Below are 56,504 nucleotides of genomic sequence, written 5' to 3'. Positions count from 1 at the left end.
GGAGTGGGATCGTGGAACTTTAACAATCATTCCGCAATGTCAAAATGGTGATGATATTGGCGGCGGCAGTTGTGAGCCAATGACGATTAAGTCTGAGTTTGTGTCGGATGAGGTCGAAGATTTAGTGCCAAGAGGTGAGTTATTTAATACTTATAAAGAAACCATCAATGATAATGAGCATCCGCTGATTTATTTAGACAACGGTGTACAAAGAGTTGGCGGCAATAGCCTTAATGCTCGTTGGACAGAAGTAGTACCTGCGGGGAAATACTTTGTTATGGGTGATAATCGTGATGGTAGTGCCGATTCTCGTGAGTGGGGCTTTGTGCATGAAGAAGGCATTATAGGTAAAGCGGCTTATAAGTGGATTTTCTTAACTTTTACTGATGAGCCAGTTTTATTTGGCAAACATCTGCCAAAAGGTATATCCTTTAGTAGAGCGGGAGCAATAAAATAATCCTAAGTTCTTGATTAAGAACACAAGTTTACGTTTAAGGAGAGCGGGGTCTATGACTACTCACAATAAATTAGGTCAAATGAGAATGAGCCGAACATATCTCAACAAACAGTATCAAGGCGGTATGACTGCTGCGGGCTGGTTGATTATTATGGCAATAGTTTTGTTTTTTATGTACTTAGCTATTAAATTAGTCCCTGCCTACATGGAATACTTTAGTATCAAGAGCTCGTTAAAGTCAGTCGCAGAAGAAAGCACTTCAAGCACTAGCAAATCTGATCTAAAGCGTTATATCTCAGGCCGCTTTAGCGTTAACAGCATTGATGTTGTAGAGACTGATGATGTTGAAATCAAAGATGTCGATGGCGGCAAGGCGCTATACATAGAGTATGAAAACCGCATAGCATTATTCGGCAACATCAGCGCACTATTAGAATTTAAGCACGAAGAACCTCTTAACTAAACGACCCACATTTAAAGGCCAAGATGAGTCACCAGCAACAGCAAATCGAACGTTTTTGTCGCCATCTTGGCTATGAATTTTCTGACCAAAAGCTTATACAAAGGGCCCTTACTCACCGTAGCGCTTCTAACCGCCATAACGAAAGGCTAGAGTTCTTAGGAGATGCGGTGCTAGGTATGGTTATCGCTAAAGCACTTTTTGAGCAGTTTCCAAAGGTAAATGAGGGGCAACTGACCCGAATGCGCTCCAGTCTAGTAAAAGGCAAAACACTAGCTGTTATCGCTAAAGAAATTGACCTGGGTGATTATATTCGATTGGGTGAAGGCGAATTAAAAAGCGGTGGCTTTAGAAGAGCATCGATTCTCGCTGATGGCTTTGAAGCTGTAATAGGCGCAGTTTATTTAGATTCGGGCTTTGAAACTACAAGCCAGTTAATCCTGAAACTTTATGGCGAGCGCTTAACCCAGCTTAACCCTGATGAGGTCACCAAAGACGCCAAAACCCGTCTCCAAGAATTACTACAGTCACGCGGTTACCCATTGCCTGAGTACGATCTACTGACAGTAACGGGCGAGGCTCATAAGCAAACTTTTGAAGTGGTTTGTGTTATCTCTGAGCAAAAAATTAAAACCCAAGGCACTGGCAGTAGCCGCCGTAACGCGGAGCAATTAGCCGCCGAAAAAGCATTCACTGAATTACAAAAGGCGCTAGCGTCTTAAGTTGATAAACATGACAGAACACTCTAAACAGCCGGACTCCTTTCGTTGTGGTTACGTTGCGGTACTAGGCCGTCCAAACGTGGGTAAATCTACCCTGATGAACCACATTCTAGGGCAAAAAGTCAGTATCACATCGCGTAAACCTCAAACCACGCGGCATCGTGTTTTAGGGATATATACCGACGATGAAGCGCAGATCTTGTTTGTCGATACTCCAGGTATTCACCGCAAAGAAGCGCGAAGCATCAATCGCTACATGAACCGTGCCGCATCAAGTTCAATGGTTGATGTGGACGTGTTGGTATTTGTGATTGATAGTCTGCAATGGACCGATGATGATGAGCTGGTTTTAGAAAAATTGAAACAAGCGAGAGGGAAGAAAGTTTTATTCGTCAACAAAGTAGATAAAGTTGAAGATAAAGAAGAGCTACTCCCTCACATTGCTAAAATTACTGAAGATTGTCATTTTGATGCAGTCTTCCCGGGCTCCGCATTAAAAGGACAGAACCTTGATGAGCTCACTAAAACATTAAAGCAGTGGCTCCCGGAAGGCGACTTATTTTACCCAGAAGATTACATCACCGACCGTAGTGAGCGTTTCATGGCGGCAGAGCTTATTCGTGAAAAATTAATGCGTTCACTTGGCGAAGAAATTCCTTACTCTTCGACGGTTGAAATCGAACAATTCAAGTTTAAAGATAATGGCGTGTTACACATTAATGGCTTGATCTTGGTCGAGCGCTCTGGGCAAAAAGCAATCATTATTGGCAAACAGGGGCAGCGATTAAAGCAAATTGGACGTGACGCTCGTATTGAGATGGAAGAGTTGTTCGATGCTAAAGTCTTTTTAGAGCTTTGGGTAAAAGTTAAAGATGGCTGGGCGGACGATGAGCGCGCCTTGAAATCTTTAGGCTATGACGATCATCGATGAACAATGTTGAGCTAACACAGTCATTTGTATTACATGCGCGTCCTTTCAAAGAAACTAGCCTCATTCTAGAGTTATTCACCCTAGACCACGGGCGATGCAATGTACTAGCCCGTGGTGTTCGTGGTAACAAGAAAAACCATAAAAGAGCTTTATTACAGCCGTTTCAGCCCCTTGTCGTAAGTTGGGTTGGGCGCAGCGACTTAAAAACCTTAAAAGATTTTGAAGCGAGCTCACAAAGTTATCCCTTATCAGGGATTCCAAGTCTTTCCGGCTTATATATGAATGAGCTGATGCTAAAGCTATTGATTCAATGGGATCCACACCCAGATATTTACCTCAGTTACCAATCCGCCTTATTGCGCCTCAGCCAACAAGAAACCCCATCGATTGTTTTACGTGAGTTTGAACTCGCTTTAATTGAGGAGCTGGGTTACGGCATAGATTGGCATTGCGACATACAAGGGGAAACGATAGAGCCTGAACTTGATTACGGTTTTATACCTCAGCAGGGTTTTGTTCTGCTGCCTCAAGCGCCAAAGGGCTCTCTCAAAGCACAAGGCAAGCACATTATTGCTATTGCTGAGCATGATTGGCAGCAAACCGGTAGCTTGGCCTTAGCTCGCAAGGTGTGTCGAACTTTGATCGATCCTTTGGTAGGCTATAAGGAGCTGAATAGCCGTAAGCTTTTGCAACAAACACTTGCTATTCAATCATAGGTTGCATAACCTTTCATTAATTGATTCTGTACGGAAATTTTTATGAAAAACCCCATACTTTTAGGTGTAAACATCGATCATGTTGCTACAGTGAGGAATGCTCGCGGTACCGACTATCCTGATCCAGTACAAGCGGCATTTATCGCCGAGCAAAATGGTGCTGATGGGATTACGGTTCACCTAAGAGAAGATCGTCGCCACATTACTGATCGTGATGTTGAAATTCTCGCTAGAACGATCCAGACACGCATGAACTTAGAGATGGCTGTAACCGATGAAATGTTATCGATTGCCGAAAAGACCAAGCCAGCCTATGTCTGTTTAGTCCCTGAGAAGCGTGAAGAGTTAACCACTGAAGGTGGGCTAGACGTTAAAGGTCAAGAAAGTAAAATTAAAGAAGCCTGCGAGCGCATGGCAGAAGCAGGAATTCAAGTCTCGCTTTTTATCGACACTGATGAAGAGCAGATTGATGCGGCTGCTCGAACGGGTGCTCCATTAATTGAATTGCATACAGGCCACTATGCCGATGCCACAACGGAGCACGAGCGTGAAGTTGAATTGGTGAAAATTCAACGCGCAGTGTCCCATGCTGTGGGACAAGGCATTCAAGTCAATGCCGGACATGGTTTGCAATACCACAACGTACAACCTATCGCTGCAATCAAAGAAATTGTCGAGCTTAATATTGGGCACGCGATTATAGGTCGAGCGGTATTTAGTGGCCTTGATCAAGCAGTCTCTGAAATGAAGAAATTAATGGTTGAAGCACGTCAATGGCCATATTTGGTGTAGGCACCGATATCGTAAAGCTGGAGCGCGTGGAGCGCTCCTATCAACGTCATGGCGATAAATTTGCTGAGCGAATTTTGTCGTCTGATGAGTTAGAGGCCTACGTATCTAAAAAGAACAAAGTCACCTATCTAGCCAAACGGTTTGCTGCCAAAGAAGCCATCAGTAAGGCGCTAGGAACAGGAATGCGCGAAGGCATTGATTTCAAGCAACTTTCCATTGTCAGTAACCAGCTTGGTAAGCCAGAAGTCTTTTTGCAGGGCAAAGCTCAAGACTGGGCACAAAATAATAAAATAGCTAGAGTCCACTTAAGCATTAGTGATGAACGCGATGCTGCCGTGGCTTTTGCCATAGCCGAAACAGAATAAGCTGGAATATTAATACAACGTCAACACAAGGATTCGATACAGTTTTTATGTCACACGATCATTTATCACAGGATTATTTATCAATAATAGGCCGTTCGGCCGACAGCCCAGAAGTACAACAGTTTTTTCAAAGATTTAACGCGAGTTGGAACGATGTTATTTCCTATGAAGGACAAGGCGTTACCGAAGCAAGCTTAGAGATCTTTGACTCAGTGATTGAGCTAGAGTTTATTAAGAAGCTATCACCAAAATCATCGGTAACCAACCAAGCTGATGATTTTATTGTACGTAATCTCACATTAGTTAATCATACTGCTGAAGTTAATGAAAAAATTGGGGACGTTGAAGACACTCTTCGGCTAAGTGACACTATTTATAAAGCTATTGAGGTTTTTGGTAAGGACTATCAATATTTACAACAAAAAGAGAGCTACTGTTGGCGTAAAGATGATGTTTTGATAGAAGTTGGTCAAGATCGCACTAGTGATAAAATTAGTCATATCACCTTTACCGCAGACTCGCTCGACGTGCGGGCTATACAAGACGTCGCTGAAAGTTTATCAAATAGCCCTTTATCTGAGCAGACAGCCGAAAACCTAGGTGTAGAGCCGCCCGACTTACCCTATGAAGATGAGCCAGTTAGCTTAGATTATAAGGACGAAGAAGTTGTGGAGAGAGCTTCAGGTGGTCGCTTTAGCATTTTCGTTGTAATAGCCGCAGTCATAGCTGCATTACTTTTTTACGATGAAATCGCTCAGTATTTCATGCAGCTATTTAAGTGATGTTTAGATAATTTACGAGTGCTGAATTAATCTAAAAAGAGGTCTTTCTTAATCTTATCTTCGTAGTCAGGGTTATAGGCGTATTGCGAAAAGTCTGTCACCTTGGCGGCTTTTAAGACCTCTTCATCAATTAACCACAAGCCGGTGTAATTATTACTCGGGTGGGTCAGAATAACTTTAGCTGCATCCGCCATAATCTCAGGTTTGCGCGCGTAGTTAAGGGTTTCTTTATTACCTACCGCAAACTCGATGGCCGCTGTCGCTATATAAGTTTTTGGCCATAGAGTGTTTACTGCAACACCGTATTGTTTAAATTCCGCCGCCATACCTTTACTCAATATACTCATGCCGTATTTAGACAAAGTATAAGGACTATAGTCTTTTAACCATTCTTCTTTCAGGTTCACAGGAGGAGATAGGTTTAGAATGTGTGGGTTTTCCGACTTCTTTAGATAGGGCAGGGCATAGTGCCCGAAACAGTAAACTGCGCGTGAGTTGACCTGCTGCATAAGATCATAACGTTTTGGCGATGTATCTTCGACAGTGGTTAGGCTAATGGCGCCAGCGTTGTTTACAACAGCATCAATGCGGCCAAACTTTTCACCAATTTGGTCACACAGTTTTTTAATTTGTAACTCTTTGCGCACGTCTAGTGCCACAGCGATCGCTTTACCGCCAGCCTGCTCGACCTCTTCAGCCACCGTATGAATTGTGCCAGGTAACTTAGGATGAGGCTTATCGGATTTAGCGGCGATGACGATGGTGGCACCTTCTTCGGCAAATCTCAGCGCCATAGCACGACCAATGCCACGACTGGCGCCAGTAATGATAATAACTTTATCTTTTAAACTAGGCATTAAAGCAGTTTCCTTATGTCGTCTTTGATGTTTTCTGGTTTTGTTATTGAGCCATAGCGCTCGATGACTTTGCCGTCTTTATCGACTAAGAATTTTGTGAAATTCCACTTAATTTTCTGTGAACCTAATAGGCCGGTCGCTTCTTTTTTCAAATGTTGGTAGAGAGGATGAGCATTATCACCATTAACGTCAACTTTTTGGAACAGTGGAAAAGAAATATTGAAATTCAAGTCACAGAAATTCTTGATCTCGTCATCTGAGCCGGACTCCTGCTTGCCAAACTGGTTACAGGGGAAGGCTAGGACTTCTAATCCTTGACCAGAAAATTCTTGATACAGCTTTTCAAGCCCTTCGTATTGTGGGGTAAAACCACAAGCACTGGCTGTATTAACAATCAGTAACACTTTTCCTTGATACTCTTTGAGCGAAACTTCTTGGCCGTTATTTAAAACGGCCGAATAATCGTATATGGTAGGCATGATTTTTCCTCGGCAAAACCTTTTAGCTACTCTAGCCCCTTGGTATGGAGACTGTCAATCTTGAGTCGATGACAAGTTAAGAGGGTATAAACAAGCAGAATTAAATTTTCGAAGAGTATCTTATGAAACTGAAATATGTATCGACACTAGTTGTATCATGCTTTATTGCTTTTAGCGCAGTGGCGAATAATGCCCCTAACTTTGATGATGAAGACTTAAAAGTCGCAGCACAACTAAGAGACAAGGCTCTGGATAGCTCGCTGGATTACGACATTGTTGAATCGCTCACCACTGAAGTAGGACCTCGAATGGCGGGAACGCCAGGCGACGCGGCTGCGGTGAAGTGGGGCGTGGCTAAATTAGAAGAGCTAGGTTTCGATAAAGTGTGGACTGAGCCTGTCACTTTTCCAACCTGGAAGCGTGGCGTCGAGAGCGCAGAGGTTTTATCCCCCTACCCACAACCACTAGTTATCACTGCCTTGGGTTTTAGTGTGGCGACCCCTGAAGGTGGCTTGTCGGCAGAAATCATTGAGTTTGAGGATCTAGAGGCTTTAAAAGCTGCTCCAGCTGATGCTGCTAAGGGAAAAATAGTTTTTATTAAGAATCGTATGGAGCGTGCTAGAGACGGCTCAGGTTATGGACCTGCTGTGGCCGCAAGAGGTCAAGGCGCATCTGAAGCAGCTAAAAAAGGTGCAGTGGGCATTTTAATCCGTTCAATCGGAACCGATTCGCACCGTATGGCACATACAGGCGTTATGCGTTATGAAGAGGGAATCACAAAAATCCCTGCGGCTGCCTTATCGGCTCCTGATGCGGACTTGCTAGAGAACATGATTCGCCGTGGTAAGCCTGTCACTGTGAAAATGACGATAGGTGCTAAAAATGGTGAAGAATACACCAGCCATAATGTTATTGGTGAGATCACGGGTAGCGAAAAACCTGAAGAATACGTAATTATCGGTGCACACTTAGATTCATGGGACTTAGGCACTGGTGCTTTAGATGATGGTGCTGGGATTGGTATTACAGTTGCTGCGGCAAAGTTAATATTAGATTTACCAGAGCGTCCAAAGCGTTCTATCCGCGTTATTATGTTTGCAAACGAAGAACAGGGCTTAATAGGCGGAAAGGCATACGCCGAAGCACATAAAGATGATATTAAAAATATCATCACTGCCGCTGAGTCAGATTTTGGCGCTGGTAAAATTTGGCGAATCGATTCTAAGGTTAAGCCTGAAGCGATACCTGCAGTGAAGCAGATGGCAGACGTCATGGCACCTTTAGGTATTAGCTACGGTAACAACAATGCTGGTGGTGGCCCAGATCTTATTCCTCTGCGCGGGAAGGGGATTTCGGTCTTTTCTCTACGCCAAGATGGAACCGACTATTTCGACTACCATCACACACCAAACGATACTTTGGATAAAGTCGATCCTGAGTCTTTGAAGCAAAATACGGCGGCTTATGTAATCTTTGCTTATCTTTCAGCTCAGATGAACGGTGATTTCGGTACAGGTTTCAACCAAAAGTAACCGAACCTATCCCTATCTGCTCGGATGTGTTATCTTTTTGGAACTAAAATCTACCTAGTTCAAGAGGCCATAACATGTCCGAGTTAGTGACTTCTCAATTAATCAATAAAGTCCTTCATATCAGCTTCCATCGTGAAGATAAGAAAAATGCATTAACCTCAGAAATGTACGATGCGTTGTCGGCGACTCTAAAGTCGGCTAAAGCTAATGATGAAGTGAATGTGGTTCTTTTTAAAGGCAGCGAAGGGTGCTTTTCAGCAGGTAACGACATTGCCGATTTTTTAAAGCAACCTGTATTGGAAGAGGGAAGTCCGGTCTTAAAGTTTTTGCATGAGTTGACCAATTTCGACAAGCCGATGGTGGCCGCCGTTTCAGGGCCTGCCGTTGGAATAGGAACCACCTTGTTGCTTCACTGCGACCTTGTCTACGCTACAGACCAAACCTATTTCAGTTTACCATTCGTTGACTTAGGGCTTTGTCCTGAGGCTGGTTCTAGTTACTTACTAACGCGCCAGATTGGTTATGTTAGAGCCGCAGAGCTGTTACTGTTAGCGGAGCCGTTCGATGCTGCGAAAGCAAAAGAACTTGGCATTATTAATGATGTTGTTGCGGTCGATAAATATTATGAGGTTGCACAAAACAAAGCCGAGAAACTCGCGAGCAAACCTGCTCATGCCTTAAGAGTGAGCCGTCAATTATTGCGTTCGAATTCTGGGTTAGTCAGTAAAGCAATAGAGCGTGAAGCACGAAGCTTCTCATCGCTGTTAACCAGCGACGAAGCTAAGGCTATCTTTAAGAAGTTTTTAGAGAAGTAATCTTTATCGAGGATGATTGCCGATATACCTATCAGTAATCATCCTCATCATCCTTGTAAGGCTGTGGCTTTACACCTTTAGGAACTTTGAATTTGTTGTTTCGTTTTAGCACAAACAAAGTTGCGCCAATAATGGCGAAAATTAATAACGTAATCAAAATCGCTTTCAACATAATCGCTCCTTGTTTCGCTATAGAATGATAGAGTAATGAATCACTATAGAATTACTCTGTACAAATATTATACACGTATTTCCTAGCAAGGCTTTCCAGCCTTGAATTGATATTGTCTTTACCGCCTATATCTTTTTCTCTTAACGTTTCTTTCAAAAAGTCTAACGGAAACTCCTTTAATGCTTTTTCTGCAATCGGTCTGTAGCTGATGTGCCATGGCTCGCAAGCGACGCCACCTTTGTCCTCGCGATAAGGTTTAAAGAAACCAAAAGACTCAAGGTTGTAATCTAACCATTCATCTAAACGCGAACAAGGGCCTTTATCTTCGAACTCTTCTTCAGTGAGCTTAACTTCGTAGCCTTGATCGATTGCTGCCGCATCGAATACATCAAAGTCCGTTCCCCAGTGGTGCCTGCTGGTGCCTGGAATGGCACTGTAGTGTAGGATTGCATCGACACGCTCTTTAGGCGATAACTCAAAAGAGTTGACGGTGGTGCCATCGCGTAAGTTTAATTCAACATCATTGTTATATTTGTAATTCCAGATTTCAGCTTGTCGCTCGAAGCTACGATAGCTACTGATAACCCGAAGCGGGACTCCGTCGAGCTCAGACTGACGAATTAATTTTGCAATTGGAATTAGCACCTCATGGTGGCATTCGAATTTTTGCCCTAATAACTCGCTGTTATCAACAACATTAATTAGGTGGTTCTGATCCAACCCAATGAGTTGCTCGGGTGTCATCATGGAATTATCTATACTCTTCATATCACTCTTTAGCTAAAAGGTGTTTTAAAACACTGTAATAAACATCCACTAAGGTTTTGAGTTCGTCGATTTTGACGCATTCGTTAATCTTATGAATCGTTTTGTTCACAGGACCAATCTCAACCACTTCGGCGCCAGTTTTTGCGATGAAACGTCCATCGGAAGTTCCGCCACTGGTTAGTGCTTCAGCTTCAATATTACAGTTTTCACGTACCGCATTCTTTGCGGCAGTAAGCAATTCGCCTTCAGGCGTCAGAAATGGCTCGCCGTTTAACTTCCAGTCCAACTGATAGTCTAAGTCGAAGCTGTCCAGGATATCAGTGACTCGCTTTTTTAAGCCATCCGCAGTGGACTCTGTGGAGTAGCGGAAATTGAACTCAACATATTTTTCACCAGGGATAACATTGGTCGCTGTACCAGCATTCTCGATCGCTATCTGAAAACTGGTTGGTGGGAAAAATTCATTTCCATCATCCCAATGTTCTTCTGCCAGAGCATTTAGAGCTTTATAAGACTTATGTATGGCGTTATCCGCTAAATGCGGGTAGGCGACATGACCTTGAGTACCGAGAATCTTTAAAAATCCGGTTAGCGAGCCACGACGCCCGTTTTTGATAACGTCGCCAAGTACAGCAGTGCTGGAAGGTTCACCAACCACGCTGTAATCGAAGCGTTGGTTACGTTTCATTAATTCTTCGACCACGCGTACTGTACCGTTGATAAAAGGGCCTTCTTCATCACTAGTAATTAGGTATGCAATCGAGCCCTTATGATCCGGGTAGTCAGTGACAAAGCGTTCTGTGGCCGCGACCATAGCTGCTAGGCTACCTTTCATATCAGCGGCGCCACGACCGTAAAGATAACCATCTTTTATCGTCGCTTCAAAAGGCGGCGTATGCCAATCATCTAAATTGCCTGCAGGAACTACGTCGGTATGACCTGCAAACACAAAAACTGGTTCTTCCGTTGCGCCTTGGCGAATGGCCCAAAAGTTTTGAGTGTCTTCAAAGTCCATGATTTCGTGTTCAAAACCTTGCTCATCGAGCAGGTCTATCATCAGCTTTTGACAACCGGCATCATGCGGCGTCACCGATTCACGGTTAATCAGGTTTTTGGCTAACTCAATAACATCGATAGTCATAATCTGCCTTAGCTAAAAATATCTTGGTATTGTTCAGGCTTGAAACTCAAATGAACTTCATCGCCTTTGACTAGTACTGGTCTTTTAATCAAAGTCACTTTGCTTTGCATTAAGTCGATAGCCGAGTCACGATCAATATTATCTTTCACTGACTGTTCAAGTGGACGCCAAGCGGTACTACGCTTGTTAAGCAACTTTTCCCAACCAATTGCTTTGTCCCAGCTTTCTAAAGTCGAACGTTCCAACGGGTTCTTGCGATAGTCGATGAACTCATGCTCGATGTCTTTAGCTTCTAACCATTTCACTGCTTTTCTCACTGTATCGCAGTTTGGAATGCCGTAAATCTTTACCATAACTAATACCTAAACCTTTTAACTAATGCTTTAAACTTAATCTTTGCCTAAACGTAATAATTCGTTAACGCTAGTTTTAGCGCGAGTTTTCGCATCAACTTGCTTAACGATAACAGCACAATTTAAGTTATATTTACCGCACTCCGAAGGTAAGCTACCAGGAACCACAACCGAGCCGGCTGGAACTCTACCGTAAGTCACTTCATCAGTTAGTCGATTATAAATCTTAGTACTTTGGCCAATGAATACGCCCATTGATAAAACAGCACCTTCTTCAACAATAACGCCTTCGACTACTTCAGAGCGTGCGCCAATAAAGCAGTTGTCTTCAATAATAGTTGGGCCAGCTTGTAATGGCTCTAAAACACCTCCAATACCGGCGCCACCTGATAAATGTACGTTTTTTCCGATCTGCGCACAGGAGCCAACGGTTGCCCAAGTGTCGACCATGGTGCCTTCATCAATGTAGGCTCCAATATTGGTGTAGCTTGGCATCAGTACCACATTGCTAGCAATGTAGGAGCCGTGACGCGCGATGGCGTGTGGCACAACACGTGTCCCACCAGCTTTGAATTGCTCTTCGCTCATACCTTGGTACTTCATTGGCACTTTGTCATAAAATTGTGCCAATTCTGTATCGATGACTTTGTTTTCATTTAAGCGGAACGATAAAAGAACTGCTTTTTTTAACCACTGATTAACGATCCAGTCGCCATCTTTTTTCTCAGCAACTCGCGCTTGGCCTGAGTCGAGTAGGTTTAATGCTTCTGTAACAGCCTCTTTAATGTCCGCCGGTGCTGAGCTTGGAGAAAGCGAATCGCGGTTTTCAAAAGCTTGTTCGATAGTATTTTGCAAAGACATAACGGTTCCTATAAATATGTAGATTAAGCGTTAATCGCTTGCTCTAGATGTTGCTTAATTTGTTGAATCTTGGTTTCATCAGTAATCGGCTGGTTGTTGCCATCACTGATGGTAAAAGTATCCTCGACACGTTCGCCAAGGGTTACAATTTTTGCCGAGTGCACCTCGATATCACAATCTCTGAATGCTTGCCCGATATTAGCCAAGAGGGCGGGGCGGTCGAGCGCTGTGATTTCAAGAGTGGTAAATGCTTTGTTCGGGTCATTAAATATCTCGATTCGAGTTTTGACCGTAAAGTATTTCAGTTTTGATGGTATGGCACGACTAATCGACAAGTCTAAGCCTTTCATATTGGATAAGCCATCAATTAAGTTGTCTTGGATTTCTTGGATACGCTGCTCGTAAGATAAAGGGTAGCCTTGTTCATCCAATACAATAAAAGTATCGAGACATAAGCCTTTCGGCGAGGTAAATAAAGTTGCCGCTTGGATGTTCAAATGATTCTGACTCAATAGTGCCGTTATAGACGCGAACAAATCTGGCTGATCTTCTATCGCGATAAAAACCTCAGTGCCCGCTTGTGATCGGTGATTCTTTATGGCGACATAAGGCAGTTCAGGTTGTGATAACAACTGCTCAGTTTGCCAAATAATTTGTTCAGGATGATAGCGTAATAGGTAATCATTACCCAGCTCAACAAGTAGCTCCCTAACAGGCTCTACAGACTCACCTGACTTAGTAAACTGCTCGATGACTTGTTGACGTGTGTCTTCAAGCATTTCACTTTGGTTCGCGCGGGGAGTGGACTGTGTTAAATAATGCTTAGTCGCTAAAAACAGCTCTTTAAGTAGCGACTCTTTCCACGAATTCCACAAGGTCGGGTTGGTCGCTCGGATATCAGAAACCGTCAGCACATAAAGTAATTCTAAGTGCAAAATCGAGGGCACGCGACTGGCGAAACGCTCGATAACGTCAGGGTCGCTAATATCTTTGCGCTGTGCTACAAGCGACATGATTAGGTGATTTTTCACTAACCAAGCAACAAGCTCTGAAATATGATTCTCGAGACCAATAGACTTACAATATTCTAAAGCATCGACGGCGCCGAGCTCCGAGTGATCACCGCCACGACCTTTACCGATATCGTGGAAGATAGCGGCGAGGTACAAAGGCGTTGGGTCAACTAAAGTTTTCATGATTTTTCGGCAAAGCGGAAACTCATGCTGAAACTCAGGCTTGTTGTAGCGAATGATGTAACGCAAAAGGAATAGGGTATGCTCGTCCACGGTGTAAGCGTGGAATAAATCGAACTGCATCTGACCTTCAATCTGCGCGAATTTTGGAATCATAGCGCCAAGAATATTGGTACGCTTCATTAGCGTAAAGCCACGACTGGTCATCTGCTTAGTTGCTAAAAACTCTTTGAAATAGCTAATGTTTATTGGATCACGGCGATAGCTTTTGTTGACCATCTGTTGGCTAGAACGAATTTTCCGCATGGTCTTGGCTTCGATCTGAATAATTTCAGGGTTCAGTGCTATGTGGCGGAAGATTTTAATTAACGCATGAGGCTTGTGTAGAAATAAATCAGGATCTTTTATACCGATTCTTTGGTTATGCAGATAAAAGTCTTCGTCTAAATCTATAAAATTAGCGTTTTGCCCAAGTTGCAAATACTCTTGCTCAAAAATCTGTAGGAACAGCTCATTGAGGTTACGAATAATCATGACCGCACGATAATAACGCTGCATCAAATGCTCTACGGCTAACTTGTTATCGTGATCCTCAAAGCCCATCCACTCAGCGACTTTCTTCTGGTGTTCAAACAATAAGCGATCTTCACGTTTATTGCTTAAAACGTGCAGCGCGAAACGTACACGATGCAGGAATTGTTGCCCATTCAATAAGCTACGATACTCGCGTCGGGTAAAAATGCCGTATTTAATCAAATCATGCAAACTACTGCTTTTAAAGTGTTTTAAAGTAATCCACTGGATCACTTGCAAGTCACGCAGTCCGCCCGGATTGGATTTAATATTCGGCTCTAAATTAAAGGAAGTTTCTTTGAATTTAACGTGGCGAGTGATTTGCTCGTTAAGCTTGGCTTTGAAAAAGCTTTCGGATGGCCAAAACTCAGGCTTCTTAATTCTTTCATCTAATTCTTTGAGCAGTAAACGATCGCCACACAAGTAGCGCGACTCAATGAGGTTAGTGGCGACCGATATATCTTCTAACGCTAGCTCTTCGCAGTGCTCTATGGTTCGAACACTGTGGCCAACTTCCAGCCCAATGTCCCACAAAAAAGCTAACCAAGCTTCGAGTTCGGGCTGTCTTCCCTTGGCATCATCAGACTCGCTTAATAATACTAAGATATCGATGTCAGAATAGGGTTGTAACTCTTCACGGCCATAACCACCAACGGCGATTAAAGCCGCATTGCTGTTGACGGAAAACTGCGACCAGCTAGTGATTAAAATATGGTCCATTAAGGCGCTGCGGGCGCGCAACAGCTGAATAATACTGGTGCCTTTTTGGAACTGTTTGGTCAGTGCGTCTAAGCCTGCTTGAAGATAGCCTTTATAGACTTTAAGGCGTTCAATGCCCTCAGCCGATTGGCTCTTTTTGAGTAAATCGGCTGCTTTCGGGAGGTAATTAAATTTATCTGGACTTGCCACTTACAGAAGCCCGCTTAGAAGGGTTCTTCTTGACGGCGGGTGAGTACCTCAACGCCAGTCGAAGTGACTAATAATGTATGTTCCCATTGAGCGGACAAAGAGCGATCTTTTGTTAATACTGTCCAGCCGTCTTTTTTGTTATGTTTAACGTGACGCTTACCAACGTTCACCATGGGCTCGATGGTAAATGTCATACCTTCCTGCAATTCGACACCTGTGCCAGGGCGGCCGTAGTGAGTGACCTGTGGCTCTTCGTGGAACTTAGCGCCAATACCGTGGCCACAATATTCTTTAACGATAGAGTATCCTTTACCTTCAGCATAACGCTGGATGGCATAGCCGATATCACCTAAACGTGCGCCAGGTTTTACCATATCAATCGCAAGGTAAAGGCTTTCTTGAGTAACTTGGATAAGCTTTTTGGCTTGTGGCGTCGGCTCGCCGACAACAAACATTTTACTGGTGTCGCCGTGATAACCGTCTTTAATCACAGTTACGTCTAAGTTAAAAATGTCGCCATTGCGTAAAGGCTTTTTGTTAGGAATACCATGGCACACAACGTCGTTAACCGAAGTACAAATTGACTTAGTAAAACCACCGCCAACTAAAGGCTGAGTCGGATTACCGTCTTCGTCGAGTGGAACTGGATAGGGAGAGCCACCATAGTACAAAGTAGCTGGGTAGCCGCCTTGCTTGTGCACGATATGGTCGTGGCAAATTTGATTCAGTTCTTCGGTGGTGACACCTTTTTTGACGTGCTCACCAATCATCTCTAGAACTTCCGCAGCCAAACGGCCTGCGACGCGCATCTTTTCAATTTCTTCAGGAGTCTTTAGCTGAATGCCCATACAATGTCCAATAGATACCTTTTGTTGTGCCTAGCCCTCGTTTAATGGCTAGCAAATAGTCATCTATTCTAACGAATTGTATGCGACAAGGGAAACCTGATAGCTTTTAAACTAGGCTTTGATAGTAGGGCTAAATATTTGAGCAAAACCGGTGGTTTATTGAGCAAAGTGGGTGAGTACTATTTTGCCCGTGACTTACGCTTTTTGATTTCTTGGGCTATTCCTGCGACTGCTCCCGCGCCTACACCAATTGCCATTCCTAGCATCATATTGTTGAGTGCGACTCCTAGTGCTGTGCCAATACCAACACCGATGGCAATAAAAGCACCGATATAGGTAGTTCCATGATTTCCTTCTGGCTGTTTGTTCTTCATAAACTCTTTGGTTGATGGCTAAAGCACTATAATAAACACAGCTTCTGCAAAATCAAATGAAAATAATTTCCATAAAGGTGTCGGGGTTACGACTTAAACAAGTCATCCATATTGTTAAAGCCTTTAAATTCAAGGGCATTACCAGAAGGGTCGTTAAAGAACATGGTTGCCTGTTCACCGGGCTTTCCTTCAAATCGAATATAAGGCTCTATCAAAAATTCCACGTGATGTTTGTTTAAATGTTCCGCTAAAGAGCGCCACTGTTGCATATCGAGCACAACGCCAAAGTGTGGAATAGGCACGCCATGCCCGTCCACCTTTGAAGTACTGGCTGATTTTGGCTGCATTGATTCATCCAAATGGACGACCAGTTGGTGGCCGTAGCAGTCGTAATCAATCCAGTGGTCGCTAGAGCGCCCCTCGTTGAATCCTAATAACTCACCATAAAATTGGCGCGCCAGTTTTAGGTCATGAACTGGAATAGCTAAATGAAAAGGTTGGGGCATCTCTGTTCGCCTTATTTTGTGTTTTATAGTTACAGTGAGGGTTTAACTTCTACCTTTACACCGTCATCTAAAATAGTGTCATCACGCTCATGATGAGGGTGTCGCTCTAGAGTTGGCTCGCAATATTTAGCAGCGTTAGGCTTTCTCTCGCCAGAAGTGGCTGGGTCATGGTACATACGACACCACTGCAAACTGCCTTTAATCGGCTCCGCTTCCTCTTTGGCTGTTCGCTCGGAATCGCTGGAGCAGCCGATTAAACCTAATGTTAGTAAACCACTAAAAATCAAGTAAAACGGTTTTGTAGCTTTAGACTTCATAGTTCTTGGTTTCATCGCTCTCTACCTCACCTTTTTCAGTTAGGACCTTACTAAATCCTAACAGAAAGCCGGTAGTGATTTATGTTAGAGCTAAGGAAGTAGCGGGATTTTAAACCTTTTTTACAAACTCTGATTTAAGCTTCATGGCGCCAATACCAGGAATTTTGCAATCAATATCGTGGTCGCCATCGACCAGTCGAATATTCTTTACTTTGGTGCCGACTTTAACCACTTGTGAAGAACCTTTGATTTTTAAATCCTTGATAACCGTAATGGTATCGCCGTCTTGAAGCAGGTTGCCATTAGAGTCTTTGATTGATAAGTCGCCTTCAGAATCTCCAGCAGAATCTTTTGACCACTCATGACCGCATTCAGGGCAAACCAGCATTGCTTGATCTTCGTAGGTATAACTGGAGTCACATTGAGGACAATTAGGAAGTTCGTTCATTGCATAACCTTATTGTAATGTTTTGCTGATCTTAACTGGTGGCGAGAGGAAAGTGTAGCTAAAGGCTAAAGTTTATCTTTAGGTGCGCCGGAATCACACTTTCTGCAGTTCAATTCTTCGCCAAGCATCGAATCACGGCCTTGTTGGGTCACAACCCATGGGCGGTTAATAAAGGGTGGTTTGTGGCGCACATGTTGAAAATGACCACATTTTAATTCGGCTACCCAGTGGCCTTCTTCATCTTTATGGTAGCCGATTATAGATTGGTTCATAGCATTTTAGTGTATATTCGAAACTAGCTGTAGGTATAGCAATCCTTAAGGTTAAGCATTGTACCTAATGAAGCCACTGTGTTTTACCTATTTTCTTGCCATTAACATAGACTTTTTTAGCGATTAATTTACCCTTGTCATTGTATTGATAAGACTCCCCCTCACGTTTGCCTTGAACGTAAGTGGAAGTGAAGTTAGGTTGGCCGTTCGAATGATAAGTTATTTGTTTACCATGTTTCTTACCGTTAACATAAACACACTCCTCAAACAGTTTCCCTTTGTCTGTAAATTGCTGCCAGGGTCCCTCTAGCTTGTTATTTTTAAAGTACTTTTTAAATTTAACTTGGCCCTCACTATTGTAGGACTCAGCTGGCCCTTCTTTGACACCGTAATGATAAGTTACAAAGCCAGTGGTTTTGCCGTTACTTGATGACACTGAGTAGAAACGCCCGTGCTTTTTCCACTTACTACGACCATTTTCGATAATTTGAATATATAGGCCCTTTTTATATTTCGTGTTTTTAACTTTGTAGGTATCGCCTTGTTTGTCCGTGAACTGGGATTTATTTTTGAGGTTGGCGTAATGCTCAGGTTTGACTTTGGTGTAATCGAATGCTTTGTCAGCAGCGAACGCCGTAGAAGCATACCACACTGCACCAGAGAGTATGATTGTCATGATCGTTGTTCTAAGTTTCATAGCGGACCCACGTTGTGCGATTTTTAACCATAGTAGCCTGATATTAAAGCTATTGCTATTCCGTGGTGTATTCAGATAATCTGTACCAATTCATGAGCTTAATAAATGGAAAGGGTTATGCCGGTAACATCTTCAAAAGAGAGCACCTTAGTATTTTACACCAACCCACAATCCCGTGGGCAGATCGCGCGCTGGGCCTTGGAAGAGGCCGGAGCCGAGTACCGTCAAGAGATTCTAGAGTATGGTGCCCCTATGAAAACGGAGGAATTCCTTACGATTAACCCAATGGGCAAGGTGCCAGCGATTGTTCATAACGGCAAGGTGGTAACCGAGTGTGCTGCGATATGTGCCTATCTTGCTGATACCTTTCCTGAAAAGGGCTTGGCACCGAGCATAGATAATCGTGCTGAATATTATCGCTGGCTTTTCTTTAGTGCTGGCCCGTTAGAGGCTGCTATCGTTAACCGTTCTTTAGGTGTCGATGTTAAAGAAGAGCAGGAGCGAATGGTCGGGTATGGTAATTACAGCCAAGTGCTTGATGTTCTTTCGCAGCGATTGCTCAGCTCGTCTTACGTTGCTGGAGAGCAATTTACGGCTGCGGATATTTATGTTGGCTCACATGTTTTGTGGGGCTTACACTTCGGGAGCATGGAGATGCGCCCAGGTTTTGAAGAGTACGCCGCAAGAGTCAGCGAACGCCCTGCGTATAAAGTAGCGAAAGAGCTCGATGAGCAGTTAATTGGAAATAATTAAAATATATATAGCTAACCCGTCGGCGCTAGTTTATATGCTAGCACTCTGCGGGCTCGCTTTTTGTCAGTGCGGTAACGTAAATTAAATATAGGACAGATAAAGACAGCGGAATGGCGTGCCACCAAAGAGACAAGTAGGGCGAGTCTTTAATGTAAAGTGTGATTAGTATTATTACCGTCGCTAAGCAGGATAAAGGCAAAATAAATACTGAAGCGTTAAGAATCGCTAGCTTTAGTCCCTTAATCGCATGAGTGTTTACAGCGCCGGAAGCTGTGAAAATCACAAACATTACCTGAAACCCCGCAAACATAAACTGCAGAATACAACTAATTATCAAAAGGGTGAGCGACATAATCATTCCTTTGGAGATTCGATTTACCTTGCTAAAAGCCAGTCTAGTCTGCAAGGAGGCATAAGGGAAGCCTTTTGAAGCTTAGAGTCTAATTCAAACCGCTAAGGATAACTAGAGGGTAGAAGAGTTAGGTTACTGCGACAGAAAGCGTTTAGCCCAGTTACCGTTATGTTCGGCTTCGCAAGCTTCTTCAGTATCAAAATTAATCTGTTTAGAGCTATCTTTAACAGGTATATCTATGCTCCTGAGTTTATCGGTAATAAGAGAGCGTATAAAACTATCCTGATGTTCCTGTATGGCTTTCGATAAAGACTCCTTGGTATCAAAAATACACACAACTTCTAAAGATTGCGGAAAAGCGTCGTAATCAATAAAGTGAGTCAACCATTCGAAGCCCTCGATTGTTTCAGTGGCGATATGGCAGGCATCAGTCAGAGTTTTAACGATGAGCTTTTCAGTTTTTTTATCGGTTTTCTTCATAAGGAAACGTAGAGAGACTTTAAACCATTGATTAGAGGGTTGAGTATATTGCTTTTAGAACGCGATAACTAGCGTATCGGGGAGTTGCTAAGGGTATTTATTACTGTAAAGCACTTTTGTGCAGACATAAAAAAAGCAAGTCACGAGGACTTGCTTTTCGAATAAGGTTGGCTAGTAATTAAACAGCAACAATATTCTCAGCCTGTGGGCCTTTCTGACCGTCAGTTACTGTGAACTGAACTTGTTGGCCTTCTGCTAAAGTTTTGAAACCTGAGCTGCTGATTGCGCTGTAGTGTGCGAACACGTCAGGGCCATTCTCTTGCTCGATGAAACCAAAACCTTTAGATTCGTTGAACCACTTAACGGTTCCTGTAATTGTATTAGACATAATATTATCCTGTAATATTTAAATATAAAATTGCCTTCAAGAGGCTTGAATAGCTGGTAATGTAGACTGATATTTAGAAACTGCAGGACATGAATTAATACTAATTACAATGAAATGTAGGATGAAAATAGAGACTTCTTTCTAGCTGGCGACAAGAGTATAGGCTTTGTTTCCCCCTGTCTACTTTTATTTCATTTATTTTTTATGAGCCTTGGGACTACTTTTTCTGTTATCGCCTCTTCACTCTACTTGAAATTAATGATAAAAAAGGATAAAAGCTTTTAAATCAGTCGCTTAACAACGACAAAAACAACAAGGACGACCAATGCGAACACTTATTGTTATAGCAATAACACTTCTTATGCTTGGATGCAGTTATAAAGAAACTCAGCAAAATAGTTATGAAAAGAAGCCCATAGCTTCTAATGAACATAATAAAATACCCGTTTTAAACGTTGGTACTTTCCATTTTGGTTATACGCCTGACGCACATAGCACTGAGTTTGATGAAGAGTCTGAAACTTCAAAAAAGCAGGCGAGGGAAGTCGCGAAGCTGTTAGCGCAGTTCAAGCCTACCATTATCGTGGTAGAGAAGCTGCCCAAATACGATGATGAACTGAATCAAGCGTATCAAGAATACTTAAAGAACCCAGCAGAGCTAATCACCAAAGATGGTGAAATTAGCATGATAGCCTTTGAAGTCGGTAGGCTGAGCAATGTTGAAAAGCTGTATGGGATCGATAATCACATGGGCTACAACTACAGTGTCGGTGATTATATCGAGCGAACTCCTGAGCTAACCAACTCGATCGACCCCCATACCTACCTACAGATTACAAATGATCCTTATAGAGACCACCCGGAGATTGCAGAGCGCGAAAAACAGTTTAATCAGATGTCGCTACTTGAGAAGTTAAAGCTATTTAATGAACCAGCTCAAATGGATTACTCGATTAACACCAACGCCGATAAACTGTTGTATGTCGGAATCGACGACGGATTCGAAGGCGCTGATAATGCCGCCATCTTCTATCAACGCAATATGCGTATCTACTCCAACCTCAATCGCATCCCTATGACCAAAGACGACCGAGTCTTCATTCTCATGGGCCGAGCCCACACAGCGTTCCTAAGAGAATTTATTAAAAGAAGCCCCAAGTTTGAGATGGTTGATACTTTGAAGTACTTGGAAGAGTATTAGAAGGTCATGTTTACCCTTAAAAGCGATTCAGGTATGCGTAACCTATTTCTATAGGTTGGGTTAGCTGCTTGCGTAACCCAACAAGTCAATATTGTGTGTCGCACCCCAGCCGACGTTTATCATTAATGCTTTTCGATGTAAAAAATATCTTCAACCGTAAGCTCGAAAGCCTTTGCTAATTTTAGCGCCAAAAAAGCCGAAGGAATAAAAATCCGATTTTCAATGGTGTTAATCGTTTTTCGGGTAACTCCTACCAACTCTGCTAAATCAGCTTGCGTATAATTATGCTGAGCTCGCAACACTTTCAGATTGTTGGCAAAGTACTTTTGATCAGCTTGCACTATTCAGCTCCTTGATCATTTTTAAATTCTAAATATGAAAAGATTAGAATTGGGATAACAATAGCCAACACAGCTATGGCCCTTATAATCAATATCAGATCGAAATCCCAAAAGTCTGTCGCTGGGATCACCAACCAAATCATACCGAATAGAATGAAGTATCCCGCCATAAAGGCTTGTAGCTTATTTTTATGAGTTAACTCGTCATTTAGAGCTTGCAGAGCATTGGCTTTTTTTACCTTTTTACTAAAAACGTAGAAAAAATAACAAGCAATAACCCACAAAATTGAACCGAGTATGACTAACCCCGTAATTATATGGATAAAGCTACTTTCAGTATCTTTTACGATATCAGCCCCGATCCAAGAAAATTGCCATAGAGCAAATGCAAAAGCTGCAAAAATTAATATTTTAGCTCTTGATTGTACCAGTTTGTCTACCTTGTTGAGTTCCATAAAATATCCCTTATCTTTAATAATCAAGTGATGTAACCTACGGGTTACTTTAGTAACCCGTAGGTTACATGTCAAGTTGGTTGGACATTTAATTGTTTAATGGTTTTTACTACTTTGTGGATTGCTGTGGGTTTGATTAATGAATGGAACACAACTTTGAAGTATCGAGTTTTATCCTAAATGGGATTTCTAAAGTCACAAGATCGCTTGTTAATCATCTGCTACTCCACCGATGCTATCATTAGTTCCACCTCCAAAGTCGGTAGGCTCTTGTGAAGGATTATTCTCATTGAATAAAAAGAGGACTATACCAACTGAGGCAATGAAGGGTATGAGCCAAATTAAAATAATTTGGAATATTTTTTGATGCTTGTCAAAGTAATCGGTTTTTAATACACGATAACAGGCAATAATATTGAGTAGAACAGCTAATACAATCCCAAAAACTAAAAAGTAGTTACTCATTGATATGACTCGATTTGCGTTTGGTTATGAGGATATGGTCGGCTGCGAGTATGAAAGTATACTGACACAGTCATTAATACCTGCAATGAGATACTCTGTTAGGTTACTGCCGTCCACCGTCAATAGTGGAGCGGATTCTCTTGAGGCTTCCATAGCTAACCAACCCCCTTCCTTAACGATGTACATGTAGTAGTCACCATAGTTTTTTTCCCAAAACTCTAAAAGGTTTCCTTCATCAAGTACGCGAAAACCCCCAATAGAGTAAAAGTTTACATAAGTAGGTCGAGATTGATTTTTAAAGAGCAAAGCAATTCGGAGAGTCCACATGTCATAGTTTATTGATACAATCTCAGGAGCCCCCTGTTTATTTTCTCCACCCTTGACGCCAATGAGCTCAGGAATAGGCCAGTTATCCATAGTATTGTTTCTTATTTATTCGTTTTAAGTCTTTATTATCATAGGCTTCATATCACAAGATAATCTGAATCAGAAATCAAGTTATTATTAGTGGTACTTATTAAATGTTACAGGTTTGCTCAAATGACACCCTCTTTGAGTTAGCTGAGTAAAGAAAAGTTATAGCGTAATTTGGTAGGTGACCGCAGGGAATCCCCGTGGGGATATAGTCCAATTTAACTAAGACGAAACAAGGGTGTTTCGTCTTAGCGGCGCGTTGGTAACTCGCTGAAAGGCAAAATTGTTGAGCTAAATGGATAAAAGTCGCTGGATTCCGTGGTCAAGCCACGGAATGACAATTGGCAAGTTCTTAAGCCGGAATGACGGAGTCACTGCGGCTGAAAGACAAAAACAGCTAAATCACCCAAAATCATTGCCTCTCACCCTGAAAAATGGTATAAAGCGCGCCGTGGCTCGGAAGTGCGTTTAACAACTGTCAGTTCCATTGTCACAAAATACGATTATTTACTTAAAACACACGCAAATCGGCACATTTGCCGGGGTGCTCCGTCAGAGTTCTTATTAAAAAGATACTGGCTGGGGTCGGGAAATGGGATTTGCGGAGGCTTAACCCGAAATTCGGAGAATTTTATTATGTCAAAAGTTAGTATGCGTGACATGCTACAGGCGGGCGTGCACTTCGGTCACAAGACTCGTTTCTGGAACCCTAAAATGCGTCCATATATCTTTGGTGCGCGTAACAAGATCCACATCATCAACCTTGAAGAAACTGTACCTATGTTCAACGGCGCGTTGAATTACTTAGGTAAAGTTGCTGCGAACAAAGGCAAAATCCTTTTTGTTGGTACTAAGCGTGCTGCGGCCGATATCGTTAAAGAAGAAGCGACTCGTTGTGGTCAGTTCTTCGTCGATAAGCGTTGGTTAGGCGGTATGTTGACTAACTACAAAACGATTCGTGGTTCTATTAACCGTTTGAAAGACTTAGAAAAACAGTCTGAAGACGGTACTTTCGAGCGTTTGACGAAGAAAGAAGCTTTAATGCGTACTCGTGAAATGGAAAAGCTTGAAAAATCTATCGGCGGTATTAAGAACATGGGCGGTCTTCCAGACGTATTGTTCGTCATCGACGCTGATCACGAAAGCATTGCAATCGCAGAAGCTAACAAGATGGGTATTCCTGTTGTTGCTGTGGTTGATACAAACTCTAACCCGAAAGGCGTTGATTACATCATCCCAGGTAACGATGATGCGATCCGTGCGATTCGTTTATACTGTGGTGCAGTAGCGGACGCAGTGCTTGACGGTAAGCAAAGCAACACAGTTGCTGATCAAGGCGACGAGTTTGTAGAAGAGTCTGGCGACGAGTAATCGCTGACCCTTCTCGATTGAAAAGTTCGAGTGTTGAAAAAGGGGGCGAGGCCCCCTTTTTTGAAAGAGTTTTTCCAAAGAGGCTTCTGGAATAATTGACTCTTAAAAATCCTTTGTAATCAACAAGCTATATTAGCTTCACAAAGGCTTCAACACTGACGTTTAAACTATTCTATTTTAAGTATTCTGCTTGATATATAAGCAGAGGAAACTATCGGAGATACTATCATGGCAATTACTGCTGCATTAGTTAAAGAATTACGTGAGCGCACTGGCGCTGGCATGATGGAGTGTAAAAAAGCATTGATTGAAGCTGACGGTAACGTTGAGACTGCAATCGATAACATGCGTAAATCAGGTCAGGCGAAAGCTGCTAAGAAAGCTGGCCGTATCGCTGCTGAAGGTGTGATTTTAGCGAAGTCTGGCGACAACACTGGTGTTTTAGTTGAAGTTAACTCTGAAACTGACTTTGTTGCTCGTGACGATAGCTTCAAGAAATTCTCAAGCGAAGTTGTTGACGTTGCTCTAGTTAACGGCACTACTGACGTTGAAGCATTAAACGCTGCGTCTATGCCTTCTGGCGAGTCTGTAGAAGAAGCTCGTGCTAACTTAGTCGCGAAAATTGGCGAAAACATCACAGTACGTCGTGTTGCTAAAATTGACGGCGAAACACTTGGTGCTTACGTTCACGGCGGCCGTATCGGTGTTATCGTTTCTTTAGACGGTGGTAGCGAAGACTTGGCTAAAGACATCGCGATGCACGTTGCTGCTAGCAACCCTCAGTTCAACACGGCTGACGACGTTGCTCCAGAAGTTATCGAGAAAGAGAAAGAAATAATCAAAGCGCAACCTGATATGGAAGGCAAGCCTGAAAACATCGTTGAGAAAATGATGGTTGGTCGTATCAAGAAGTTCGTTGGTGAGATCACTCTTGAAGGTCAAAGCTTCGTTAAAGATCCTTCAACGACTGTTGGTCAGTTGCTGAAAGAAAACAATGCTAAAGTTATTTCTTACACTCGCTTTGAAGTAGGCGAAGGTATTGAAAAGAAAGAAGAAGACTTTGCATCTGAAGTTGCTGCTCAAATGAAGAAGTAATCTAAGTAACTACTTAGATGTAACATTTTAGAAGGAAACACTATGGCCGACTTAGCTTATAAGCGTATTTTGTTAAAATTGAGTGGTGAGGCTTTAATGGGGCGTGAGGCTTTCGGAATCGATCCTCAAGTTCTACAAAGAATCGCCGATGAAATTAAATCGTTATGTGAGCAAGGTGTTGAAGTCGGCGTGGTGATTGGCGGCGGTAATATTTACCGCGGCCAAAAATTATCAGAAGCTGGCATGAACCGTGTGACCGGTGATCACATGGGCATGCTGGCGACTGTGATGAATTCTCTCGCTTTGCAAGATGCTTTCGAGCGCATCGATCAGCCCGCTAAGGTGCTGTCTGCGATGCCTATCGATGGTGTTTGCCAAGGCTTTTCTCGTCGCGGCGCAATTAACGCTTTAGAAAAAGGGCGTGTTGTTATTTTTTGTGCAGGGACGGGCAATCCATTCTTTACCACTGATACAGCGGCTTGCCTTCGTGGCATTGAAATCGACGCTGAAGTAATTCTCAAAGCGACCAAAGTTGATGGCGTTTATTCGGCAGACCCTGCGAAAGACAAAAACGCTGTTAAATATGATCGTTTGAGCTATAAAGAAGCTTTAGATAAAGAATTGGCGGTTATGGACCTAACAGCATTCTGTTTAGCACGTGACCACAAGAAGAACATTCGTGTATTCGATATGACCCAAGCAGGAGCCTTAGAAAAGGCTGTGTTGGGCAAAGACGAAGGCACGCTGATTCACCCTTAAGGTGAGTAAACCTTTCGATTGAATCAATCAAGTATTAAGGCATAATAGCCAAATTAAGAATATAACAAGCAATTGTAGGAGATATCCCAGTGATTAATGACATTCAAAAAGATGCTGACCAACGTATGGATAAGACCATCGAGTCATTTAAGAGCGACCTATCTAAGGTTCGCACCGGTCGCGCACATCCTAGTTTGCTTGAGCACATCATGGTTCCATACTATGGTGCTGACACGCCAATCAGCCAAGTGGCGAGCATTAGCGTTCAAGAAGGTCGTACATTAGTGCTACAGGTTTTTGACAAGGGCGCTATTCAAGATACTGAGAAGGCTATCCTAAAGTCAGACTTAGGCTTGACGCCAAACGTTGCTGGCCAAGTTATTCGTATTACTTTACCACCGCTAAACGAAGAGCGTCGTAAAGAGCTTATCAAAGTGGTTCGTGGTGAAGCTGAAAATGCTAAAGTTGCGGTTCGTAATATTCGTCGTGACGCTAATAACTCATTGAAAGAGTTAGAAAAAGAGAAGGAAATCACAGAAGACGATTTACGTCGTTCTGAAGAGCAAATTCAGAAGCTTACAGACACAAAGGTTGCTCGTATTGACGAGTTGCTAGAAGAAAAAGAGACTGAGCTATTAGAAATCTAAATCTGATTATCTGTAGGCTTTGTTGAAAAGACTTCAGTACCTATAAACCTTAATATGGTATAAATATTGACATGGCGCCGTGAAACTTTTCACGGCGTTTTCGTTATAATAAAGATAAATAGATGAAAAGAGTTAGAGAGGATAGCTTGGATCAAAAAGCCCCCCCAGAAGAAGCTGCAAACAGTAAAGTCCCACAGCATATTGCTATTATCATGGATGGCAATGGTCGCTGGGCGCAGGCACGCGGCAAGAAGCGGGTTTTTGGCCATAAGGCAGGCATGGAGCGTGCGCGAGAAATGGCGGAGGTTTGCGGTGAGTTGGGTGTTAAGTATCTAACACTTTTTGCCTTTAGCAGTGAAAACTGGAATCGTCCTAAAGACGAGGTCAGTTTCTTGATGGAGCTGTTCGCGACTAGCCTTAAGAATGAATCAAAAAAGCTTCATAAAAATAACGTCAAGTTAATGGTTATCGGCGATAAAGACGGATTTGACCGTAGATTGCGCAAAGCGATTGAAAAAGCTGAGGCTTTGACTCAAGATAATGACGGGTTATACCTTCAAATTGCCGCTAATTATGGTGGTCGTTGGGATATCGTACAAGCCGCCCAGGCGTTGGCTGAACAAGGAGCCGAAATAACTGAGGAATCTTTGCAGTCAAAGTTGGTCACGGCTGACGGTGTGGACCCAGATTTATTGATTCGTACCGGTGGTGAGCAGCGAATTAGCAATTTTTTAATGTGGCAGGCAGCCTATGCCGAGCTGTATTTTAGTGACGCTTTATGGCCTGACTTTGATGGCAAAGCGTTAAAAGCAGCGATAGAAGACTTTAATCGTCGACAAAGACGGTTTGGAAAGACTGGCGAGCAAGTCGCTACAGCCAGTGATTAGGGGAATACTGTGTTAAAACAAAGAATTATAACTGCTGTACTACTATTACCACTTGTTGGGTGTTTATTATTTTTACCTGACTTACTCACTTTTTCAGCTATCCTAGTGGCTGTATTCGCTATTCTCGCGTGGGAATGGTCGCGCTTATTGGAAACGGGCAAGGTTGGCCAGTCAGTTTTTATTGTATTGTCACTGGCGGCAATTGGCGGTGTTTTTTATCAGCTTAATGAGCAAAGTTTCTTCAGTGATTCGGTGATGCCATCATTATGGTATGACGCCTATCCATTTAAACTACTGTTAGTTGCCCTGATGCTCTGGGTGGTCGCTTCGATTGTTGTGGTGCTTTATCCCAACGCCACTAAGTCTATGTTTAGAGGGCCTTGGTTACGTGGTTTGTTTGGAATCGTCATTCTGGCTTCTGCTTGGTTGGCTATCGTTATCATTCGTAGCTTGTTAATTAATCTAGACTATAACTTTGGCGCTTGGATGCTACTGTTAATGCTTGTGATTATTTGGGGCGCTGACGTTGGTGCTTACTTCGCAGGTAAAACGTTAGGTAAAACCAAGCTTGCACCCGTGGTGAGCCCAAACAAAACTTGGGAAGGGGCCATAGGCGGTTTAGTCCTAGCCATTATTGTCGGTTGTTTGGTGGCTTCTATATTGCCACTGGCACTAGACTGGCTCCAGTTTGTGGTGTTTATCGTGTTGATGGTGGTCTTGTCGGTTTTCGGTGATCTGTTTGAAAGTATGCTCAAACGCCAAGCTAAAATTAAAGATAGTAGTAATATCTTGCCTGGGCATGGTGGTTTACTCGATCGTTTAGACAGTACTTTATCTGTGGCACCATTTTTCGTCGCTGGCGTTTTATGGTTGGAATTACTGACGTAAGGTTTTAGGCTATCAGCATGAATCAATCCACAGACAATACGCCCGAACAGATTTGTATTCTCGGCGCAACCGGTTCAATCGGAACCAGTACCTTAGATGTTATTCGCCGTCACCCTGAGAGGTATCAAGTCTTTGCACTGACTGCGAACCGCAATTTAGAGCAGCTAAAAGAGCAGTGCCTAGAGTTTCATCCAACCTATGCCGTTTTATTAGACTCGAACCTGGCCCATGAGCTCCAAGCTTTCGTGGAAGATAAAGAGCTCGATACTATTGTGCTGCATGGCGCTAAGCACTTAGATTATGTAGCGAGTCACCAAAGTGTAGACACTGTGATGGCAGCCATTGTTGGCGCCGCAGGTTTGATGCCAACCTTAGCCGCCGCTGAAGCGGGTAAGAAGATTCTACTGGCGAATAAGGAAGCTCTGGTCATGTCTGGCGCTATCTTTATGGATGCGGTGAAAAAGAATGGTGCGACTTTGCTACCAATCGATAGCGAGCATAATGCTATTTTTCAGTGCTTGCCTGAACACTTTGTCGAGCAGGGAATTGATAAGTGTGGTATCCATAATATTGTTTTAACAGGTTCAGGTGGACCTTTTCTCAATAAAGATTTATCAGAGTTTTCTGCAATAACGCCTGAACAAGCTTGCGCTCACCCAAACTGGGATATGGGGCGTAAAATATCAGTTGATTCAGCCACAATGATGAACAAAGGCTTGGAGCTTATCGAAGCCTGTTGGCTGTTTGATGTAGAGCCACAGCAAATAGAAGTGGTTCTCCACCCGCAAAGCATTATTCATTCCATGGTGCGCTACAACGATGGTTCAGTGCTAGCTCAAATGGGCAATCCCGATATGCGCACGCCAATAGCACACGCTATGGCCTTCCCAGAGAGGATTGAGGCCGGTGTGAAACCATTGGATTTTATGGAAATTTCTCAATTGACCTTTGATCGTCCAGCCAAAGAACGTTACCCTTGTTTGCTTTTAGCGAGTGAAGCGATGGAGCTCGGGGGCAACAGCCCTGCAAGACTGAATGCAGCAAATGAAGTCGCGGTAGAGGCATTCCTAAGTGGCAAAATAGGATTTACCCAAATAGCCCAGCTGATTCAGCAAACACTAACATCGACTCGTTATGCTGAAGCATTAACCTTGCAAGCAGTGCTGGATGCTGACAAGGAAGCGCGAGAGCACGCACAGAAGCTCGTAGAGCAAATGACAATATAATATTAGATTTATGACTTGGAGATACAAAGCGTGATCACAGCTCTTTGGAGTATTTTTGGCTTATTAGTTTTACTCGGCGTTCTAGTGACCTTCCATGAGTGGGGGCACTATTGGGTTGCGAAAAAATTAGGCGTGAAAGCGTTACGCTTTTCTGTAGGCTTTGGAAAGCCTCTATGGAGCCGCTTTAATAAGCATGGTACCGAGTTTTGCATCGCGCCAATACCCTTAGGCGGATACGTGAAATTCGTTGATGAGCGCGAAGGTGATGTACCAGAAGAAGATTTACCCTATGCCTTTAACCGTCAGCCGGTATGGAAGCGCATTCTAATCGTCTTAGCTGGGCCAATGGCTAACTTTTTGTTGGCAATACTTATATACGCTTTTGTCTTCATGTTGGGGATTAGTGTTAGTAAACCCTTCGTCAATGAAGTCTACCCGAATACTCCTGCCGCTAAAGCAGGCTTTCCTGCAAAGAGTGAAGTGCTTGAAGTTGGTGGGGAGTCTGTAAAAAGCACTCAAGATACCTTATTCGCCTTTTTAGACCATATCGGCGATGACAAGCAGTTAGAAGTGGTGGTTATGCCTGTAGGACAAGATATCCAAACCATTACTTTAGATATTAGTCAGTGGCAAGAGCCAGACGAGCAGAAGGATTTATTTAAAGCGCTGGGCGTCGACTTTGGCGCTTATGATGGTCCGGCGATAATAGGAATGGTGGCTGAAGGGATGCCAGCGGAAAAAGCAGGGATTAAAGTTGGTGACCAGATCGTGAGCATAAATGGCCAAGATACTCCGTATTGGAGCCTGATAGGCGATATGATTGAGCAAAACGCCAATACGCCTATAACGGTTACTTTACTGCGAGATAATCAGCCTCTCTCGCTAAACTTGACGCCAGAGAGCAGAGAAGGAGTGAATGGTGACTCCTCCGGAATTATTGGCGTGAGCGCCGGTTTCGTGGGCTATAACACGATTCATTATGGCTTCTTTGAGGCTCTTGGCAAAGGCTCGCAAGAAACCTGGCGGATGATGGAGCGAATCACCAGCTTTCTTGGTAAGTTGGTTACCGGAAAGCTCTCAGTGAAAAATCTTGGCGGACCTGTAGGAATCGCACAGGGCGCGGGGCAAACCGCACAGGCGGGGATGGTTGCATTCTTGCTTTATCTCGCTATGATAAGCGTCAACTTGGGCTTTGTTAATCTACTCCCGATCCCCATGCTCGATGGTGGGCATTTGATGTATTATTTAGCCGAGTTGGTCCGGGGAAAACCAGTTTCTGAAAGAATTATGGAACTTGGGATGCGTGTTGGCATCATATTACTGCTTACGTTAATGGCCGTAGCGCTATTTTTTGATATAGACCGAATAAACCAATAGAGACAAGATTAGATGCATTTGATAAGAAAAACGGTAACTGCATTAGTTTTAGCGGGATTATTTTCTAAAGCTCAAGCCATCGAGCCCTTTGTAGTTAAAGATATTGAAGTTGAAGGACTACAACGAATTTCACTGGGAACTTTTTTTACTGAGCTGCCAATTCGAGTAGGCGAAACTATAGATGATTCGCGTGCGCCTTCTGTTGTTAGAGCAGTATATAGCTCAGGTAACTTTGACTTTGTAAAACTAGAAAAAGAAGGTTCAACCTTAAAAGTTATAGTAGCAGAGCGTCCTATTATCTCTGATATCATTTTAGATGGTAATAAAGTATTAAAAACTGAGATGCTGCTTGACGGGATGAAAAGTGCTGGCATCGCAAAGGGGGAAGTACTAAATAGTTTCGTCCTCGATAAAATTGAACAAGAAATAGCTAACCAGTATTACTCTAATGGCCATTACCACCTTGATGTCGAAAAGAAAATTGTCGAACTTTCCCGCAATCGCGTGCAGTTGCGTATAACGATTAAAGAGGGTGGCTCTGCCCGTATCAAAGAGTTTAATTTAATTGGTAATAATATTTACTCTGACCAAGAGTTAATATCTCAATTCGAATTAAGCACCGGGGGGATGTTCACCTTTATTACTGATGATAATAAGTACTCGAGTACGACTCTAGAAAAGGATTTAGAAACTTTAACTTCTTATTATAAAGATCGTGGTTATTTGAAGTTCTCTATCGACTCGACCAACATCTCTTTGTCTGAAGATGCTGAAGATATTTATATCACCATTGGAATAACTGAAGGTGAAATTTATAACGTCTCTAGCATTGATATCCTTGGTGACTTTACGATAAATGAAGATGTGATACGAGGCCTCATTCCATTAAAAAGCGGTGACGTTTATTCTGCTGCTGCTATGACCTTTGCCGAAGAGCAAATCAAACAGGTCCTTGGTTTATATGGCTATGCCTTTGCAGAAGTAAGGACTATTTCTGAGGTAGATGGTGATACTTCAGAAGCGAAACTTACAGTATTTGTTGACCCAGGTGAGCGCTATTACGTTGATAAAGTATCATTTGAAGGGAATGTAACTACCGATGAAAACGTTTTAAGACGAGAGTCTCGAGTGCTAGAAGGTGGCGCATTATCCTCTGCACTAGTAGAACGCTCAAAGTTAAGACTACAAAGGCTTGCATTCATAGAAGACGTTAAAGTTGATACAGTTAAGAAAGAGGGAACCACTGATCGCGCAGAGGTAAGCTTTACAGTTAAAGAGCGAAATGCCGCCCAAATAAGTGGTGGATTTGGCTATAACGACTTTTATGGTCTCAGCATCAACGGTGAACTATCTCATAAGAATTTTATGGGATCGGGTAACTCAGCAGCAATTGGTATAAGCACTAATAAAGCCGTAAAAAGTGCGAATATAAGTTATACCGATAACTATTTCACTCAAAGTGGTATCGGTTTAAATACCAGTTTAAATTACAGTGAAACGGACTACGGGAAATTGAACCTAATTGCTCAAAGTCTTGATACTATCGCTTTGGGCTCGACGCTATATTTCCCTACTGGCGAATTTTCTAGCTTCAGCGCCGGTGCAAGAGTTTCTAAGAACTCATTAACATCACCAATTACTAGTTCTCAGCGTGTAATTGACTTCTTTAGCCTTCTTGGAGCTAATGCAAGATCAGACTCCGAAGTCGATTTTGATATCGTATCTGTGAATACAGGCTTTAGATACAATACTCTTAACAGAGCTATTTTCCCTTCTAAAGGCGTAGATCATAGATGGAATCTTGAGGTTGGTACTGAGATTGGAGATCTTGAGTTTTATAAAGCTACCTATGATTACGGTTTATATATACCGATCAACGAGGATAATGACTGGATTTTCTCATGGCGAGGTACTTTAGCATATGGTGAAGGTTTGGGAGATACCCCTGCTTTACCGTATTTCTCGAACTTTTATGCGGGTGGAAGCAACTCATTGAGAGGCTTCGAAGGAAATACTGTCGGACCAAGAGATATACAACGTATAAGGTCCTCAATTACAGTACCGAACCCTATCCCCGGAGCTGGTAATACGGATGTTTATTTACCAGAAGAGTTTGATCGAATTGCTGTCAGTCGATATTCGATAGGCGGTAACGCCAAAGCAATCAATACTTTTGAACTAATCTTCCCAACACCATTTATTGAGGATAGTTCAAATGTAAGGACTAGCTTCTTTGTGGATGCCGGTAATGTATGGGATACTGAGTTCGATCGTAGCCGTTTCGAAGGGCTACAAATTGATGGTAATAGTGTGTTAGGTTTCGTCCCAGATTTTGGTGATGCTAGTAATTTCCGTGCGTCATACGGTGTATCGTTACAATGGTACTCACCATTTGCACCATTACAGTTTAGTGTGTCTCGACCGCTTAAGAACGAGCCTTACGATGATACTGAAACCTTTACATTCAATATCGGTAAAACATTTTAATTAAATTTTTGGAGATTTTATTTTGAAAAAACTAGTAATTGCACTATTTGTAAGCCTTTCAATGTTACCAGCGCTAGCAAGCGCAGAGTTAAAAATTGCTGTTATCGATACTAACTATATTATGGCTAAATCGCCTGAGCGTGAAGCAATTGGCGAAATCCTTAAGAAAGAGTTTGACGGGCGAAAAAGTCAGCTTGAAAGAGAGTTCAAAAAATTAGAAGACGATCGTACTGAGTTTGTGAACAACGCTAGGACTATGTCTGAGTCACAACGTACTAAAAAAGAGCGTGAACTTAAGAAGCGCACTTCTGACTTCAAACTTAAAGAAGAAGCATATAAAGAAGATTTCCAGCGTCGTAGCCAAGAAGAAATGCGCAAAGTAGGTCAAAATCTGCAGCAAGCTGTTGAGAAAATCGCTAAACAAGGTGGTTACAATATGTTATTAAACCGCCGTGCTGTGCTATATATGGGCCCTTCTGTGAAAGACGTTTCAGAGCAGGTTTTGCAAGAATTAGCGAAGTAATTATCTTATAGTTATTTAAGGAGTCGTTTTGCAAAAAACACTTCAAGACATAGCTCAGTCTATTGGTGCTGAGTTAAAGGGAGAGCCGCAGTTAGTTATAACTGCGGTTTCGCCGTTAGATACGGCTGAAAAAAATCATATCAGCTTTATCAATGATCCTAAGTACATTGCTAAGATTGAAAGCTCTTCTGCTTCAGCTCTTATTGTGACGCCTGAAGTTGCTGAGAAAACATCTGGTAACCTGCTAATCATGGCCGATCCCTACTTAGGATTTGCTAGAGCAGCACAAATATTTGACTCTACACCAAAACCACATGCAAACGTCAGCGCTAGTGCGAGTATCGATGAGGCAGCAAAGATTGGCGAAAATGTTTATATAGGGCCAAATGTTACCATCGAGGCTGGGGTCAGTATTGGAGATGACTGCATTATCGAGTCAGGTGTCTATATTGGACAAAACAGTAACATAGGCTCTAACACTCGAATCTATCCTAATGCAGTTTTATACCATGGTGTTACTTTAGGAAAAGACTGCATTATCCACGCAAATGTGGTGATTGGCTCGGACGGTTTTGGTTATGCACATGACAAAGGTCAGTGGGTCAAGATCCCTCAAGTGGGCGGTGTTGTCATTGGCGATGAAGTCGAAATTGGTGCTCATACAGCGATTGATCGCGGCGCTTTAGAAAACACATCCATCGGCAAGGGAGTCAAACTGGATAATCATATCCATGTGGCTCATAATGTGACGATTGGAGACTACACTGCCATAGCGGGTTGTACAGCTATCGCGGGCAGTGCCAAAATTGGAAAATATTGTACAATAGCAGGGCGTGTCAGTATTTTAGGACACTTAACGATTTGTGACAAAGCACATATTACAGCTACAACCTTTGTCAATAAGTCGATTACAAAGCCTGGTGCCTACTCATCTGGTACCACCCATCAAGATAATAAAGACTGGCAGAAAAGTGCAATTCGCTTCCGTCAGTTGGATACTATGTGGCGTAAAATGAAACAGCTTGAGAAAGAGTTGCTTCAGCTGAAACAAGATAGAGAAACCGATAATGAGTGATAATAAACAGCCAAACGAATTAAATAGCATGGATATCTACGAAGTGATGCAACACTTGCCTCACCGCTATCCTTTTCTGTTAATTGACAGAGTGCTTGACTACACAGCAGGTGAGAAGCTAACTGCGATTAAAAATGTGACGGTGAATGAGCCTTTTTTCCCAGGTCATTTCCCGCACCGTCCTGTGTTTCCAGGTGTTTTAATGTTAGAAGCACTAGCTCAAGCGACGGGCATACTTGCTTTTAAAACCACCGAAGACTTGCCAAGCGAAGATTCCTTGTATTACTTTGTAGGTATCGATAACGCTCGATTTAAGAAGCCGGTGGAGCCTGGTGATCAGTTGCTAATGGAAGTTGAAGTCATAAAACGTAAGCGAGACATGTGGAAGTTTAAAGCGCAAGCAACTGTTGACGGTAAAGTTGTTTGCTCTGCTGAATTAATGTGTGCTCGTAAAGATATTGCGTAAGGACTTAGTGTGATTCATAAGACCGCTATCATTGACCCAACAGCTAAAATTGCTGATAACGTCGAAATCGGCCCTTATTCTATTATTGGTGCTGAGACATCAATTGGAGAGGGCACGGTAATAGGTCCACATGTTGTTATTGGATCTCACACCGAGATTGGTAAGAATAATCGTTTTTATCAGTTTTCTTCGATCGGTGAGGAAAACCAAGATAAGAAGTACTCAGGCGAGCCAACCAAAACCATTATTGGTGACGGCAACGTGTTCCGTGAATGCTGTACAGTGCATCGCGGTACGATACAAGATCGTGGTGAGACGCGAATCGGCAATAATGGCTGGTTTATGGCCTATACCCATATTGCACACGACTGTATTTTGGGTGACGACATTATCATGTCTAATAACGCTACTTTGGCTGGGCATGTGAAAGTCGGCAACTTTGTCATCCTATCGGGTTTCGCTAAAATTCATCAGTTCTGTAAGATCGGTGATCATGCTTTTGTTGGCATGGATTGCGCTATCAGTAAGGACATTCCGCCATTTGTTTTGGTTGCAGAAAATGCGCCTTATGGGCTAAATGCCGAAGGCCTAAAGCGTCGTGGTTTTTCGGCCGAATCAATTAGTGCGCTGAAAAAATCTTATCGCTTCCTGTATCGCAAGTCTTTGAAGATTGATGAAGCTATTGCTGAAATGTCACTACTTGATGATGATAATGTAGACTATTTGATCAGCTTTTTAGAGTCAGTTGAGCGTGGCATCTTAAGATAGAGAGGCGAAAATGCTTCCTGTAAAACCGATACAAAGAATTGCAATTGTCGCCGGAGAAGCCTCCGGCGATATTTTAGGTGCAGGATTAATTTCTGAACTTAAAAAAAAATACCCTAATGCTGTGTTCGAAGGTATTGCTGGCCCGTTAATGCAAAAAGAAGGCTGTGCAAGCCTATACCCAATGGAATCACTGTCTGTGATGGGTCTGTTACCAATCTTAAAGAAGTTGCCTGAACTTCTAAAGTTACGTGCTGATCTAGCGCGTTATTGGATTGATACAAAGCCAGACTTATTTATCGGCATTGATGCGCCTGAGTTTAATATTGGCTTAGAAAAGAAGCTAAAAAGCCAAGGTATTAAGACCATTCATTACGTTAGTCCATCAGTATGGGCTTGGCGACCAAAGCGTATCCACAAAATCAAAAAAGCTGTGGATTTAATGCTGTGCTTATTTCCATTCGAGCAAGATATTTACCAGCATCATGCCATTGATAATTTTTGTGTAGGCCACCCGCTTGCTGATGAGGTACCGCTTGAATCGAACAAGAAGGAAGCTCGTCAACAATTATCACTCGATGAAGAAGCCCAAATTGTATGCCTTATGCCTGGCAGTCGTGGTTCAGAGATGAAACTGCTTGGCCAAGACTTTATCGATATGGCCGTGCTTCTGAAAAAGTTTTATCCAGAGATTCAGTTCGTAGCTCCAATGACTAATGACAAGCGAAAGCACCAGTTTGAGCAACAGCTAGATATAGGCAAAGCTAAGCACGGCGAGCTACCTAAAATTACCCTTATTGATGGACAGTCAAGGCTGGCCATGGCAGCCTCTGATTATATTGTTATGGCCTCAGGAACAGCGACCTTGGAAGCGATGCTGATTAAACGCCCTACGGTTGTTGCTTACAAAGTTGGGCCAATTAGCTATAAAGTGTTTAAAAAGTTGCTAACAATAGACACTTTTGCAATTCCTAACTTACTATCGAAGCAAAGTTTATTACCAGAGTTAATTCAGGAAGACTGCACACCTGATAATTTGTTTGCCGAGGTTCGAGCTTGGATTGGGGAAGATGAGCATAGTAATGGTCAGCGCTGGTCGCAAGTTCATGAAGAATTTATGAAATGGCATAAAACCTTGAAAAAAGATGCGAATGTTTATGCCGCTAACTCGATTGAGCATTGGTGGTCTGAAAACGGTCTGAGACAACAGGAAGTTAATCGATGATAGATAAACTTAGAGAACGTCCGTTACTTGTCGCTGGAGTTGATGAGGTAGGTCGAGGACCATTGGCAGGCCCTGTGGTTGCAGCAGCTGTTATCCTCGATCCTAACAAACCTATTGAGGGTTTAGCTGACTCGAAAAAACTTACCGAGAAGCGACGCCAAGCTTTATCAGAAGAAATTATGGAAAAGGCTCTGGCTTGGTCAATCTGTCGAGCAGAAGTTGAAGAGATCGATAAACTTAATATTCTGCAAGCAAGCTTGCTAGCGATGAAACGTAGTGTCAAATCGTTATCTCATCAGCCTGAACTTGCCCTGATCGATGGTAATCACTGCCCGCAACTGGACTGCGCTATGGAGGCCATCATTAAGGGAGATAGTAAAGAGCCCGCGATTAGCGCAGCTTCAATTTTGGCCAAAGTGGCGCGAGACAATGAAATGGTTGAGATGGATGAGAAGTACCCCGGCTATGGTTTTGCCAAGCATAAGGGCTATCCGACGAAGCAACACCGTGAGGCAATCATGGCCCTTGGCATTACCGAAATTCATCGCAAATCCTATGCGCCAGTGCAAAGACAGTTGAGTTTATAAGTAACTCGGTTGAAACTGAGAGCTTTTACAGAAGAATATTACTGCAAAGGCGCAGCGACCTCCTTATAATGAAGTAGGTATTGTTAATACTAAGCACGTTAAACTTGCTTGAAACAAGCTAAATTTAAACCAGCATTTACCACTAATACTAAAACAAAGACGGTACTTTGACGATATGGCACCTCGCTTTATTCATTTAAAAGTTCATACTGAATACTCTATGGTTGATAGCCTCGTTAGAGTAAAGCCTCTGCTGAATGAATGTGTTGAGCAGCGAGCGCCTGCAATCGCTATGACCGACCAAATGAATATGTGTGGTTTGGTCAAGTTCTACTCGACCGCTGTTAACTCGGGAGTAAAACCAATCGCCGGTGCGGATTTATTAATCCAAGATCCGAGTGATGAGGATGACTATTTTCGAGTGACTGCTTTGTGCATGACTACAGATGGTTATCTCAACTTAAAATATCTAATTTCTCGTGCTTATCTAAAAAACCAACACCGCGGATTGCCATTAATCAAAAAAGAGTGGTTGGTCGAGCTCTATAAAGATTTGATTATCCTTTCTGGTGGCAAAGAAGGGGATATTGGCAAAGCTGTATTAGCAGGCAAGATGGACAAGGCCGCAGAATTTTTAGGTTTTTGGAATCATCATTTCTCGAATCGATTCTACCTTGAATTACAAAGAACCGGCCGCCCTAACGAAAACGAATATATTCACCAAGTTATCGGTCTAGCCCAAGGCTCAGGAACGCCAGTGGTCGCCACAAACGACGTGCGATTCCTTGAAAAAGAAGATTTTGATGCGCACGAGGCTCGTGTCTGCATTAACCAAGGCCGAGTGTTGGCTGATCCTCGTCGCCCTCGTGAATATTCAAATCAGCAATATTTACGCACAGAGCAAGAAATGCTGGACTTGTTCGACGATATTCCGGAAGCCATTGAAAATACAGTAGAAATTGCCAAGCGCTGTAATATGGACTTACGCTTAGGTGAGTATTTCTTGCCGGATTTCCCTATTCCAGATGGCATGACCATTGATCAATATTTTGAGCATGTGGCCAAAGAAGGCCTAGAAGAAAGACTTGATCACCTGTATGACCGCAATGCTGAAAACTTCGCCGAAATTCGAAAGCCCTACGATGAGCGTTTACAGATTGAACTCGACGTTATCAACTCTATGGGCTTCCCAGGCTACTTCTTAATTGTTGGTGACTTTATCCAGTGGTCGAAGGACAACGGTGTACCAGTTGGGCCGGGACGTGGTTCCGGTGCAGGTTCTTTAGTCGCATACGCCATGAAGATTACCGATCTTGATCCGCTAGAATTCGATCTTCTTTTCGAGAGATTCTTGAACCCTGAGCGTGTTTCGATGCCTGACTTCGATGTCGACTTCTGTATGGAAGGCCGTGATCGCGTAATTGATTATGTGGCGGAACGTTACGGTCGAAACAGTGTGTCTCAGATCATCACGTTCGGTACCATGGCGGCGAAAGCGGTAATCCGCGACGTTGGTCGTGTTTTAAGTCATCCCTATGGCTTTGTCGATAAAATCGCTAAGTTGATTCCTTTCGAAGTGGGCATGACACTAGAAAAAGCTTATGAGCAAGAGCCTGAGCTCGTGCGTATGTATGAGGTCGATGAAGATTTCCGTGAAGTCTGGGATTTGGCACGTAAGCTTGAAGGCGTCAAACGAAACGCGGGTAAGCACGCTGGTGGTGTTGTTATAGCGCCAGGTGATCTCGAGGAGTTCGCACCTCTATATTGTGATGAAACTGGCGCCAACGTGGTAACCCAGTTTGATAAGGACGATGTTGAAAGTGCGGGTCTTGTAAAGTTTGACTTCTTGGGTTTGCGAACGCTTACCATCATTGATTGGGCTTTAGAAACGACCAACAACATCTTGCAGAAGAAAGGTGAAGAGCCGGTCGATATTACTCGTATTGATACCGAAGACCCACAAGTTTTTAAGCTTCTACAAGAAGCTAATACCACAGCCGTATTCCAGCTTGAGTCGCGTGGTATGAAGGACTTGATCAAGCGCCTTAAGCCTAACCGCTTTGAAGATATTATTGCTTTGGTAGCGCTATTTCGTCCCGGTCCACTTCAGTCGGGCATGGTTGATGACTTTATTCGCCGTAAGCATGGTTTGGATAAGGTCTCTTACCCACATCCTGATTATCAGCATGAATGGCTAAAAGAAATTCTTGAACCAACCTACGGTATTATTTTGTACCAAGAGCAGGTGATGCAGATTGCACAGGTCTTGGCGGGCTACTCGCTCGGTGGCGCGGATATTTTGCGTCGTGCTATGGGTAAGAAAAAAGCCGAGGAGATGGAGAAGCAGCGTAGCATCTTTAAAGAGGGTGCCGAGAAAAATGGTGTCGATGGCGATCTAGCCATGAAGATTTTCGACTTGGTTGAAAAGTTTGCGGGTTATGGTTTCAACAAGTCGCACTCAGCGGCTTATGCTCTTGTTGCGTATCAAACCGCTTGGCTGAAAACGCATCATCCAGCATCCTTTATGGCGGCTGTAATGTCGTCTGACATGGATAATACCGACAAGGTTGTAACCTATGTTGAAGACGCTGAGATGCAGGGTATTACGATCACACCACCGGACGTCAACAAAGGGCAATATCGCTTCTCGGTAGACGAAGAGGGGCGTATCGTTTATGGCATCGGCGCGATCAAAGGCGTCGGTGAAGGCGCGATCGAAAGCATCGTCACTGAGCGCGAAGCTAACGGTCCTTATGAAGACTTATTCGATTTCTGTAGTCGAGTCGATCTTAAAAAAGCGAACCGGCGTGTTCTTGAGTCACTAATCCGCGCTGGTGCGCTGGACCAACTTGGCCCAAATCGTGCCACATTAATGGCTTCTTTAGACGAGGCGATAAAGGCGGCTGAGCAATTTAATAAAAGCCAAGCGGTAGGGCAGGACGACTTGTTTGGTAGTGTCGTCGCCACAACTGCGAGCGAACAGCACCAGTACGTACGAGTCAGACCTTGGACTGATGAGCAGGTGCTTCAAGGCGAAAAAGATACCCTTGGGCTCTACTTAACCGGTCACCCAATCGACCGTTACGTGCCAGAAATTCAGCAGATGAGTGTTACCCGTTTGCGCGACTTGCAGCCAACCGGACGCGGCAGAACCGCACGTGTTTCAGGGTTAATTATCGCCATGCGAGTGATGACCACAAAACGTGGCGACAAGATGGGGATCCTAACCATCGACGATAAATCAGGACGTTGTGATGTCACGGTTTATGCCGAAACGTTCGAGCGCTATCGTGATGTTTTAACCAAAGACAGCGTGGTTGTGATTGATGGCGAAGCGCGCCATGATGATTACTCTGGTGGCACTAGCGTTAGCGCCAATAGCGTTTTATCCTTCGAGCAAGCGCGTGAGCAATACTGCAAGAAAATTGTAATTACTGTTTCGGACACCATCATTGGGCCAGATACTATGACTGAGCTCCATGAAAAGCTTAATCAGCATAAAGACGGAAGTTGCCCTGTGGTTGTGAACCTCCAATACCAACAAGCGAAACTTGCCGCTGATTTTAAATTATCCCCCGAATGGGCAGTACAACCAGCTGACGCCTTAGTATTTGCACTGAAGCATATTCCCGGGTGCGTAGAGGCAAAGGTAGAGTATTAACCATAAATTGTCATTGCGAGCCATGTAATGGCGTGGCAATCTCATGAAGTCATTTCGTATAATGGTTGCAAGCAATTGATTTAGCTACTTTATATACTTAGATGCCTGAGTATTGTTTGTTCATTTTCTACCTAAAGGCACTTCCTTTGGTCGTTTGCATGCCCAAAGAAAACGAACCAAAAGAAAGGGCACCCAGTCGCTAGGCACTTTGTGCTTCCCTCACTCTAAACAGTTACTCACGCGCCGCTAAACGAAACCTCCCTGTTTCGTCTTAGCTAAATTAGGCATCCTGCCTAATTTGCGCTATAACTATTTATCATTCGGCTAGCTCCTAAGGGAAAGGGGCACCACTTGTAAAAAATTGAATGTGGTCATAAAGTGCAACTATGAATACTAACTTATTACTCTACCCAATGTTCGCTCACGTTTTGTGGGTGGCTTTCCTATATGTTTTGCTTACGTTAGTGCGAGCACCTGCGGTGTGGGGTTTTATTCAGTCTAGGAAAGAGTCTTGGGCTGAGGTTGAACCACGGATTAGTGCGAATTTGTCGAATCAATTCGAGTGGCCGCTACTCTTTTATGTGGTGTGCGTGTTATTAATTTGTCAGGGTAGTGTGGTTGACTCTGTGCAGGTTTGGTTGGCTTGGGTGTTTGTTGCTGGACGCATTGCCCATAGCTTGGCTCAGATCATAACGAGGGATGTCCGATTGAGAGGATTAGTGTTCACCATCAACTTTGTTCCGGTATTGGCTATGTGGCTTTTAGTAGTGGCAAAAGTCTAAGGATATTAATCTGCCTTAAACTCTTCTGGAGGAAGATATATTATATGTTGAACTTGACAAGCTAAGCGGCAAAATTAGTCAGGGTTTGTTTACGTTTGTTAGGCTTTTTTAAAATCAAGCTTGGCTATTATGTTCGCGAGATAACTGGCATTGGCTGTGCGTCATTGCTAAGTCCAGTGCTGACATAAAACTAGTTTTTCTGGGCTTCATTGTATTGTTAAATAGAGTCTATGAATATCGGGTGTGACACACCCTATACTAAACTCTGTAGATATTATTAGTAAATAGACGGTTAAAAGAAGTATTTTGATGTGTAAATAAATACAGTACAGCCACAAAAAAATCAAGCTTGCCATTAAAAGTCAATAATTATAAAGTAATGTATATGCTTAATATGTATGTTTAAAGTTAAATTTTTGAGCTAGCTAGACTCAGGAAAGAAAACCGTTAACAGGGATAACTATGAAAATTACTTGCATTGCAACAGTTGCACTTATAATTACAATGCTTTCAGGTTGTACAACAACACCATCAATACCACCAGATGAAGCCCTTTCATTTATCCAAGCGCAGGAAAGGCTAAAAACTAACCATCAAAAAAAACAGCTACCTTTATATACTCAGCCAGTTAACAAGTTGATTCCGTGTAAGTTACCAACCACTCAAGAACAGCTTAATAGAAGGAATTTTCGCTCTTATTGGGATGGTCAATGTAAAAATGGTTACGCGTATGGGTTGGGAAGAGACATCGCTATTTCAGATACACACCATGTGGAAGAAATTACTATCTATAAAGAAGATGGGAAATTAGAGATGTCGCCTGCGGTGACATATGATTTTGTTCATAAAAAAGTATCCTATAGTTATAGAGAACAAAAGGATACACAATCATATTTTTTAGAAGAAATTAATGATCAGCCTGGCAATTTTAGCATTAACTACAGCTTAGGCTATATAAAGAATGCTAACTCTTTGTATGCTATGAACTGGAATCCATTTAGCTTTAGAAGGACAACGTTTAACAAAAGTAATAGTGTTGTATATAGATATCAGGAAACAGAGGAATTGGCAGTTATCAATGACCCAAATTACCCAATTTCTATATATGATACTTTAGATAGTAAAACAATGAAAGCTGTGGGATATGTTATAGCCTCCTCGGTTGCGGGTGTGGTTCGTCACTTTAGGTTAAGTGAAGGTGGATATGAGACAGTTAAGTTGCCTCCAGAGTATTTGTCACTAATCATGGAAAAGCTAAAAGAAACGAAAGAAATGCTAAGAGTCGCTTCTAGCAATATCGAAAGAGCAAAAAAGATGGAAAGAGAGTATTTATATCTTGCATGTAATGGTAAGCACAAAATCACTGGGCTTGATAAAGGTATTTCAAATAAAATATGTGTGTGGCGTAATCAGTTTCAAGACTCTTTTAAGATTGCTAAAAAAGAATATAATGAAAAATTGGAAAAATTTAAAGAAGTAGCACGTACACAATCAGAGCAACGAAAAATTCAAGAGCAATTGCACTATCAAAAACGAATGGCTCAAGCTGCAGAGAGGCAAGCGCGTGCAGCGGAAAGAAATAACCGAATATCTTGCTATAGCAACTATGGTATAACGACTTGTTATTGAGAAAAAGGATGTGGGTATTGTTTATTAAACATATAAAACGATCACGCTCTCGAATGATGTACTAAAGAATTTGTTTGCTGTATTGTCACTGGGTTGTCAATTGTATAGTCTAGATTAGACAACACGTGAGCCATACCCCATCATCTACAATGATAATTTATTGGGGTGAATGGGCCTCTACACTGACCTTAGCTAATTCGAAAACCTCGTATTTTAGCCCTTCCGGCCTTCGTGTTTGAGTAACCACTCTTTGGCTGTTAGTCCGCCAGCATACCCAGTTAGCGTTCCGTTAGCACCAATCACGCGGTGGCAGGGTACTATGATGGATATGGGGTTTTTGCCATTAGCTGCGCCTACTGCTCGGCTGGCGTTTTTATTGCCAATAGCTTCGGCCAGCTGGCCATAGTTCCAAGTTTCACCAAAAGGTATTCCTTGAAGCGTCTGCCACACTTTTTGTTGGAACTCAGTTCCACTAGGCTCTAAAGGGATGTCGAAGGTTTGCCGTGTGCCTAGAAAATATTCTTCGAGCTGTGACATGGTGATATCAAGAACTGGATTTGAGGAGTTTATTACTTCGTGAGTTTGAACTTTAGCCCATGGCTTAAAGAGCAATGCTTTTAAATGTTGCTCGCTGGCGTAAAGGTGGATAGTACCGAATGGGCATGTCATCTGTTGGCAGTAAGTGGTCATAGAATATAAATCACTCTTTATAGCGAGTTCCAAAGGTGGAGCGTGGCATAACTGCGCCATGGACTCCAATGATCAGTTTCAGTTATATCGTGGGCTTTAAGCGCTTTTAGCACCCCTAAATCTTTGGCGGGGAAAGCGTCGCTATCTTGGCCACTGCGAAGCTTTATGTATTCGTAACTCCAAGGCCCTATCCCTTTAATATCAAGAATATCAGCCAAATCGATGCTTTGATGGCTCCGTTCGGACTCGACGAACCAAGCGGCAAAGTCAGTCAGGGTTTGTTTTCGCTTGTGAGGCATCTTTAAAAAACTAAGATCGGCTTGCATAACTTGCTTCGGAGTGGGGAATAATTGATAGCGTTCGTTGTAGCGACTGCCAACACGCTCGATAAGTTGCTGAGCATGACCATAGGCGGCCTTAACCGAAACTTGTTGCCCTAGAATAGCTTTTATTCCAGCATCAAAAGTATTCCAGCAAGCCGGAAGACGCAGTCCTTTTGTCAGTGCGGACTTGAGTTTTGTGTCTTTTGCCAAGTGTTGCTCAATGGTGATTACGTCGCTGTCGAGGTCGAGCACAGTTTTAATCTTTGCAATCACCGGCATTAGCTGTGTGTTATCGCTTAGCTCAATGCTGACATGAAAACGGTGCTTCTGAGCCTCATGAGTAGAGCAAAAGAAGCCACTAGTCTGATTTAAAGTAAAGGTTCGACTGTAACTATTGTCGGTCACTGTTTCGATAGCCGTCAGTTCGCGCTGCTTGAGGAACTGCTGCATTTGTGACCAGTTATAAGGCGGTCGGTAATGCAGTTTTAGCTCTATAGTTAAAGACTCATCGCTATCACTGCTGGATTTTTGTCGAAGTTCGCTAGGCGAAAGTCTCATGGTGTTCTTGAAACTATCATTAAAGCGCCGAACGCTATTAAAGCCAGAACTCAGCGCTATGTCTGTAATCGGTAGTTGCGTTTGTTGAAGTAGCTGTTTTGCTAACATCAGGCGCAAATGATTGGCGTAACTTTGTGGCGACATGCCTAAATGTTGTTGGAATATTTTCCGTAAGTAACGATCGCTGATCCCCAGTGATTCACTGAACTGCTCAATAGACTGAGTGTTTAAAGCCCCGGACTGAATACGTTGCATGGCTTTGCGCAAAATGGCTTCACTGCCGAGCCAGGCAGAGGAGTTCGGTGCAGTTTCCGGGCGACAGCGTAAACAAGGGCGAAAGCCTGCCTCTTGAGCTTGGGCGGCGCTGGGGTAATAAAGCACATTATCTTCTTTAGGCGGGTTTGCTGGACAAATTGGGCGACAATAAATTTTGGTGGTTTTTACGGCCACAAAGAATTTACCGTCATAGCGAGCATCGCGCGCTAAACGTGCCTTCTGGTAACTATCAGTTGTAGGAAGTGTGCGGTCATTCATGGCCTTATGCTATCACTATTTTGATAACTGGTTAGCCAAAATCGGAACTAAATATTAGTTGGTAAGCTTATTGGGAACCAGTCTTCAAATGAAAAGTCATAATTGGTATATGGTTTTTAACATTAATAAGAATTAGTAAATTACAACAAAGGATATATATTGTGATAATGACTTGGAAGCAACTATCAGTTTTAACCTTTTCTTTGGCTTTAAGTTCAAGCTTCGTACTTACTGAAACGCCTGCGTCAGAATCAAGTGACAACCTAGCTGAAATAACTAGTGCAAACTTGGTTAGCGCCGCGCTGGATAGAACTAATCATCACGTTATCTACGAAGGCTCTTATCGCAAAATTGACTACCCCATGGGGGATGTACCTGAAAATATTGGCGTTTGTACTGATGTCGTCGTACGTAGTTATCGGAAATTAGGTTTAGATCTACAACAATTGGTGCATGAGGATATGAAGGCTAATTTTGCGCAATACCCTAAAAACTGGGGGTTAAAGCGTCCTGATACCAATATTGACCATCGCAGAGTACCAAACTTAGAACGCTTTTTTGAGCGTCATGGGCAAACCTTAGCGATAACGGATGATGCCAAAGATTATTTACCAGGGGATATTGTCAGCTGGCGCTTAGCGGGCGGCTTGCCACACATAGGTATTGTCAGCAATAAAAAGTCTGCCAAGAGCGATAATTACATGATTGTGCACAACATAGGGCTTGGCCCTAAGCTAGAAGATGTCTTGTTTGATTATCGAATAGTAGGGCATTACCGCTATTTGCCTCCTGCGGAAGAAACTGACGCCCAGTAGTTAAACAACTGTTTGCCCGAATTTAATACAGTGTACCGACCAGTTGATAGAGTATGCAAAGTTACCTTTTATAAGCTTATGATTTTGGGTTAGAATAGAGAAATTACGCCATAAATAACCAGTTGAATAGGCATGAGTTTGAACTTTTTGGATTTTGAACGCCCGATTGCAGAGCTTGAGGCGCAGATTGATGAATTACGCTTAACAGGCGAAGATTCTGAAATTAACATCAGCGAAGAAATTGATCGCTTAAAAAAGAAGTCTAAAGATTTGACCAATAAAATCTTTTCGGACTTATCCGCATGGCAAGTGGCGCAACTCGCCCGTCATCCACAGCGCCCTTATACCCGTGACTATATTGAGCATGTGTTTGATGATTTTGACGAGTTGGCTGGTGACCGTGCTTTTGCCGATGATGCTTCAATCGTTGGTGGTTTAGCGCGTTTAGATGGCAAGCCATGTATGGTCATTGGACATCAAAAAGGTCGAGATACCAAAGCTAAAATTAAGCATAACTTTGGTATGTCTCGCCCAGAAGGTTATCGTAAAGCGAAACGCTTGATGGAAATGGCGGAGCGCTTTGACCTACCAGTTTTCACCTTCGTGGATACTCCTGGTGCATTCCCTGGTCGCGGTGCTGAAGAACGTGGTCAGAGTGAAGCGATTGCTCGTAACTTGAAATTGATTGCTCGATTGAAAACTCCAATTATCGTAACCGTCATTGGTGAAGGTGGTTCTGGCGGTGCTTTAGGTATCGGTGTTGGCGACAAAATGAATATGCTTGAGTACTCGACTTACTCGGTAATTTCTCCTGAAGGTTGCGCGTCAATTCTTTGGAAAAGTGCTGAAAAAGCTGAGGAAGCTGCTGAAGCGATGGGTATTACCGCCGACCGTATTAAAGAGCTTGGCTTAATTGATAATATTATCAAAGAGCCTTTAGGTGGTGCGCACCGTAACTATATTGATATGAGCAAAACGTTAAAAGCGCAGTTAATCAAAGACCTGGAAAGTGTTGAAGCACTGGACAGAGAGACTTTGTTACAGCAGCGTTTTGATAAGTTTATGAGCTTCGGTGAAGTCGCCGAAAGCTAATGAACTCTCGCACACTCAATGTCTAAACAAGAGCCAGTAAGCGTTGCTATTTCGACGTTTTTGGCTCAATTTTTTTCTCAAAAAAATTCCTCGAAAGCCCCGAACACTGATCACAGTCAGAGCTTTACCATCGCATTGAGTGGTGGCGCCGACTCAGTGGTTTTGCTACACGCTATTTCTTCGCAATACCCCAAAGACAAATTAAAAGCGATCTATGTTAATCACCAGCTACAGGCTGTGTCTGATCAGTGGGCTGACTTCTGTCAGAATTGGAGTCAGGAGCTTGGTGTGGATTTTGAAGTAATAGCCGTTGAGGTTGATCAAAAAGCAGCGAGTTTAGAAAACTCAGCGCGCAAGGCGCGTTATCAAGCGTTTTCAGAAGTTATTGATAGTGGGCAATGTTTATTAACTGGACATCATCAGGACGACCAAGCTGAAACCTTATTACTACAACTCTTTAGAGGCGCAGGGCCCAAAGGTTTGTCGGCTATGCCTCACATCACCTCATTTTCTGAGGGATACCACGCTCGACCGCTACTGTCAGTTTCTAAGGCTGAGGTATTGGAGTATTGCAAAGAGCATCAATTAAGCTTTGTAGACGACCCTTCGAACCTTGATACTCAGCACCGTCGCAACTTTGTGAGACACCGTGTCATTCCTTTGTTGGAGCAAGAGTGGCCACAGCTAACAGCCACGCTTTCACGAGTGAGTCAGCTACAAGCGGATACGCAAGCTATCGTTGAGGAGCGGGCGCAGGAAGATTGGGAATCTTGCTATACCGAAGGCAAAGGTTTATCGGTTGAAGTGTTAAGGAAATTGTCAGAAGTCCGCCAGAATAGCCTGATTCGTTATTGGTTTGAGAGGCTTGGACTTGGTATGCCAAGCGTTAGAGTGTTAAAGCAGCTTTTGTCACAGATGTTAGAGGCGGAAACTGATGCGCAACCGATGATTGAATTTAAACAAGGTAGTATTCGACGTCATCAAGATCATTTAGTTTGGCTGCCTCAACATAGCTCGAGTAATCATAGCTCGAGTAATCATAAAAAGCTCCAAGACACGGCATGGAACGGTAAAAAAGATCTACAAGTAGCTGATGGCATCACTATTACAGCAGAGTGGCTAAAGACCCATTACCCAGAGCTTATGGGGGAGAGTCTTGTAGTAAGTTTGCGCCGTGGTGGTGAGCGCTTTAGAAAAAAGAACGCACGCCAAAGTACTAGTCTAAAAAACTACTTACAAGAACAAAAGTTCCCGGCTTGGCAAAGAGAACAATTACTTCTGATTAAACTGAATGATGAAGTAAGAGCGGTTTATTCAGAGCACTTAAAAGGTTTTATCTAGCTCTTCCAGACCCCAACCATGAAGCCTTGCCCACTGTTGCACAATCCTTTGGTCATCTTTTTTATTTAAAGGTCTAAAACCAGGTGTTTTATCCTGAAGTGCATCTTCTATGGCTAAATTATGGGCATAGAAAATTGGATCTAAAAAAGGCATTAAAGTCGGTTCTTGTAAGGCAAAGTTCACGGGCTTTTTGTTGGCTAAAACCTCGCTATCGCTAAAGTTAAAACCAAACTCATCTTCTGCGCCGGCGTTAGCCAATACTTTATTGCCAAACCATTCTTTCTTATAACTAAGACTGAGTAAGTTCTTAATTCCTGTTGCCGTAATTATAATGTCAGCTTTCTTAATCGCAGCTTCAACCTGTCGTGGCAACTCCGCTGAAACAGCTTTATAACCTCTGGAGTTTATTTGCTCGAGCCTTTCAGGAAGCATATCGACCACAGTGATATTGGGTGTCTTTTGTGAAAAGTAGTAAGCGATTCCAGTGCCGACTTTACCAAAGCCGAAAATTAAAATTTTTGTATCTGCGTCAGGCTTCCCATGCAGCTCAGTAATTGCACGATAGACACCTTCACCAGTCCCTAAGCAGGTCTCTAGTGATTTAAGGCGGGTATCATCCACGGATATAATCGGAACTTCCGAACTTTGTAATTTTTCATAATGCATGGCGCCGGTTCGGGTCAACTCGACGATGCCGCGATTGGCTTGGCAGCTTTTGATAAGCTCTGCACCGCAGTCCAACAAGAAATCGAAACAACCTTCAAGTTGATCGAGGGGTTTATACTGAACACCTTCATAAGTCAGGGTTTCAATCGCCAGTGCCGATTCCTTAACAAAGCTGGGGTTGGTTACGGTAACCGTAGCGCCCGATGCTTTAAGACAGGCAATTTTCAGAAGAGTTGTTTGCGTCAAGGGAACATTGTGCGCAATGGTCATACCGGCAAAGGGTTTGCGGCTTGCATAGTCCTGCACCATTGTGTGCATAAAAGGGGCTGACTGCTTGTCGTAAAGCTCAAAGAAAGACTGGAAGTTGTTCATGATTGGCTAGTATTAAAAAACGCTTTAATATTCGTTTCTTGCTTCATGGCGTCATTATAGCCAAGCTCGATGAGGTGGCGAGTAAAACCTTTGTCGAAAAGTAGGTAGCTCAAAATTCCGTTTCCATCCTCACCATCAACGCCTATGCGTTTAAAGAAAAAGCGTAAGCCTTTTGGCAAATTCTTAAAGTATTGGCCAGCCAGTTCAGCAGGCTCGATGCTAGGCGAAATGATAAAAGTGTCGACTTGTTTTAAAGGCAGTTGTTCACGAACGATGTCAGATTCAGGAATATGCGCCATTAAAGAGTTGACTCGCATCAGCCGCTCTATGTCGCTTTCTAAGCTGTCGATAAATACACTATCGAATAAATGACCACCAATATCGCCAACCGTAGGTATCGAGGTTTTATGCTCAGGCTCGCCTCGCAATGGCTTAACGGTAACCACAAACAACTTATCTGCACCAAGGTGGAGTGCGGGGCTTAATGGCGTTAAGAAACGCAGTGAGCCATCACCAAAGTGCTCATCACCAATCTGTTGCGAGGGGAATACCATCGGAATCGCCGATGAGGCTAGAAGATGCTCTACGCCAAGCTTGCTCACTCGGCCGTAACGACGAAAACGCTTCCACTCAATTAAGTCAGGGTGTCCCTGAAAAAAGCTCACAGAGTTACCAGTGTTGTAGTTATAACAGGTCGTACAAACCGCTCTTAACAGCCCTGCTTGGTGGTTTTTTTCAATATCATCGAACCGTATAACGCTTTCTAATAGCTTTTTTAAAGGCGTATTGTCGAGTAAAGACAAGGGCTGCTTTAAGTGATGGCTAGGTCTAAAAATATTCCACAACCATCGAAAAGCGTTTTTACTGAGGGTGCTAAGACTTGTTTCGTAGACTTGCTCTGGCCTGAAGTTTGCCCAAATTTCCTCTAGTCGCTTAGCGCCATAATCGAATTGGTGGCTATTGCTCGCCATGGCTGCTGCGTTAATGGCACCTGCAGAAGTTCCCGTTATAATTTTGAAAGGGGAGCGTTTGGGTTTACCTAGTATCTGGTTGACTGCTTTTAAAACGCCGGCCTGGTAAGCCGCTCTGGCGCCACCGCCAGAAAGTATCAACCCCGCCGAATTATCATCGAGCTGATCGTTAGCAATTTTGCTATCAACCATTGCTACAGCGCCCAGCGTTTGCGAAGAGCCGCGTAAACCTTATTAGGATATTTTGCGCGTCCGCGAGAGCCGTTATAGCGCCCTAAGGCATAGGTGAGATTATTTTTTTCTTTATCGATGTAAAGCTTTAGAATGTAGCATCCATAGCGAATATTCGTTTCCATATCGAATAATGAATCGTCAGGATGACCAATTTCTTTTTTCCAGAATGGCATGATTTGCATCAAGCCTCTAGCGTTTGCGACAGAAAGTGCGTAACGATCAAAATTACTTTCGACTTCCATAATCGCCAACACCAACTGAGGATCAACGCCAGCTTTATTAGCGTAGCGGTGAACTAGCGACAGGATTTCTAAGCGCTCGGCTTCAGGGATGTGTGGTGCGCGTCTATTCAGTCGACCTTCCATGTCTTTCATCCAAACGGTAGCATCATACTTATCAGCAAAGTGATTTTCCTGCTCCATTAACTTTTTTAGTTGGGCAGAAAAAGCTTCATCGGGGCGCTCCTGTGCAAAAGCCAAGGCGCCCCAAGTCAGTAAGACTAATGTGATGAATGTGCTACGTAACATCCTGAATTTATTGCTTAATTATTATTTAGCTTACTTTGAATATAATCTACAACATTGGCAACTTCAAGATCCGCTTTGTCTGAGTTGTCACGGTTTTTATATTCAATAGTATCGTTTTTCAAACCGCGATCACTCACTACTAAGCGGTGCGGAATACCTACAAGCTCAGTATTCGCAAACATTACCCCTGGGCTTTCTTTTTGGTCTAGGAATAAGGTTTCAATTCCAAGCGACTCAAGACGTTGGTACAAAGCTTCGGCGACTTGTTGCACGTTTTCAGATTTATGCATATTCATTGGAATAATCGCGACCTTAAACGGTGCGATTGATTCCGGCCAAATAATACCGTTCTCATCGTGGTTCTGCTCGATAGCCGCCGCCACAATTCTCGATACTCCAATGCCGTAACAACCCATAGATAGGGGCTTCGCTTTACCGTTTTGATCTAATACTGTGCAATTCATGGCTTTTGAATACTTATCACCCAGCTGGAAAATATGACCAACCTCAATACCACGCTTAATCTCTAGCACGCCTTTGCCATCTGGGCTCTTGTCGCCAGCAACGATATTTCTTAAATCAAACACATCAGTATATTCAGCGTCACGTTTCCAGTTCACACCTTTTAAGTGGTAGCCGTCTTCATTCGCGCCACAAGCAAAATCGCTCATAATAGCGGCATCACGGTCGACAATGACTGGAATATTGAGACCCTGAGGACCACAGGAACCAGGCGCACAACCTGCGTTAGCCTTGACCGTTTCATCGCTCACCAATACTAATGGGTCGGCGATTAACTCATGTTTAGATGCTTTGATTTCGTTTAACTCATGGTCACCACGCAAACAAAGTGCAATCACAGGGTGTTCTTCGCTAGCGCCTTCGACAAATAACGTTTTTAAAACATCACGAGTCTCGATACCCATAGAGTCGGCGGCTTCTTTAACGCTACGACAATCTGGAGTGGCGACCTTTTCAATGTCTTGAGTAGGTGCTGCCACTTCCCCTTGTGGCGCAAGGCTTTCCGCTTTTTCGATATTAGCCGCATAATCGCTTTCTGTGCTGAATGCGATAGCATCTTCACCGGACTCCGCAAGCACGTGGAATTCATGAGAGTTGCTGCCACCAATGGCACCAGTGTCTGCTAGAACAGGGCGATAATCCAAGCCAATGCGATCGAATATATTGCAATAGGCCTGGTGCATTGTTTGGTAGGTTTGCTCTAACGACTCGTCATCAATATGGAAAGAGTAAGCGTCTTTCATGATGAATTCACGTGAGCGCATGACGCCAAAACGTGGGCGAACTTCGTCTCTGAATTTAGTTTGGATTTGATAGAAGTTTGCAGGCAATTGCTTATAGCTGCTTAATTCATCACGAATCACTGAAGTAATGATTTCTTCATGAGTTGGGCCTAGGCAAAAGTCGCGCTGATGGCGATCAACAAAGCGCAGAAGCTCAGGCCCGAACTGATCCCAGCGGCCAGACTCTTCCCATAAATCCGAAGGCTGAACGGAAGGCATAAGCATCTCAACTGCACCAGCCTTGTTCATTTCTTCGCGCACAATGTTTTCAACTTTACGTAGAACGCGCAGTCCAGTGGGGAGCCAAGTATATAGACCTGCTGCTATCTTACGGATCATGCCCGCACGCAACATAAGTTTATGGCTAATAAGCTCAGCATCACTCGGATCTTCTTTTAATGTTGAAAGCAGATATTGGCTACTACGCATTGGTTTCCCTAATAATTAATGATGGTTTGCAAAATAGTGCGCTATTGTAGCAAGTATTATAGGGGTGACAAAGTTACTTCAACGCAATATATAGCCGTGAATAGAGACTTTTTTGTCTGTTTTTTGTACAATTGAGAGGTTGTGGGGCTAAATGGCTTACAACACAAAGCGTAGTGTGTATGAGTTTGTGTTCTCATTATTAATATGAGGGTTAAATTATGCCACGTGCAAAAGCAGGTTTGTTAATTGCGATTAGCCTAGGATTCATGGGTTTAGTTGGCTGTAATACCACGGCAAAACATGATTACCTGGTCGAAAATGCTGAAGCGGATGATTACGTTTATATCGTTGATTACGAAAAAATGGCGTTAATTGAAGCTGCTAGCAGAACGTCGCATTCGAGCGTTGACACTGTTTGGGTAAATCCACCTAAAAAGCGTATCAAACGTAGCGAACTGGAAAGAATGCAGGGCAAATAAAAAAGCCTGCCGTAGCAGACTTTTTTACTGTTAGTGTTTAATCGAAGCTGTGTTTATTTGAATACACTTCGATAGTTCGAGTTCGTAATATGAGCCACTAAATTAGTGGACTCGCTTTCCATCAATCCAAGTTTCTAATACTTGGACGTCGTCTATTTGCTCTTCTGGAACTGTAAAAATATCTCTATCGATAAGAATAAAGTCAGCCTTTTTGCCAGCCTCTAAAGACCCAATTTCGTTTTCCCAGAAGCCAGCGTAAGCAGCATCAATAGTGAAGCTTTTAAGCGCTTCGGCGACTGTTAGCTTTTGCGAAGGTAACCAACCGTCTTTAGGTTGATTGTCAGAGTCTTGGCGAGTAACTGCAGCGTGAAGACCTAAGAATGGATTAGCTTTTTCCACAGGGAAATCAGAGCCAGAGGCAATAATCACACCGTTATCTAAAAAGGTTCTCCAAGCATAAGCACCTTCCAAACGTTCTTCACCAAGTCTGTCACCGGCCATGTTCATATCGCTTGTGGCATGGGTCGGTTGCATTGAAGCAATAACACCAAGCTTAGCGAACATCGGAATCTCTTCTGGTACTACGACCTGTGCATGTTCGATTCTATGGCGCAGAGTCTTCGCCGAGGCCTCTTTGTCGAGCTTGGCAAGCTGCTCTAGAACAAGGTGATTTGCCGCATCACCAATGGCATGAGTGTTCACTTGGAAGCCATATTTAGTGATGAGCTTGAAGTACTGGCCTAGCTTCTTTTTATCGGTCAACAAAAGCCCTTTATTATCCGGCTCATCTGAGTATGGTTCTAACAGGGCCGCGCCGCGACTGCCTAATGCGCCATCGGTATATAGCTTTACTGAGCGGATTTTTAAAAAGGGCTGATTGACCTTGCCGTATTTGAGCATTGCTTCTAAGCGTGGGTCTGAGCCACCGAGCATGGTGTAAACTCGTAGTGGAATACGATCTTTGCCAGATAGTTCAAGCATCAACTTATAAGTCTCAAAATCGACGCCAGCATCATGCACAGAAGTAACCCCCAGCTCGATAAGGTGATCAAAAGCAAGATTTAGGGCTGCTTTACGCTCCTTTCGGTTTAAAGGTGGAATTTTATTCTCAACTAAGGACATAGCTGCATCGATTAATACCCCAGTGGCGTTACCTTCCTCGTCGCGGATGATTTTGCCACCGTCAGGATCTGGCGTATCTTTAGAAATACCGGCAAGCTCCAAAGCTTTTGAGTTCGCCCAGCCTGCGTGTCCATCAATACGTCTTAACCAGACAGGCTTGTCGGCGATAACTTTATCCAGTGATGATTTAGTTGGGAACTCTTTGTTAAGCCAAAGCACTTGGTTCCAGCCACGGCCTAATATCCAGCGAGAATCACTCAGTAGAGCATAATTCGCTACTTTTTCGGCACTGTCGCTTTCAGAGTCAACACCGCGTAGATCAACTCGCATCAAGTTCAAGCCAAGGCCCAAGATGTGCCCATGAGCATCGATTAAGCCAGGTAACAATGTTTTGCCTTTTCCATCTAA

General features: G+C 43.2%; 62 protein-coding genes (2 of these 62 only partly in view). 34 read left to right on the top strand and 28 right to left on the bottom strand.

The window, feature by feature from the left end; translation table 11 throughout:
• The 8 genes from lepB to DL796_RS07225 form a co-directional block, all read left to right on the top strand.
• Positions 1–457: the 3' portion of a signal peptidase I gene (lepB, locus tag DL796_RS07260; protein ID WP_110201043.1), read on the top strand. 446 nt of this gene lie to the left of the window's left edge; the window shows 457 of its 903 coding nt (coding positions 447–903); the start codon falls outside the window, past its left edge; it ends in the stop codon at positions 455–457.
• A gap of 85 nt (positions 458–542) precedes the next feature.
• Positions 543–920 carry a DUF4845 domain-containing protein gene (locus tag DL796_RS07255; RefSeq protein ID WP_110201350.1) on the top strand — a complete coding sequence of 126 codons (378 nt, stop codon included), beginning with the start codon at positions 543–545 and terminating at the stop codon, positions 918–920.
• Positions 921–943: 23 nt separating this feature from the next.
• Entirely contained in the window at positions 944–1,639 is a 696-nt protein-coding gene (rnc, locus tag DL796_RS07250; RefSeq protein ID WP_110201042.1) for a ribonuclease III, read from the top strand.
• Positions 1,640–1,649: 10 nt separating this feature from the next.
• On the top strand, positions 1,650–2,570 hold the full coding sequence (era, locus tag DL796_RS07245; protein WP_110201041.1) for a GTPase Era: 921 nt from the start codon (positions 1,650–1,652) through the stop codon (positions 2,568–2,570).
• Complete coding sequence (recO, locus tag DL796_RS07240) at positions 2,567–3,286, top strand: DNA repair protein RecO (RefSeq protein WP_110201040.1); 720 nt, start codon at positions 2,567–2,569, stop codon at positions 3,284–3,286. The genes era and recO overlap by 4 nt, the downstream gene beginning before the upstream one ends.
• 42 nt (positions 3,287–3,328) lie before the next feature.
• The gene (pdxJ, locus tag DL796_RS07235; protein ID WP_110201039.1) at positions 3,329–4,078 is read left to right on the top strand and encodes a pyridoxine 5'-phosphate synthase; all 750 of its coding nucleotides are present in this window, start codon (positions 3,329–3,331) and stop codon (positions 4,076–4,078) included.
• On the top strand, positions 4,060–4,443 hold the full coding sequence (gene acpS, locus DL796_RS07230; protein ID WP_110201038.1) for a holo-ACP synthase: 384 nt from the start codon (positions 4,060–4,062) through the stop codon (positions 4,441–4,443). Before pdxJ ends, acpS begins: the two co-directional genes overlap by 19 nt.
• Positions 4,444–4,490: 47 nt before the next feature.
• Complete coding sequence (locus DL796_RS07225; protein ID WP_110201037.1) at positions 4,491–5,225, top strand: hypothetical protein; 735 nt, start codon at positions 4,491–4,493, stop codon at positions 5,223–5,225.
• A gap of 26 nt (positions 5,226–5,251) precedes the next feature.
• Here the strand turns inward: DL796_RS07225 and DL796_RS07220 are convergent, their stop codons facing one another.
• Both DL796_RS07220 and DL796_RS07215 read right to left on the bottom strand, forming a co-directional pair.
• Positions 5,252–6,082, bottom strand: a complete 831-nt coding sequence (locus tag DL796_RS07220) for an SDR family oxidoreductase (protein ID WP_110201036.1) — start codon at positions 6,080–6,082, stop codon at positions 5,252–5,254.
• Positions 6,082–6,561 carry a glutathione peroxidase gene (locus DL796_RS07215; RefSeq protein ID WP_110201035.1) on the bottom strand — a complete coding sequence of 160 codons (480 nt, stop codon included), beginning with the start codon at positions 6,559–6,561 and terminating at the stop codon, positions 6,082–6,084. Before DL796_RS07215 ends, DL796_RS07220 begins: the two co-directional genes overlap by 1 nt.
• Before the next feature lie 122 nt (positions 6,562–6,683).
• Here DL796_RS07215 and DL796_RS07210 point away from each other — a divergent pair, with 122 nt between their 5' ends.
• Positions 6,684–8,093, top strand: coding sequence for a M28 family peptidase (locus DL796_RS07210; protein WP_110201034.1), 1,410 nt, complete (start codon positions 6,684–6,686; stop codon positions 8,091–8,093).
• Positions 8,094–8,167: 74 nt separating this feature from the next.
• The gene (locus tag DL796_RS07205) at positions 8,168–8,908 is read left to right on the top strand and encodes an enoyl-CoA hydratase (RefSeq protein ID WP_110201033.1); all 741 of its coding nucleotides are present in this window, start codon (positions 8,168–8,170) and stop codon (positions 8,906–8,908) included.
• A 31-nt stretch (positions 8,909–8,939) separates the two neighbouring features.
• On the opposite strand, the gene DL796_RS07200 is transcribed toward DL796_RS07205, so the two are convergent.
• The 13 genes from DL796_RS07200 to DL796_RS07140 form a co-directional block, all read right to left on the bottom strand.
• Positions 8,940–9,080 carry a hypothetical protein gene (locus DL796_RS07200; protein ID WP_170114230.1) on the bottom strand — a complete coding sequence of 47 codons (141 nt, stop codon included), beginning with the start codon at positions 9,078–9,080 and terminating at the stop codon, positions 8,940–8,942.
• 51 nt (positions 9,081–9,131) lie between these two features.
• A complete protein-coding gene (locus DL796_RS07195) occupies positions 9,132–9,848 on the bottom strand; it encodes a M15 family metallopeptidase (RefSeq protein ID WP_227593008.1) in 717 nt (238 codons plus the stop codon).
• Position 9,849: 1 nt separating this feature from the next.
• A complete protein-coding gene (dapE, locus tag DL796_RS07190) occupies positions 9,850–10,989 on the bottom strand; it encodes a succinyl-diaminopimelate desuccinylase (RefSeq protein WP_110201032.1) in 1,140 nt (379 codons plus the stop codon).
• An 8-nt stretch (positions 10,990–10,997) separates the two neighbouring features.
• On the bottom strand, positions 10,998–11,342 hold the full coding sequence (locus tag DL796_RS07185) for an arsenate reductase (protein ID WP_110201031.1): 345 nt from the start codon (positions 11,340–11,342) through the stop codon (positions 10,998–11,000).
• 36 nt (positions 11,343–11,378) lie between these two features.
• A complete protein-coding gene (dapD, locus tag DL796_RS07180) occupies positions 11,379–12,203 on the bottom strand; it encodes a 2,3,4,5-tetrahydropyridine-2,6-dicarboxylate N-succinyltransferase (protein ID WP_110201030.1) in 825 nt (274 codons plus the stop codon).
• 23 nt (positions 12,204–12,226) lie between these two features.
• A complete protein-coding gene (gene glnD, locus DL796_RS07175; protein ID WP_110201029.1) occupies positions 12,227–14,878 on the bottom strand; it encodes a [protein-PII] uridylyltransferase in 2,652 nt (883 codons plus the stop codon).
• A gap of 14 nt (positions 14,879–14,892) precedes the next feature.
• On the bottom strand, positions 14,893–15,726 hold the full coding sequence (gene map, locus DL796_RS07170; protein WP_110201028.1) for a type I methionyl aminopeptidase: 834 nt from the start codon (positions 15,724–15,726) through the stop codon (positions 14,893–14,895).
• A gap of 179 nt (positions 15,727–15,905) precedes the next feature.
• On the bottom strand, positions 15,906–16,100 hold the full coding sequence (locus DL796_RS07165) for a hypothetical protein (RefSeq protein WP_110201027.1): 195 nt from the start codon (positions 16,098–16,100) through the stop codon (positions 15,906–15,908).
• An 86-nt stretch (positions 16,101–16,186) separates the two neighbouring features.
• Positions 16,187–16,606 carry a VOC family protein gene (locus DL796_RS07160; RefSeq protein WP_110201026.1) on the bottom strand — a complete coding sequence of 140 codons (420 nt, stop codon included), beginning with the start codon at positions 16,604–16,606 and terminating at the stop codon, positions 16,187–16,189.
• A 29-nt stretch (positions 16,607–16,635) separates the two neighbouring features.
• Positions 16,636–16,938 carry a hypothetical protein gene (locus DL796_RS07155; protein ID WP_110201025.1) on the bottom strand — a complete coding sequence of 101 codons (303 nt, stop codon included), beginning with the start codon at positions 16,936–16,938 and terminating at the stop codon, positions 16,636–16,638.
• A 94-nt stretch (positions 16,939–17,032) separates the two neighbouring features.
• The gene (locus DL796_RS07150; protein ID WP_110201024.1) at positions 17,033–17,371 is read right to left on the bottom strand and encodes a zinc ribbon domain-containing protein YjdM; all 339 of its coding nucleotides are present in this window, start codon (positions 17,369–17,371) and stop codon (positions 17,033–17,035) included.
• Between the two features lie 65 nt (positions 17,372–17,436).
• Entirely contained in the window at positions 17,437–17,643 is a 207-nt protein-coding gene (locus DL796_RS07145) for a DUF3565 domain-containing protein (protein ID WP_110201023.1), read from the bottom strand.
• A 64-nt stretch (positions 17,644–17,707) separates the two neighbouring features.
• Complete coding sequence (locus DL796_RS07140) at positions 17,708–18,340, bottom strand: toxin-antitoxin system YwqK family antitoxin (RefSeq protein ID WP_110201022.1); 633 nt, start codon at positions 18,338–18,340, stop codon at positions 17,708–17,710.
• Between the two features lie 117 nt (positions 18,341–18,457).
• Here DL796_RS07140 and DL796_RS07135 point away from each other — a divergent pair, with 117 nt between their 5' ends.
• Entirely contained in the window at positions 18,458–19,093 is a 636-nt protein-coding gene (locus DL796_RS07135; RefSeq protein WP_110201021.1) for a glutathione S-transferase family protein, read from the top strand.
• Positions 19,094–19,577: 484 nt separating this feature from the next.
• Here DL796_RS07135 and DL796_RS07130 read toward each other — a convergent pair whose 3' ends face one another.
• Positions 19,578–19,925 carry a Fis family transcriptional regulator gene (locus DL796_RS07130; protein WP_110201019.1) on the bottom strand — a complete coding sequence of 116 codons (348 nt, stop codon included), beginning with the start codon at positions 19,923–19,925 and terminating at the stop codon, positions 19,578–19,580.
• A 178-nt stretch (positions 19,926–20,103) separates the two neighbouring features.
• Positions 20,104–20,313 (bottom strand): cold-shock protein, encoded by a 210-nt coding sequence (locus tag DL796_RS07125; RefSeq protein ID WP_110201018.1) that lies wholly within the window; start codon positions 20,311–20,313, stop codon positions 20,104–20,106.
• Positions 20,314–20,638: 325 nt separating this feature from the next.
• On the opposite strand from DL796_RS07125, the gene DL796_RS07120 reads away from it, so the two are divergent.
• A complete protein-coding gene (locus DL796_RS07120; RefSeq protein WP_196597973.1) occupies positions 20,639–21,514 on the top strand; it encodes a DUF5694 domain-containing protein in 876 nt (291 codons plus the stop codon).
• Positions 21,515–21,636: 122 nt separating this feature from the next.
• Here DL796_RS07120 and DL796_RS07115 read toward each other — a convergent pair whose 3' ends face one another.
• The 4 genes from DL796_RS07115 to DL796_RS07100 all read right to left on the bottom strand — a co-directional run bounded on the left by DL796_RS07115 (position 21,637) and on the right by DL796_RS07100 (position 23,192).
• Positions 21,637–21,855, bottom strand: a complete 219-nt coding sequence (locus DL796_RS07115; protein ID WP_110201017.1) for a helix-turn-helix transcriptional regulator — start codon at positions 21,853–21,855, stop codon at positions 21,637–21,639.
• The gene (locus tag DL796_RS07110) at positions 21,855–22,337 is read right to left on the bottom strand and encodes a hypothetical protein (protein ID WP_146205080.1); all 483 of its coding nucleotides are present in this window, start codon (positions 22,335–22,337) and stop codon (positions 21,855–21,857) included. Before DL796_RS07110 ends, DL796_RS07115 begins: the two co-directional genes overlap by 1 nt.
• A 183-nt stretch (positions 22,338–22,520) precedes the next feature.
• Positions 22,521–22,775: a hypothetical protein gene (locus DL796_RS07105; protein ID WP_110201015.1), complete on the bottom strand. Its 255-nt coding sequence runs from the start codon at positions 22,773–22,775 to the stop codon at positions 22,521–22,523.
• A gap of 24 nt (positions 22,776–22,799) precedes the next feature.
• The gene (locus DL796_RS07100) at positions 22,800–23,192 is read right to left on the bottom strand and encodes a hypothetical protein (protein ID WP_110201014.1); all 393 of its coding nucleotides are present in this window, start codon (positions 23,190–23,192) and stop codon (positions 22,800–22,802) included.
• 633 nt (positions 23,193–23,825) lie between these two features.
• On the opposite strand from DL796_RS07100, the gene rpsB reads away from it, so the two are divergent.
• The 18 genes from rpsB (at position 23,826) to DL796_RS07010 (ending at position 44,639) form a co-directional block, all read left to right on the top strand.
• The gene (gene rpsB / locus DL796_RS07095; RefSeq protein WP_110201013.1) at positions 23,826–24,560 is read left to right on the top strand and encodes a 30S ribosomal protein S2; all 735 of its coding nucleotides are present in this window, start codon (positions 23,826–23,828) and stop codon (positions 24,558–24,560) included.
• A gap of 228 nt (positions 24,561–24,788) precedes the next feature.
• Positions 24,789–25,655: a translation elongation factor Ts gene (tsf, locus tag DL796_RS07090; protein ID WP_110201012.1), complete on the top strand. Its 867-nt coding sequence runs from the start codon at positions 24,789–24,791 to the stop codon at positions 25,653–25,655.
• A 42-nt stretch (positions 25,656–25,697) separates the two neighbouring features.
• Entirely contained in the window at positions 25,698–26,414 is a 717-nt protein-coding gene (gene pyrH, locus DL796_RS07085; protein WP_110201011.1) for a UMP kinase, read from the top strand.
• A gap of 89 nt (positions 26,415–26,503) precedes the next feature.
• Positions 26,504–27,061, top strand: a complete 558-nt coding sequence (gene frr, locus DL796_RS07080) for a ribosome recycling factor (RefSeq protein WP_110201010.1) — start codon at positions 26,504–26,506, stop codon at positions 27,059–27,061.
• A 122-nt stretch (positions 27,062–27,183) separates the two neighbouring features.
• Positions 27,184–27,948 carry an isoprenyl transferase gene (locus DL796_RS07075; protein ID WP_110201009.1) on the top strand — a complete coding sequence of 255 codons (765 nt, stop codon included), beginning with the start codon at positions 27,184–27,186 and terminating at the stop codon, positions 27,946–27,948.
• 9 nt (positions 27,949–27,957) lie between these two features.
• On the top strand, positions 27,958–28,836 hold the full coding sequence (locus tag DL796_RS07070; RefSeq protein ID WP_110201008.1) for a phosphatidate cytidylyltransferase: 879 nt from the start codon (positions 27,958–27,960) through the stop codon (positions 28,834–28,836).
• Positions 28,837–28,853: 17 nt separating this feature from the next.
• Positions 28,854–30,062: a 1-deoxy-D-xylulose-5-phosphate reductoisomerase gene (ispC, locus tag DL796_RS07065; RefSeq protein ID WP_110201007.1), complete on the top strand. Its 1,209-nt coding sequence runs from the start codon at positions 28,854–28,856 to the stop codon at positions 30,060–30,062.
• Between the two features lie 30 nt (positions 30,063–30,092).
• Entirely contained in the window at positions 30,093–31,439 is a 1,347-nt protein-coding gene (gene rseP, locus DL796_RS07060) for an RIP metalloprotease RseP (protein ID WP_110201006.1), read from the top strand.
• A 12-nt stretch (positions 31,440–31,451) separates the two neighbouring features.
• Complete coding sequence (gene bamA / locus DL796_RS07055) at positions 31,452–33,926, top strand: outer membrane protein assembly factor BamA (RefSeq protein ID WP_110201005.1); 2,475 nt, start codon at positions 31,452–31,454, stop codon at positions 33,924–33,926.
• Between the two features lie 22 nt (positions 33,927–33,948).
• Positions 33,949–34,449: an OmpH family outer membrane protein gene (locus DL796_RS07050; RefSeq protein ID WP_227593007.1), complete on the top strand. Its 501-nt coding sequence runs from the start codon at positions 33,949–33,951 to the stop codon at positions 34,447–34,449.
• Positions 34,450–34,477: 28 nt separating this feature from the next.
• A complete protein-coding gene (gene lpxD / locus DL796_RS07045; protein WP_110201004.1) occupies positions 34,478–35,524 on the top strand; it encodes a UDP-3-O-(3-hydroxymyristoyl)glucosamine N-acyltransferase in 1,047 nt (348 codons plus the stop codon).
• Complete coding sequence (gene fabZ, locus DL796_RS07040) at positions 35,517–35,990, top strand: 3-hydroxyacyl-ACP dehydratase FabZ (RefSeq protein WP_110201003.1); 474 nt, start codon at positions 35,517–35,519, stop codon at positions 35,988–35,990. The genes lpxD and fabZ overlap by 8 nt, the downstream gene beginning before the upstream one ends.
• Positions 35,991–35,999: 9 nt before the next feature.
• Entirely contained in the window at positions 36,000–36,758 is a 759-nt protein-coding gene (gene lpxA / locus DL796_RS07035; protein ID WP_110201002.1) for an acyl-ACP--UDP-N-acetylglucosamine O-acyltransferase, read from the top strand.
• 10 nt (positions 36,759–36,768) lie between these two features.
• Positions 36,769–37,980 (top strand): lipid-A-disaccharide synthase, encoded by a 1,212-nt coding sequence (gene lpxB / locus DL796_RS07030; protein WP_110201001.1) that lies wholly within the window; start codon positions 36,769–36,771, stop codon positions 37,978–37,980.
• On the top strand, positions 37,977–38,567 hold the full coding sequence (gene rnhB, locus DL796_RS07025; protein ID WP_110201000.1) for a ribonuclease HII: 591 nt from the start codon (positions 37,977–37,979) through the stop codon (positions 38,565–38,567). Before lpxB ends, rnhB begins: the two co-directional genes overlap by 4 nt.
• Positions 38,568–38,742: 175 nt before the next feature.
• Positions 38,743–42,228: a DNA polymerase III subunit alpha gene (dnaE, locus tag DL796_RS07020; RefSeq protein ID WP_110200999.1), complete on the top strand. Its 3,486-nt coding sequence runs from the start codon at positions 38,743–38,745 to the stop codon at positions 42,226–42,228.
• Positions 42,229–42,614: 386 nt separating this feature from the next.
• On the top strand, positions 42,615–43,010 hold the full coding sequence (locus tag DL796_RS07015) for an MAPEG family protein (protein WP_110200998.1): 396 nt from the start codon (positions 42,615–42,617) through the stop codon (positions 43,008–43,010).
• A gap of 462 nt (positions 43,011–43,472) precedes the next feature.
• Positions 43,473–44,639: a hypothetical protein gene (locus DL796_RS07010; protein WP_110200997.1), complete on the top strand. Its 1,167-nt coding sequence runs from the start codon at positions 43,473–43,475 to the stop codon at positions 44,637–44,639.
• Between the two features lie 213 nt (positions 44,640–44,852).
• Here the strand turns inward: DL796_RS07010 and DL796_RS07005 are convergent, their stop codons facing one another.
• Positions 44,853–45,329, bottom strand: coding sequence for a methylated-DNA--[protein]-cysteine S-methyltransferase (locus DL796_RS07005; RefSeq protein WP_110200996.1), 477 nt, complete (start codon positions 45,327–45,329; stop codon positions 44,853–44,855).
• 17 nt (positions 45,330–45,346) lie between these two features.
• Positions 45,347–46,744, bottom strand: a complete 1,398-nt coding sequence (locus DL796_RS07000; RefSeq protein WP_110200995.1) for a DNA-3-methyladenine glycosylase 2 family protein — start codon at positions 46,742–46,744, stop codon at positions 45,347–45,349.
• 167 nt (positions 46,745–46,911) lie between these two features.
• Between DL796_RS07000 and DL796_RS06995 the strand changes: the two genes are divergently transcribed.
• The 3 genes from DL796_RS06995 (at position 46,912) to tilS (ending at position 49,992) form a co-directional block, all read left to right on the top strand.
• Positions 46,912–47,559 (top strand): DUF1287 domain-containing protein, encoded by a 648-nt coding sequence (locus tag DL796_RS06995; RefSeq protein ID WP_110200994.1) that lies wholly within the window; start codon positions 46,912–46,914, stop codon positions 47,557–47,559.
• Between the two features lie 132 nt (positions 47,560–47,691).
• Positions 47,692–48,651, top strand: coding sequence for an acetyl-CoA carboxylase carboxyl transferase subunit alpha (gene accA, locus DL796_RS06990; RefSeq protein WP_110200993.1), 960 nt, complete (start codon positions 47,692–47,694; stop codon positions 48,649–48,651).
• 18 nt (positions 48,652–48,669) lie between these two features.
• Entirely contained in the window at positions 48,670–49,992 is a 1,323-nt protein-coding gene (gene tilS, locus DL796_RS06985; protein ID WP_110200992.1) for a tRNA lysidine(34) synthetase TilS, read from the top strand.
• Here the strand turns inward: tilS and DL796_RS06980 are convergent.
• From DL796_RS06980 to DL796_RS06965, 4 genes are read right to left on the bottom strand one after another with little or no spacing between them, the layout of a single operon-like run.
• Positions 49,975–51,030, bottom strand: coding sequence for an NAD-binding protein (locus tag DL796_RS06980; protein ID WP_110200991.1), 1,056 nt, complete (start codon positions 51,028–51,030; stop codon positions 49,975–49,977). The genes tilS and DL796_RS06980 overlap by 18 nt on opposite strands.
• A complete protein-coding gene (locus tag DL796_RS06975) occupies positions 51,027–52,193 on the bottom strand; it encodes a patatin-like phospholipase family protein (RefSeq protein WP_110200990.1) in 1,167 nt (388 codons plus the stop codon). Before DL796_RS06975 ends, DL796_RS06980 begins: the two co-directional genes overlap by 4 nt.
• A 2-nt stretch (positions 52,194–52,195) precedes the next feature.
• Positions 52,196–52,762, bottom strand: coding sequence for a transglycosylase SLT domain-containing protein (locus DL796_RS06970; protein ID WP_110200989.1), 567 nt, complete (start codon positions 52,760–52,762; stop codon positions 52,196–52,198).
• A 14-nt stretch (positions 52,763–52,776) separates the two neighbouring features.
• Positions 52,777–54,495 (bottom strand): proline--tRNA ligase, encoded by a 1,719-nt coding sequence (locus DL796_RS06965; RefSeq protein WP_110200988.1) that lies wholly within the window; start codon positions 54,493–54,495, stop codon positions 52,777–52,779.
• A gap of 218 nt (positions 54,496–54,713) precedes the next feature.
• Here DL796_RS06965 and DL796_RS06960 point away from each other — a divergent pair, with 218 nt between their 5' ends.
• Complete coding sequence (locus tag DL796_RS06960; protein ID WP_110200987.1) at positions 54,714–54,974, top strand: hypothetical protein; 261 nt, start codon at positions 54,714–54,716, stop codon at positions 54,972–54,974.
• Positions 54,975–55,076: 102 nt separating this feature from the next.
• Here DL796_RS06960 and DL796_RS06955 read toward each other — a convergent pair whose 3' ends face one another.
• Positions 55,077–56,504, bottom strand: partial view of an amidohydrolase gene (locus DL796_RS06955; protein ID WP_110201346.1) — the 3' portion only. The gene runs 234 nt beyond the window's last position; the window shows 1,428 of its 1,662 coding nt (coding positions 235–1,662); its start codon lies off the right edge, out of view — the gene reads right to left on this strand; its stop codon occupies positions 55,077–55,079.

This window comes from Kangiella spongicola, from assembly GCF_003194565.2.
GTDB lineage: Bacteria > Pseudomonadota > Gammaproteobacteria > Enterobacterales > Kangiellaceae > Kangiella > Kangiella spongicola.
The sequence above is the reverse complement of the archived record's forward strand: the minus strand, read 5'-3'. Positions and strand labels throughout refer to the sequence as shown.

What these genes read in the sequence shown, in the direction of transcription:
- DL796_RS07255 (WP_110201350.1), top strand. Translation starts at nt 543, where the DNA reads ATGAGCCGAACATATCTCAACAAACAGTATCAAGGCGGTATGACTGCT.
- rnc (WP_110201042.1), top strand. Translation starts at nt 944, where the DNA reads ATGAGTCACCAGCAACAGCAAATCGAACGTTTTTGTCGCCATCTTGGC.
- era (WP_110201041.1), top strand. Translation starts at nt 1,650, where the DNA reads ATGACAGAACACTCTAAACAGCCGGACTCCTTTCGTTGTGGTTACGTT.
- recO (WP_110201040.1), top strand. Translation starts at nt 2,567, where the DNA reads ATGAACAATGTTGAGCTAACACAGTCATTTGTATTACATGCGCGTCCT.
- pdxJ (WP_110201039.1), top strand. Translation starts at nt 3,329, where the DNA reads ATGAAAAACCCCATACTTTTAGGTGTAAACATCGATCATGTTGCTACA.
- acpS (WP_110201038.1), top strand. Translation starts at nt 4,060, where the DNA reads ATGGCCATATTTGGTGTAGGCACCGATATCGTAAAGCTGGAGCGCGTG.
- DL796_RS07225 (WP_110201037.1), top strand. Translation starts at nt 4,491, where the DNA reads ATGTCACACGATCATTTATCACAGGATTATTTATCAATAATAGGCCGT.
- DL796_RS07220 (WP_110201036.1), bottom strand. Translation starts at nt 6,082, where the DNA reads ATGCCTAGTTTAAAAGATAAAGTTATTATCATTACTGGCGCCAGTCGT.
- DL796_RS07215 (WP_110201035.1), bottom strand. Translation starts at nt 6,561, where the DNA reads ATGCCTACCATATACGATTATTCGGCCGTTTTAAATAACGGCCAAGAA.
- DL796_RS07210 (WP_110201034.1), top strand. Translation starts at nt 6,684, where the DNA reads ATGAAACTGAAATATGTATCGACACTAGTTGTATCATGCTTTATTGCT.
- DL796_RS07205 (WP_110201033.1), top strand. Translation starts at nt 8,168, where the DNA reads ATGTCCGAGTTAGTGACTTCTCAATTAATCAATAAAGTCCTTCATATC.
- DL796_RS07200 (WP_170114230.1), bottom strand. Translation starts at nt 9,080, where the DNA reads ATGTTGAAAGCGATTTTGATTACGTTATTAATTTTCGCCATTATTGGC.
- DL796_RS07195 (WP_227593008.1), bottom strand. Translation starts at nt 9,848, where the DNA reads ATGAAGAGTATAGATAATTCCATGATGACACCCGAGCAACTCATTGGG.
- dapE (WP_110201032.1), bottom strand. Translation starts at nt 10,989, where the DNA reads ATGACTATCGATGTTATTGAGTTAGCCAAAAACCTGATTAACCGTGAA.
- DL796_RS07185 (WP_110201031.1), bottom strand. Translation starts at nt 11,342, where the DNA reads ATGGTAAAGATTTACGGCATTCCAAACTGCGATACAGTGAGAAAAGCA.
- dapD (WP_110201030.1), bottom strand. Translation starts at nt 12,203, where the DNA reads ATGTCTTTGCAAAATACTATCGAACAAGCTTTTGAAAACCGCGATTCG.
- map (WP_110201028.1), bottom strand. Translation starts at nt 15,726, where the DNA reads ATGGGCATTCAGCTAAAGACTCCTGAAGAAATTGAAAAGATGCGCGTC.
- DL796_RS07165 (WP_110201027.1), bottom strand. Translation starts at nt 16,100, where the DNA reads ATGAAGAACAAACAGCCAGAAGGAAATCATGGAACTACCTATATCGGT.
- DL796_RS07160 (WP_110201026.1), bottom strand. Translation starts at nt 16,606, where the DNA reads ATGCCCCAACCTTTTCATTTAGCTATTCCAGTTCATGACCTAAAACTG.
- DL796_RS07155 (WP_110201025.1), bottom strand. Translation starts at nt 16,938, where the DNA reads ATGAAACCAAGAACTATGAAGTCTAAAGCTACAAAACCGTTTTACTTG.
- DL796_RS07150 (WP_110201024.1), bottom strand. Translation starts at nt 17,371, where the DNA reads ATGAACGAACTTCCTAATTGTCCTCAATGTGACTCCAGTTATACCTAC.
- DL796_RS07145 (WP_110201023.1), bottom strand. Translation starts at nt 17,643, where the DNA reads ATGAACCAATCTATAATCGGCTACCATAAAGATGAAGAAGGCCACTGG.
- DL796_RS07140 (WP_110201022.1), bottom strand. Translation starts at nt 18,340, where the DNA reads ATGAAACTTAGAACAACGATCATGACAATCATACTCTCTGGTGCAGTG.
- DL796_RS07135 (WP_110201021.1), top strand. Translation starts at nt 18,458, where the DNA reads ATGCCGGTAACATCTTCAAAAGAGAGCACCTTAGTATTTTACACCAAC.
- DL796_RS07130 (WP_110201019.1), bottom strand. Translation starts at nt 19,925, where the DNA reads ATGAAGAAAACCGATAAAAAAACTGAAAAGCTCATCGTTAAAACTCTG.
- DL796_RS07125 (WP_110201018.1), bottom strand. Translation starts at nt 20,313, where the DNA reads ATGTCTAATACAATTACAGGAACCGTTAAGTGGTTCAACGAATCTAAA.
- DL796_RS07120 (WP_196597973.1), top strand. Translation starts at nt 20,639, where the DNA reads ATGCGAACACTTATTGTTATAGCAATAACACTTCTTATGCTTGGATGC.
- DL796_RS07105 (WP_110201015.1), bottom strand. Translation starts at nt 22,775, where the DNA reads ATGAGTAACTACTTTTTAGTTTTTGGGATTGTATTAGCTGTTCTACTC.
- DL796_RS07100 (WP_110201014.1), bottom strand. Translation starts at nt 23,192, where the DNA reads ATGGATAACTGGCCTATTCCTGAGCTCATTGGCGTCAAGGGTGGAGAA.
- rpsB (WP_110201013.1), top strand. Translation starts at nt 23,826, where the DNA reads ATGTCAAAAGTTAGTATGCGTGACATGCTACAGGCGGGCGTGCACTTC.
- tsf (WP_110201012.1), top strand. Translation starts at nt 24,789, where the DNA reads ATGGCAATTACTGCTGCATTAGTTAAAGAATTACGTGAGCGCACTGGC.
- pyrH (WP_110201011.1), top strand. Translation starts at nt 25,698, where the DNA reads ATGGCCGACTTAGCTTATAAGCGTATTTTGTTAAAATTGAGTGGTGAG.
- DL796_RS07075 (WP_110201009.1), top strand. Translation starts at nt 27,184, where the DNA reads ATGAAAAGAGTTAGAGAGGATAGCTTGGATCAAAAAGCCCCCCCAGAA.
- ispC (WP_110201007.1), top strand. Translation starts at nt 28,854, where the DNA reads ATGAATCAATCCACAGACAATACGCCCGAACAGATTTGTATTCTCGGC.
- bamA (WP_110201005.1), top strand. Translation starts at nt 31,452, where the DNA reads ATGCATTTGATAAGAAAAACGGTAACTGCATTAGTTTTAGCGGGATTA.
- fabZ (WP_110201003.1), top strand. Translation starts at nt 35,517, where the DNA reads ATGAGTGATAATAAACAGCCAAACGAATTAAATAGCATGGATATCTAC.
- lpxB (WP_110201001.1), top strand. Translation starts at nt 36,769, where the DNA reads ATGCTTCCTGTAAAACCGATACAAAGAATTGCAATTGTCGCCGGAGAA.
- rnhB (WP_110201000.1), top strand. Translation starts at nt 37,977, where the DNA reads ATGATAGATAAACTTAGAGAACGTCCGTTACTTGTCGCTGGAGTTGAT.
- dnaE (WP_110200999.1), top strand. Translation starts at nt 38,743, where the DNA reads ATGGCACCTCGCTTTATTCATTTAAAAGTTCATACTGAATACTCTATG.
- DL796_RS07015 (WP_110200998.1), top strand. Translation starts at nt 42,615, where the DNA reads ATGAATACTAACTTATTACTCTACCCAATGTTCGCTCACGTTTTGTGG.
- DL796_RS07010 (WP_110200997.1), top strand. Translation starts at nt 43,473, where the DNA reads ATGAAAATTACTTGCATTGCAACAGTTGCACTTATAATTACAATGCTT.
- DL796_RS07005 (WP_110200996.1), bottom strand. Translation starts at nt 45,329, where the DNA reads ATGACCACTTACTGCCAACAGATGACATGCCCATTCGGTACTATCCAC.
- DL796_RS07000 (WP_110200995.1), bottom strand. Translation starts at nt 46,744, where the DNA reads ATGAATGACCGCACACTTCCTACAACTGATAGTTACCAGAAGGCACGT.
- DL796_RS06995 (WP_110200994.1), top strand. Translation starts at nt 46,912, where the DNA reads ATGACTTGGAAGCAACTATCAGTTTTAACCTTTTCTTTGGCTTTAAGT.
- accA (WP_110200993.1), top strand. Translation starts at nt 47,692, where the DNA reads ATGAGTTTGAACTTTTTGGATTTTGAACGCCCGATTGCAGAGCTTGAG.
- tilS (WP_110200992.1), top strand. Translation starts at nt 48,670, where the DNA reads ATGTCTAAACAAGAGCCAGTAAGCGTTGCTATTTCGACGTTTTTGGCT.
- DL796_RS06980 (WP_110200991.1), bottom strand. Translation starts at nt 51,030, where the DNA reads ATGAACAACTTCCAGTCTTTCTTTGAGCTTTACGACAAGCAGTCAGCC.
- DL796_RS06975 (WP_110200990.1), bottom strand. Translation starts at nt 52,193, where the DNA reads ATGGTTGATAGCAAAATTGCTAACGATCAGCTCGATGATAATTCGGCG.
- DL796_RS06970 (WP_110200989.1), bottom strand. Translation starts at nt 52,762, where the DNA reads ATGTTACGTAGCACATTCATCACATTAGTCTTACTGACTTGGGGCGCC.
- DL796_RS06965 (WP_110200988.1), bottom strand. Translation starts at nt 54,495, where the DNA reads ATGCGTAGTAGCCAATATCTGCTTTCAACATTAAAAGAAGATCCGAGT.
- DL796_RS06960 (WP_110200987.1), top strand. Translation starts at nt 54,714, where the DNA reads ATGCCACGTGCAAAAGCAGGTTTGTTAATTGCGATTAGCCTAGGATTC.